General features: G+C 33.8%; 52 protein-coding genes, 1 other RNA gene and 1 other annotated feature (1 of these 54 running past the window's edge). Of the genes, 7 read left to right on the forward strand and 46 right to left on the reverse strand.

Annotated elements, in window-relative coordinates:
• The first annotated feature begins 284 nt into the window (after nucleotides 1-284).
• On the forward strand, nucleotides 285-1658 hold the full coding sequence (locus AC4CVH_RS08075) for an ISNCY family transposase (RefSeq protein ID WP_490787384.1): 1374 nt from the start codon (nucleotides 285-287) through the stop codon (nucleotides 1656-1658).
• 133 nt (nucleotides 1659-1791) lie between these two features.
• Here AC4CVH_RS08075 and AC4CVH_RS08080 read toward each other — a convergent pair whose 3' ends face one another.
• The 6 genes from AC4CVH_RS08080 to AC4CVH_RS08105 all read right to left on the reverse strand — a co-directional run bounded on the left by AC4CVH_RS08080 (nucleotide 1792) and on the right by AC4CVH_RS08105 (nucleotide 11134).
• Entirely contained in the window at nucleotides 1792-2709 is a 918-nt protein-coding gene (locus AC4CVH_RS08080) for a D-alanine--D-alanine ligase (RefSeq protein WP_490787247.1), read from the reverse strand.
• A gap of 127 nt (nucleotides 2710-2836) precedes the next feature.
• Nucleotides 2837-3889, reverse strand: coding sequence for a glycoside hydrolase family 130 protein (locus AC4CVH_RS08085; protein ID WP_490787248.1), 1053 nt, complete (start codon nucleotides 3887-3889; stop codon nucleotides 2837-2839).
• Between the two features lie 24 nt (nucleotides 3890-3913).
• Complete coding sequence (locus AC4CVH_RS08090; RefSeq protein WP_490787249.1) at nucleotides 3914-4864, reverse strand: DUF1861 family protein; 951 nt, start codon at nucleotides 4862-4864, stop codon at nucleotides 3914-3916.
• Between the two features lie 107 nt (nucleotides 4865-4971).
• Nucleotides 4972-6135, reverse strand: coding sequence for an iron-containing alcohol dehydrogenase (locus AC4CVH_RS08095; RefSeq protein WP_490787250.1), 1164 nt, complete (start codon nucleotides 6133-6135; stop codon nucleotides 4972-4974).
• 149 nt (nucleotides 6136-6284) lie between these two features.
• Nucleotides 6285-8270: a transketolase gene (gene tkt, locus AC4CVH_RS08100; protein WP_490787251.1), complete on the reverse strand. Its 1986-nt coding sequence runs from the start codon at nucleotides 8268-8270 to the stop codon at nucleotides 6285-6287.
• A gap of 329 nt (nucleotides 8271-8599) precedes the next feature.
• Nucleotides 8600-11134, reverse strand: coding sequence for an MBL fold metallo-hydrolase (locus AC4CVH_RS08105; protein WP_490787252.1), 2535 nt, complete (start codon nucleotides 11132-11134; stop codon nucleotides 8600-8602).
• 180 nt (nucleotides 11135-11314) lie between these two features.
• Nucleotides 11315-11588: a binding site (T-box leader), on the forward strand.
• Nucleotides 11589-11732: 144 nt separating this feature from the next.
• Between AC4CVH_RS08105 and AC4CVH_RS08110 the strand changes: the two genes are divergently transcribed.
• Nucleotides 11733-13145 (forward strand): sodium:solute symporter family protein, encoded by a 1413-nt coding sequence (locus tag AC4CVH_RS08110; RefSeq protein ID WP_490787253.1) that lies wholly within the window; start codon nucleotides 11733-11735, stop codon nucleotides 13143-13145.
• A gap of 54 nt (nucleotides 13146-13199) precedes the next feature.
• Here the strand turns inward: AC4CVH_RS08110 and nadC are convergent, their stop codons facing one another.
• The 4 genes from nadC to trhA all read right to left on the reverse strand — a co-directional run bounded on the left by nadC (nucleotide 13200) and on the right by trhA (nucleotide 17344).
• Nucleotides 13200-14027 (reverse strand): carboxylating nicotinate-nucleotide diphosphorylase, encoded by an 828-nt coding sequence (gene nadC / locus AC4CVH_RS08115; protein ID WP_490787254.1) that lies wholly within the window; start codon nucleotides 14025-14027, stop codon nucleotides 13200-13202.
• A gap of 21 nt (nucleotides 14028-14048) precedes the next feature.
• Nucleotides 14049-15620 carry an L-aspartate oxidase gene (gene nadB / locus AC4CVH_RS08120; protein ID WP_490787255.1) on the reverse strand — a complete coding sequence of 524 codons (1572 nt, stop codon included), beginning with the start codon at nucleotides 15618-15620 and terminating at the stop codon, nucleotides 14049-14051.
• A gap of 31 nt (nucleotides 15621-15651) precedes the next feature.
• Entirely contained in the window at nucleotides 15652-16563 is a 912-nt protein-coding gene (gene nadA / locus AC4CVH_RS08125; RefSeq protein ID WP_490787256.1) for a quinolinate synthase NadA, read from the reverse strand.
• A gap of 130 nt (nucleotides 16564-16693) precedes the next feature.
• Nucleotides 16694-17344, reverse strand: coding sequence for a PAQR family membrane homeostasis protein TrhA (trhA, locus tag AC4CVH_RS08130; protein WP_490787257.1), 651 nt, complete (start codon nucleotides 17342-17344; stop codon nucleotides 16694-16696).
• A gap of 216 nt (nucleotides 17345-17560) precedes the next feature.
• Between trhA and AC4CVH_RS08135 the strand changes: the two genes are divergently transcribed.
• Nucleotides 17561-18220: a DUF6483 family protein gene (locus tag AC4CVH_RS08135; RefSeq protein ID WP_490787258.1), complete on the forward strand. Its 660-nt coding sequence runs from the start codon at nucleotides 17561-17563 to the stop codon at nucleotides 18218-18220.
• A 53-nt stretch (nucleotides 18221-18273) separates the two neighbouring features.
• Here AC4CVH_RS08135 and AC4CVH_RS08140 read toward each other — a convergent pair whose 3' ends face one another.
• The 28 genes from AC4CVH_RS08140 to hflX form a co-directional block, all read right to left on the reverse strand.
• Nucleotides 18274-19215 (reverse strand): DMT family transporter, encoded by a 942-nt coding sequence (locus AC4CVH_RS08140; protein ID WP_490787259.1) that lies wholly within the window; start codon nucleotides 19213-19215, stop codon nucleotides 18274-18276.
• A 33-nt stretch (nucleotides 19216-19248) separates the two neighbouring features.
• A non-coding RNA gene (gene ssrS / locus AC4CVH_RS08145) (6S RNA) lies at nucleotides 19249-19425 on the reverse strand.
• 33 nt (nucleotides 19426-19458) lie between these two features.
• Entirely contained in the window at nucleotides 19459-21243 is a 1785-nt protein-coding gene (aspS, locus tag AC4CVH_RS08150) for an aspartate--tRNA ligase (protein ID WP_490787260.1), read from the reverse strand.
• Nucleotides 21244-21278: 35 nt separating this feature from the next.
• On the reverse strand, nucleotides 21279-22526 hold the full coding sequence (gene hisS / locus AC4CVH_RS08155; protein WP_490787261.1) for a histidine--tRNA ligase: 1248 nt from the start codon (nucleotides 22524-22526) through the stop codon (nucleotides 21279-21281).
• Nucleotides 22527-22647: 121 nt separating this feature from the next.
• Nucleotides 22648-23250 carry an MBL fold metallo-hydrolase gene (locus tag AC4CVH_RS08160; protein ID WP_490787262.1) on the reverse strand — a complete coding sequence of 201 codons (603 nt, stop codon included), beginning with the start codon at nucleotides 23248-23250 and terminating at the stop codon, nucleotides 22648-22650.
• 36 nt (nucleotides 23251-23286) lie between these two features.
• The gene (dtd, locus tag AC4CVH_RS08165) at nucleotides 23287-23736 is read right to left on the reverse strand and encodes a D-aminoacyl-tRNA deacylase (protein ID WP_490787263.1); all 450 of its coding nucleotides are present in this window, start codon (nucleotides 23734-23736) and stop codon (nucleotides 23287-23289) included.
• A 12-nt stretch (nucleotides 23737-23748) separates the two neighbouring features.
• Nucleotides 23749-25926 (reverse strand): RelA/SpoT family protein, encoded by a 2178-nt coding sequence (locus AC4CVH_RS08170; RefSeq protein WP_490787264.1) that lies wholly within the window; start codon nucleotides 25924-25926, stop codon nucleotides 23749-23751.
• A gap of 106 nt (nucleotides 25927-26032) precedes the next feature.
• Nucleotides 26033-26551 (reverse strand): adenine phosphoribosyltransferase, encoded by a 519-nt coding sequence (locus tag AC4CVH_RS08175; RefSeq protein WP_490787265.1) that lies wholly within the window; start codon nucleotides 26549-26551, stop codon nucleotides 26033-26035.
• Between the two features lie 66 nt (nucleotides 26552-26617).
• Nucleotides 26618-27484, reverse strand: a complete 867-nt coding sequence (locus AC4CVH_RS08180; protein ID WP_490787266.1) for a DHH family phosphoesterase — start codon at nucleotides 27482-27484, stop codon at nucleotides 26618-26620.
• A gap of 157 nt (nucleotides 27485-27641) precedes the next feature.
• Nucleotides 27642-28532, reverse strand: coding sequence for a protein translocase subunit SecF (gene secF, locus AC4CVH_RS08185; protein WP_490787267.1), 891 nt, complete (start codon nucleotides 28530-28532; stop codon nucleotides 27642-27644).
• A 1-nt stretch (nucleotide 28533) separates the two neighbouring features.
• The gene (secD, locus tag AC4CVH_RS08190; RefSeq protein WP_490787268.1) at nucleotides 28534-29823 is read right to left on the reverse strand and encodes a protein translocase subunit SecD; all 1290 of its coding nucleotides are present in this window, start codon (nucleotides 29821-29823) and stop codon (nucleotides 28534-28536) included.
• A gap of 91 nt (nucleotides 29824-29914) precedes the next feature.
• Complete coding sequence (gene scfB / locus AC4CVH_RS08195; RefSeq protein ID WP_490787269.1) at nucleotides 29915-31282, reverse strand: thioether cross-link-forming SCIFF peptide maturase; 1368 nt, start codon at nucleotides 31280-31282, stop codon at nucleotides 29915-29917.
• A gap of 78 nt (nucleotides 31283-31360) precedes the next feature.
• Nucleotides 31361-31498, reverse strand: a complete 138-nt coding sequence (gene scfA, locus AC4CVH_RS08200; RefSeq protein ID WP_490787270.1) for a six-cysteine ranthipeptide SCIFF — start codon at nucleotides 31496-31498, stop codon at nucleotides 31361-31363.
• A 103-nt stretch (nucleotides 31499-31601) separates the two neighbouring features.
• Nucleotides 31602-31970, reverse strand: coding sequence for a TIGR04086 family membrane protein (locus tag AC4CVH_RS08205; RefSeq protein WP_490787271.1), 369 nt, complete (start codon nucleotides 31968-31970; stop codon nucleotides 31602-31604).
• A gap of 58 nt (nucleotides 31971-32028) precedes the next feature.
• Nucleotides 32029-32316 (reverse strand): preprotein translocase subunit YajC, encoded by a 288-nt coding sequence (gene yajC, locus AC4CVH_RS08210; protein ID WP_490787272.1) that lies wholly within the window; start codon nucleotides 32314-32316, stop codon nucleotides 32029-32031.
• Between the two features lie 24 nt (nucleotides 32317-32340).
• Nucleotides 32341-33468 carry a tRNA guanosine(34) transglycosylase Tgt gene (gene tgt, locus AC4CVH_RS08215; protein ID WP_490787273.1) on the reverse strand — a complete coding sequence of 376 codons (1128 nt, stop codon included), beginning with the start codon at nucleotides 33466-33468 and terminating at the stop codon, nucleotides 32341-32343.
• Nucleotides 33469-33480: 12 nt separating this feature from the next.
• On the reverse strand, nucleotides 33481-34506 hold the full coding sequence (queA, locus tag AC4CVH_RS08220) for a tRNA preQ1(34) S-adenosylmethionine ribosyltransferase-isomerase QueA (protein WP_490787274.1): 1026 nt from the start codon (nucleotides 34504-34506) through the stop codon (nucleotides 33481-33483).
• Between the two features lie 58 nt (nucleotides 34507-34564).
• Nucleotides 34565-35566 (reverse strand): Holliday junction branch migration DNA helicase RuvB, encoded by a 1002-nt coding sequence (gene ruvB / locus AC4CVH_RS08225; protein ID WP_490787275.1) that lies wholly within the window; start codon nucleotides 35564-35566, stop codon nucleotides 34565-34567.
• 15 nt (nucleotides 35567-35581) lie between these two features.
• On the reverse strand, nucleotides 35582-36178 hold the full coding sequence (gene ruvA / locus AC4CVH_RS08230; RefSeq protein ID WP_490787276.1) for a Holliday junction branch migration protein RuvA: 597 nt from the start codon (nucleotides 36176-36178) through the stop codon (nucleotides 35582-35584).
• 116 nt (nucleotides 36179-36294) lie between these two features.
• On the reverse strand, nucleotides 36295-36885 hold the full coding sequence (locus AC4CVH_RS08235; protein WP_490787277.1) for a hypothetical protein: 591 nt from the start codon (nucleotides 36883-36885) through the stop codon (nucleotides 36295-36297).
• An 85-nt stretch (nucleotides 36886-36970) separates the two neighbouring features.
• On the reverse strand, nucleotides 36971-38302 hold the full coding sequence (locus AC4CVH_RS08240; RefSeq protein ID WP_490787278.1) for a hypothetical protein: 1332 nt from the start codon (nucleotides 38300-38302) through the stop codon (nucleotides 36971-36973).
• 79 nt (nucleotides 38303-38381) lie between these two features.
• Nucleotides 38382-39122, reverse strand: coding sequence for a YebC/PmpR family DNA-binding transcriptional regulator (locus AC4CVH_RS08245; RefSeq protein ID WP_490787279.1), 741 nt, complete (start codon nucleotides 39120-39122; stop codon nucleotides 38382-38384).
• Nucleotides 39123-39204: 82 nt separating this feature from the next.
• On the reverse strand, nucleotides 39205-39852 hold the full coding sequence (locus AC4CVH_RS08250; protein WP_490787280.1) for a YigZ family protein: 648 nt from the start codon (nucleotides 39850-39852) through the stop codon (nucleotides 39205-39207).
• Between the two features lie 13 nt (nucleotides 39853-39865).
• A complete protein-coding gene (locus tag AC4CVH_RS08255) occupies nucleotides 39866-40513 on the reverse strand; it encodes a HEAT repeat domain-containing protein (RefSeq protein ID WP_490787385.1) in 648 nt (215 codons plus the stop codon).
• Nucleotides 40514-40551: 38 nt separating this feature from the next.
• Entirely contained in the window at nucleotides 40552-41958 is a 1407-nt protein-coding gene (locus tag AC4CVH_RS08260) for an aminotransferase-like domain-containing protein (RefSeq protein ID WP_490787281.1), read from the reverse strand.
• Between the two features lie 35 nt (nucleotides 41959-41993).
• Entirely contained in the window at nucleotides 41994-42899 is a 906-nt protein-coding gene (locus tag AC4CVH_RS08265) for a nucleotidyltransferase domain-containing protein (protein WP_490787282.1), read from the reverse strand.
• A gap of 228 nt (nucleotides 42900-43127) precedes the next feature.
• Complete coding sequence (gene rd / locus AC4CVH_RS08270; protein WP_490787283.1) at nucleotides 43128-43289, reverse strand: rubredoxin; 162 nt, start codon at nucleotides 43287-43289, stop codon at nucleotides 43128-43130.
• Nucleotides 43290-43400: 111 nt separating this feature from the next.
• Nucleotides 43401-45185, reverse strand: coding sequence for a GTPase HflX (gene hflX / locus AC4CVH_RS08275; protein WP_490787284.1), 1785 nt, complete (start codon nucleotides 45183-45185; stop codon nucleotides 43401-43403).
• Nucleotides 45186-45428: 243 nt separating this feature from the next.
• Between hflX and hpt the strand changes: the two genes are divergently transcribed.
• A complete protein-coding gene (gene hpt, locus AC4CVH_RS08280; protein ID WP_490787285.1) occupies nucleotides 45429-45965 on the forward strand; it encodes a hypoxanthine phosphoribosyltransferase in 537 nt (178 codons plus the stop codon).
• Between the two features lie 191 nt (nucleotides 45966-46156).
• Complete coding sequence (locus AC4CVH_RS08285; RefSeq protein WP_490787286.1) at nucleotides 46157-48520, forward strand: transglycosylase domain-containing protein; 2364 nt, start codon at nucleotides 46157-46159, stop codon at nucleotides 48518-48520.
• Nucleotides 48521-48576: 56 nt separating this feature from the next.
• Here AC4CVH_RS08285 and sigF read toward each other — a convergent pair whose 3' ends face one another.
• The 4 genes from sigF to AC4CVH_RS08305 form a co-directional block, all read right to left on the reverse strand.
• On the reverse strand, nucleotides 48577-49332 hold the full coding sequence (sigF, locus tag AC4CVH_RS08290) for an RNA polymerase sporulation sigma factor SigF (protein ID WP_490787287.1): 756 nt from the start codon (nucleotides 49330-49332) through the stop codon (nucleotides 48577-48579).
• 9 nt (nucleotides 49333-49341) lie between these two features.
• Nucleotides 49342-49770 (reverse strand): anti-sigma F factor, encoded by a 429-nt coding sequence (gene spoIIAB, locus AC4CVH_RS08295; protein ID WP_490787288.1) that lies wholly within the window; start codon nucleotides 49768-49770, stop codon nucleotides 49342-49344.
• Between the two features lie 15 nt (nucleotides 49771-49785).
• Nucleotides 49786-50121: an anti-sigma F factor antagonist gene (gene spoIIAA, locus AC4CVH_RS08300; protein ID WP_490787289.1), complete on the reverse strand. Its 336-nt coding sequence runs from the start codon at nucleotides 50119-50121 to the stop codon at nucleotides 49786-49788.
• Nucleotides 50122-50410: 289 nt separating this feature from the next.
• Entirely contained in the window at nucleotides 50411-52201 is a 1791-nt protein-coding gene (locus tag AC4CVH_RS08305; protein WP_490787290.1) for an Eco57I restriction-modification methylase domain-containing protein, read from the reverse strand.
• A gap of 187 nt (nucleotides 52202-52388) precedes the next feature.
• Between AC4CVH_RS08305 and pdaA the strand changes: the two genes are divergently transcribed.
• The gene (pdaA, locus tag AC4CVH_RS08310) at nucleotides 52389-53162 is read left to right on the forward strand and encodes a delta-lactam-biosynthetic de-N-acetylase (protein WP_490787386.1); all 774 of its coding nucleotides are present in this window, start codon (nucleotides 52389-52391) and stop codon (nucleotides 53160-53162) included.
• Nucleotides 53163-53256: 94 nt separating this feature from the next.
• Nucleotides 53257-53697: an RrF2 family transcriptional regulator gene (locus AC4CVH_RS08315; protein WP_490787291.1), complete on the forward strand. Its 441-nt coding sequence runs from the start codon at nucleotides 53257-53259 to the stop codon at nucleotides 53695-53697.
• Here AC4CVH_RS08315 and AC4CVH_RS08320 read toward each other — a convergent pair.
• The 4 genes from AC4CVH_RS08320 to AC4CVH_RS08335 form a co-directional block, all read right to left on the reverse strand.
• The gene (locus AC4CVH_RS08320) at nucleotides 53694-54410 is read right to left on the reverse strand and encodes a WecB/TagA/CpsF family glycosyltransferase (protein WP_490787292.1); all 717 of its coding nucleotides are present in this window, start codon (nucleotides 54408-54410) and stop codon (nucleotides 53694-53696) included. The two genes, AC4CVH_RS08315 and AC4CVH_RS08320, sit on opposite strands and share 4 nt — an antisense overlap.
• 4 nt (nucleotides 54411-54414) lie before the next feature.
• Nucleotides 54415-55068 (reverse strand): sugar transferase, encoded by a 654-nt coding sequence (locus AC4CVH_RS08325; protein ID WP_490787293.1) that lies wholly within the window; start codon nucleotides 55066-55068, stop codon nucleotides 54415-54417.
• 81 nt (nucleotides 55069-55149) lie between these two features.
• Nucleotides 55150-56706 carry a murein biosynthesis integral membrane protein MurJ gene (gene murJ / locus AC4CVH_RS08330; RefSeq protein WP_490787294.1) on the reverse strand — a complete coding sequence of 519 codons (1557 nt, stop codon included), beginning with the start codon at nucleotides 56704-56706 and terminating at the stop codon, nucleotides 55150-55152.
• Nucleotides 56707-57671: the 3' portion of a glycosyltransferase gene (locus tag AC4CVH_RS08335; protein ID WP_490787295.1), read on the reverse strand. 154 nt of this gene lie beyond the right edge of the window; 965 of the gene's 1119 nt are visible here — the last part of the coding sequence; the start codon falls outside the window, past its right edge; its stop codon occupies nucleotides 56707-56709.

Below are 57671 nucleotides of genomic sequence, written 5' to 3' on the forward strand. Positions count from 1 at the left end.
AGGGCTCGAACCTGTGACCCTCTGCTTGTAAGGCAGATGCTCTCCCAGCTGAGCTATGCGCCCTCAATCACGCAACCCACATCATTACCGCAACAATTAATATTATATATTGGAGGACATATATTGTCAATAGTGAATTTTATTTTTTTAAACATTTTTATGAACGAAAGATGATAATGTCTTAGTATACCAAAGTTGATTATGTCCCAAAAAGCAAATTTATAATATAATAAACCTCATGACAAAGAAATGAGGTGGACATGATTAGAAAGGTATATTTAAAAATGAATGAAGAATTAAAATATAAAGTTATTAAGAAGTTAATAGATAGTAATGGTAACAAGCAGAGAGCTGCAATTGAGTTAGGCTGCACTGTTAGACATATAAACAGAATGATTAAGGGATATAAGGAAAAAGGAAAGGCTTTTTTTATTCATGGCAACCGTGGAAAGAAGCCAGCTCATACCATAGATAACTCTGTAAAACAGGACATCGTTGATTTATACAAAACAAAATATGAAGGCTCAAATCTAACACATTTTTCTGAACTGTTAGAAGAATTTGAAGGAATAAAGGTCTCACCAACGACTGTACGTTCCATCCTTTTGCGGGAATTCATCCTGTCTCCTAAGGCAAAACGTTCTTCTAAGAAAGCTTTACATGATAAGCTTAGAGATTTACAAAAAGACACCAAATCAAAAAAAGAAGCTGCTATTATTCAAAGTGCTATTCTTGATATAGAAGATGCCCATCCCAGGCGTCCTAGATGTGCTTATTTTGGCGAAATGCTTCAAATGGATGCTTCTCTTCATCCTTGGTTTGGCGAAGAAAAAAGTCAGCTCCATATAGCTGTGGACGATGCCACAGGTGTTATTGTAGGTGCTTATTTCGATGCTCAAGAAACGCTAAATGGCTATTACCATGTACTTGAGCAAATACTGAAAACCTACGGTATTCCTTATATGTTTTACACCGATAGGCGTACAGTTTTTGAGTATAAGCAAAAAAAATCCCCTTCTATCGAAGAGGACACTTTTACTCAATTCGGTTATGCCTGCAAGCAGTTAGGAATTGAGATTAAAACCAGCAGTATTCCACAAGCCAAGGGGCGTGTGGAACGAATGTTCCACACACTGCAATCACGACTTCCTATCGAATTGCGTTTAGCTGGTATAAGCACAATTGAGCAGGCAAATGAATTTTTAAACTCCTACATAAAAAAATTCAATGCTCGATTTGCTTTACCTGTTGATAATATCAAATCTGTATTTGAAACGCAACCTGATATTGAAAAAATCAATTTAATTCTTGGTGTGCTTTCTAGTAGGAAAATAGACAACGGGAGTTGTGTAAAATACAATAAAGGATATTATCTTCCAGTAGATGCTAATGGTCACCCGGTATATTACCATAAAGGTACCTGCGGTATAGTAATAAAGGCATTTAACAATGATCTATACTTTTGTGTTAATGAAAAAGTTTATGTGCTTGAATTGCTTCCAGAGCATGTTCCTTCATCAAAAAATTTTGATCTTGCAAAGACTTCAAAAGTTCCAAAGAAACACTACATACCACCGATGAGTCATCCATGGAAACAGGCTTCATTTGAACGTTACTGTAATAAGCAAGTTCATAGACAAAAAGAAAAAATAGCATAAAAAACTTACGAAATTATTTTTTAAAAATTAATTGTTTCTAAGGTTTGTTTGCCATACCTTAAATTAATAGCATCAAAACAATAAAGCACCAGCAAAAAACTGGTGCTAATAATTAAAACTTTTTGGGACATTTTCAAAAATGCTTGACATTCTTTTTACCCTTCAATGAATATTTGACTATCCTGTCAAGAAGTTCAGTATAGGATATCCCCGCTGCCTTCGCACTTTTTGGAAAAAGGCTGTTTCCAGTCATTCCTGAAATAGTATTCAGTTCAAGCACATAGGGTACTCCATCTTTTACAATCAAATCAACCCTTGCATAAACGCTGCATTTCAAAACTTTCCAGCATCTGCGTGAAATATTTTCAATTTCGTTCTGAAGTTTCTCCTCCAGCTGTATCACTATCTCATCTGAACCTCCCGAAGTATACTTGGCTTTGTAATCGAAAAATTCCGAATTGGGGTTTATGGCAATAAGAGGCATTGTTTTTCCATCTATCATACAGCATGTAACTTCATCGCCTTTTACATATTCTTCAATCATAACTTCTTTATCATACTTCAAAGCTTCATCTACTGCTGTTTTAACTTTATCCTTACTCTTTACTATACAGGTCGCAACACTTGAACCCCCAGAGTTTGGCTTTACAACTACAGGATAACCTATTTTATCAAGATACTCATAGTCAACTTCATCTGAACTTTTTACACATATCCACTTTGCAGTATTTATTCCTCCGCTCTTCAACACCTTTTTTGTCATATCCTTGTCCATACATATTGCACTTGTAAGCGGTCCACACCCTGAATATGGTATATCAAGGCTTTCAAGAACAGACTGAACAGTACCATCCTCTCCAAACCTTCCATGAAGTGCGAGAAATGCAAAATCTATATCTCCCGTTTTAGTTATTATATCCTTCTTTTCATCTATAACTATAGGTACTACAGTATACCTCTTCTTATCAAACATATTCATTATTTCTTTTCCAGAGCTTAAAGATATCTCCCTTTCAGATGATATCCCTCCCATAATAACTCCTATCTTCATAGCAATTCCTCCGTAAACATCATTATAATTTATATACCAATAATTTTACTACTTATTATTTTACGCTGTAATCAATATAAAGAAAGAACCACAGTATAAAAAATTTAACTGTACTGTGGTTCTTTCTTTATATTGAATTTAAAATATCATCTATACTCGATATTGCAAGAGCTATTGAGTTATCTCCTGCTCCATAATATATATATAATTTTTCATTGAACTCCACTGCACCACATGGAAATATGACATTTTCAAAAAAACCGTTCTTTTCATACTCCTCACAAGGTTCCATTATAGGTAGCAAACTTCTTTTTATAACCTTTCCAGGATCTTTCAAGTCAAGAAGAAGAGCTCCCATTGAATACTTCCCACATTCATCAACTCCATGATAAAGTTCAAGCCAACCTTCTTTTGTTTTTATGGGAGGAACTCCCGCCCCTATTTTACATGAATCCCAAATATTATCCCTTGTTGATGCAAGTACCCTGTGATTTCCCCATTCCGCCAAGTTTTGAGACTCCGATATCCATATGACAGGTTTGCCTGTACTTTTGGAAACAGGCCTTGTAAGTGCAAAATATTTCTCTTTTATTCTCTCTGGAAATATAACTACATCCTTGTTTTCCGTACTGAATATATTTCCTAAACTTTTATAACTTTTGAAATCCTGTGTTTTGACAAGTTTTACAACGATGCCGTATTTTGATACCGCACTGTAGGTAATATAATAGCTCTGATCAATTCTTGTTATTCTTGGATCTTCTATTCCAAAACTTTCATATTTATCTCCAGGGAATATTGATGGATTTTCATCTATTTTAAAATTTACTCCATCACTGCTTTTTGCAATCCTTATATGCGACATAGATGTAAGATATTCAAAATCAGAATGACTCTCCTGTCTTTTTATCACCCTTGGATCAGTAAAGTCATATCTCTTATCTCTAATATCTATACTTGCTACATCTATGGAATTTTCCTTTTCATTCGCAATTGGAACATTTATAATGTTTTGATCGCTGCTCTTGACTTTTTCAGATACTCTCGCTGCAAGAACAATCTCGTTGTTATACACAACTGCTCCCGGATTAAAAACTCCTGTAACTTCAAAGTTTTCATGCGAAGGTACAATATCACGGCAAGTTATAATCGGGTTCAACCTGCATCTTTTTATATTCATCGCTCCTCCTTATAAAAAATCAAACTAAAATGAATCCAAAGATTGACCTGTATCATTATTCATATAGTCGTAAAAAGGATTATCTATCTCCAGTGTCTGTGCTTCAATATCACTTATACCTGCATACAAAGTCGCTCTTTTACCATTAAAAGTCAATCCACCGCTGAAAACAACATCGTACAATGTTTTGTCCTTGCTTGGTCCCGGAAGAAAATCACTTCTCTCCGCAATTATTTGAACATCCTTGTATTCCATCGAATTTATATCAAGTACAAATGCCATGGAATAATAATGCTTCATGCCTGTTTCATCTATCTTAGCTATATGCCCGAGAAGTCCTATATTATTCCTGTCAATTGGATATATGCTGTTTATTCCCCCCCATTCTTCATCATTGAAAAAATCATTTAAAATTGGTGCATCCTGAATAACTCCTATGCTAAGATCATTTAATCTGTTGATTTTTATAAATCCTATTTTGCCTCTTCCACCTTTTGCCCCCTGAGGACGAGTCAATACTCCTATACTACCATCCTTGAGTTCAGTTATTCTAAGATCTTTCATTCCATCAGGACCTACAAAAAAAAGCTTAAGATGAAAAATGTCCCTGCCTTTATATATTATAGTTCTCCATATGAGATTATACGGATTATTTATATCTTTAAATACCTCAACTCCCCCAACCACAAGTTCATTCCCAATTCTTGTAAAAAAAGGATCTTCAAGATTCATAACCGGTGATTCAAGTACGTGACACCATACATCTTCATACTTTTCAAAAAATGACACCATGGAATCATTGCCAAATTTTGACTCTACTCTTCCTGCCAGTACCGTTTTTCCACTATTTATAAATGGTGAAGTTATATTATAAACATCTTTGCTGAATATACCCACAAAATTAACTCTCTTAGGAATCTTATCAATTTTTTTCTTTCTGTACTTCTCAAGTAATCTATCACACGTAATTATCATACAAAATTACACCTTTCTTAATTTATAACTTTCTTAATAATTATTATAGCTATAAATGCAAAATAATAAACCCTCACTTTATAAAAAGAAAAGTGAGGGAATCTGATCTATAATGCAGACTTATATATATTTACTACATCTTCTTTTGAAAGTGGTCTAAATTCACCAATTTCACCATTTCTTGTGGCATCCTCAGCCATTTTTTCAAAATTTTCATCATCTATGTTCAAATCTCTAAGTCTTTCAGGTAATCCTAGGCTGTTAAAAAATTCTCTTGTTTTTCGTATTGCCTCTTGTGCTATCTCAAGTTTGTCACTGCTTGTATCAATATTCCAAACATTAATTCCATATTCAGCAAAACTGTCTACCGTATTATCATCCAATACATACTGCATCCAGAAAGGAGTCAAAATTGCAAGACCAACGCCATGAGTGATATCATAAAATGCACTAAGTTCATGTTCAATAGGGTGTACGCTCCATCCATTTACTTTTCCATAAGTAATGAGTCCATTTATAGCAAGACTTCCTGTCCACATTAAATTGGCTCTTGCTTCATAATCATCAGGCTTTTCAAGTGCTATAGGCCCATATTTTATGCAGGTTTTCAGAAAAGCCTCCGCCATCCTGCTCTGAACATATGCCCCTTTGGTATTATTGAAATATATTTCCATAACATGGCTCATTATGTCCGCTGTTCCAGACGCAGTCTGTCTCTTACTTACAGTAAAAGTATAAGTAGGATCCAATATGGAAAATTTAGGTGCAAGACAAGCTCCTCTTGTTCCAATCTTTTGCTTTGTCTCTTCATTTGTTATAACAGCAATTACATCCATCTCCGATCCAGTGGCAGCCAAAGTAAGAATACTTGCTATAGGAAGTGCTTTCTTTATCTTTGAAGAATCCATCACAATATCCCACGGGTCTCCACCATAATAAAATCCTGCAGCTATAACCTTTGAACAATCAATTACACTGCCGCCTCCAATTGCCAGTATAAAATCTATTCTATTTTGTCTGCATATCTCAATACCTTCTCTTACTGTTGATATTCTTGGATTCGGATCAACGCCAGAAAGCTCCCAAAATTTTATTTTATTTTCTTTTAGAAGCTTAATCGCAGTATCATATATTCCATTTTTTTTGATGCTTCCTCCACCATACACAACCAGAACCTTTGAACCGTACCTTTTTACATTTCTCCCCAGAGCACTTATTTGTCCCTCTCCAAAAAAAACTTCAGTCGGAATTGAATAATGGAAATTAATCAAACTTAAACATCTCCCTTTTTTCTAAGGATCCATATACAGAAAATATTCTGTAGACTGTACCTGTTTTGTAATAACTATAGTTACTATTATAGCACAAGTAACCATAAGCAAAAATCACTTATGGTTACTTCTGAAACAAATTACCAAAACTATTTTAAAACTTTAAGTGCTTTGTCAATTACATTTTGAACTGTGAATCCAAAGTTCTCAAATAATGTGCCAGCTGGTGCAGATGCTCCAAAATGATCTATTGATACAACATCTCCATCAAGTCCAACATACTTATGCCATCCAAAGGATGTTCCAGCTTCAACTGCGAGTCTCTTCCTTACTTTGCTTGGAATTACACTCTCTTTGTATTCTTCATCCTGTCTCTCAAATATTTCAAAAGAAGGCATGCTTACTACACGTGCGTCTATACCCTTCTTTTCAAGTTCTTCAGAAGCTTTATAAATAAGCTCAACCTCAGAACCTGTAGCCATCAGAATCATGTCAGGCAAATCCTTCTTGGAATCTTTCAGAACATATGCACCTTTAAGTGCTTTAATTCCAGTCTCCTTGTAAAGTGGAAGGTTCTGTCTTGTAAGTACGAGGCATGTAGGTCCATCTGCTTTTGTAAGTGCATAATCCCATGCTGCAGCAGTCTCTTTTGCATCTGCCGGCCTTAAAACAGTCATGTTAGGTATGCTTCTAAGTGATGCAAGCTGTTCAACAGGTTCGTGGGTAGGTCCGTCTTCGCCAACACCTATGCTATCATGTGTGAGAACATATATAACAGGCAGCTTCATAAGTGCGGATAACCTCATTGCCCCTTTCATATAATCTGTAAATACAAAGAAAGTTGCAACGAATACTTTTACTCCACCATAAAGCATAATTCCGTTTCCAATAGAAGCCATTGCATGTTCCCTTATTCCAAAGTGAAGATTTCTTCCTGATCTATCGTTTCTTGAAAAATCTCCTTCACCATCCATGTGAGTTTTATTCGATGGTGCAAGGTCTGCCGATCCTCCAATCAAATTTGGAACCAACTTATCAAGTTTGTTTATTATCTTTCCTGAAGCGGCTCTTGTTGCCATAGGACCATCAAATTTCCATATATCTTCGCATTTGTCAAGATCCACTGATATTTTTCCGCTTACCCATGAATCAAGTTCTTTTGACAATTCAGGATACTTTTCGTCATATTCTGCTTTCAACTTGTTCCACTGCTTTTCTTCTCCTTCAAGCTCCTGAACCTTAGTATCCATGTATTTTTTAACTTCATCAGGTACATAGAAATTCTCCTCATAATCCCATCCAAGGAATTTCTTAGCAGCTTTCAAATTCTCTTCTCCAAGAGGTGAACCGTGTGCCGACGCCTTTCCCTGTTTTTCTGGACAACCATAACCTATTTGAGTTTTTACTATAACAACACTAGGCTTATCTTTTTCATCCTTTGCCTTCTTTATAGCATCATCTATCTTTTCAAGACTAGTTCCCTCTTCAACTTCCAAAGCCTGCCAGCCGCATGCTTCAAATTTCTTGGCCACATCTTCAGTAAATGCTATATCCGTGCTTCCCTCTATAGTTATGTTATTGCAGTCATAAACAAGTATAAGCTTTCCTAATCCAAGTTGACCTGCAAGCGATATTGCTTCCAGTGCTACACCTTCCATAAGACAACCATCACCTGTTAAAACATAAGTATAATTATCTATTATGTTAAATCCTGGTTTATTAAATTTTGAAGCCATAAATTGTTCTGCTACAGCCATTCCAACTGCGTTTCCAACACCCTGTCCAAGAGGACCTGTAGTTGTTTCAACTCCAACTGTGTGGCCATATTCCGGATGTCCGGGAGTCTTGCTGTTCCACTGACGAAAACCTTTTAAATCATCAATGGAAAGTCCGTAATTGAAAAGATGCAGAAGTGAATAAAGCATTGCCGACGCATGTCCTGCCGACAGTACAAACCTGTCTCTTCCTATCCATTTTGGATTTTTAGGATTGTGTTTCATATTTCTTCCCCAAATTGCATAAGCTTCTGGAGCCGCTCCCATAGGGAATCCTGGATGCCCTGAATTTGCTTTTTCAACCATCTCAGCTGAAAGTATTCTTATGTTATTAACTACCAAGTTTTCTATGTCTTTCATATACTCTTCACTCCTCATTTTATTTAAAAATTTACCTTATATCTTTTGTACTAGTAAACCCTTTTATGTAATTCTACAAATGATATACCTATTACATTGTACAAAAATTTCATATTATATTCAACCCGGCTATTTTTAAGGTTTATAAGGAAAATTCAACTACAAAATTTATATAGTTTACATAATTTATACGATTAAACTTGATAATATACAATATATGTATATTATATACATCATTATGATATATATAATATACATATATTAATACTATAAGCATAAAAATTGTATTATTTATTGAAATAGTATTCACCAAAAATTTATTTTTTTATTCATATAATGACTATAAGACTACATCCCGTTTTTTCCTTAAATTCTCTTTTTATATATTCGATTTTTTCATCTGTTTGAGGCTCATTGAATTTTATGGATGCTGTAAGATTTTGTCTGTTAAAAGACGGGTTTCGTACAAGACCTGCCTTTTGCAAATTGCATATGCTGTTTAATATGCTTATTATGCTGTTTTGATTTGCACTCTCTGATATTTGTATATTCCACCCCGTTATATTTCGAAGTTCATCTACTTCATTTTGACATTTTTTGCCTATTATATTTGTAATAAAGGCAAGTTCTATATATTTCCCATTCTGGCACGACTTTATACTTTTTTTATATGGTTTGAATTTCTTCGTTTCAAATTTTTGATCTATAATACTAAGCGCCATGTTTTGTTCCATCTTCAAATTTCTGTTGTCATCAGAAACTGATTTGAAAGAACTGTCTTCTTGAATATTGCATGCAAATTTAACTGAAAGCTCAAGTCCCGTAAGTTCATAAAAACGACTCTTTACACTATTATCCACATGAACTTCACCCCTTAACAAAACCTCTACAATATTCATATCAAGCTTAAAGGATATCTTTTTTATATTTTCATCATTTAAAAATTCCACTATAATTTTTGAAATTTCATTTGTATTTGTCGAACTCGAAATTTCTACTTTCCATTTTATAGCCTTTTCAAAATCATCAATTGTTTTGTATATTTTATGATCTACAGCTAAAGGAAAATTAAAACTGAGTACCACTGTCTTTCTATCATACATGAAACCTGCTTTTTTAAATTTAAATGCTGAAAAATACTTGTCAACAAGTTCTTTGATTTCATTTGGCTTAAGTTCTCTCGGTTTTAACAATTCATTGACATCGTATATATCTCTGGGCTTAAAAAGAAAAAGTCTTCTTGAATTGCTTTCAAAATACACCGATTCAACAAGTTTTACCTGAAGCTCATGTATATCATTAAAAAAAGAATCGTGCTCTGCATAATCAAATTTATCACTACTCTCCATAAACAACTGATCTCCAGTCCACAAAAAAGCAATTTCCTCTACAGTAAAAAATCTTTCACCATAATTTCGAATAATAAAACTCCAAAGTCTTTTTAAATCAATATCTTTTATGCTTCCGCCATCTTGCATTGTATGCTCAAGCTTTTTTTTAATTTGTTTTCTCGGTTTATATATATTCAAGCTGTAGCTTTCACCACATCTAGGTGAATAAACCCGTGCTCTTGCTTCACGCGATATCTCCAAAGAAAATTTCTCAATTACGCTTTCATTTCCATGTACCATAAATATATTTCTTGGAGAAAGCAGTTCTATAAGTGATTTTATTTCCGCTTTGTCACTATGTGCTGAAAGTCCGACATTATGAACCTTGCATCTGACAGGTATGTATCTTCCATTCAATTCAAGCTGTCTGTCATTTTCATCAAGAAGTTGAAGAAGTTTTCTTCCTGGAGACTCCTCATCCTGATATCCCGTTATTACAATATACGAATTTTCAAGAGGAGCAAGTTTTTCTGCATAACACTGACTAAACCCTCCTGTAAGCATTCCTGAGCTTGAAATTATTACGCAACTTTCCCCGCTTTCAATTATACTTTTTCTCATCTCTCTATCTTTAACTGGAATTATATTTTCATCATAAAAGGGCTCAATACCTCTGAGTATTTTTTTTGCAAGTGAGTTTTTAAGATACAGCGGATTTAATTTATAAACTCTATTTACATCACGAATCATTCCATCTACATATACCTTTACACCTTTTATATTACCCTTGTTGATTGCTCTTTTTATTATTAATATTATCTCCTGTGCCCTGCCTAGTGCAAAAGCAGGTATTAGCATTTTTCCTCCCACCAAAACACATTCATTCACCATGGAGATGAGCCTCTCCTCCTCAACTTCCCTGTTTGAATGAAGTCTGTCTCCATAAGTAGTTTCAAAAATTCCAACATCAGGACGCAGTTTTGGAACTTTAAGACCCTCGACAGTCTTTTGCGAAAATATTGAAAAATCGCCTGAGTAAAATATAGATCCCTCATCTGATTTTATGTATATACAGGAAGCTCCTCCTATATGCCCGGCTCCATAAAAACATATTTTTATATTATCAAACAATGGATACTCAACCATATAATTTATAGGGAATACCCTGTTAAGCATTGCTATTACATCATTTTCCGCATAAAGAGGGATTTCCTCCTCTCTATTTTTCATTATCTTCAGGCTGTCATATAAAAGAACTCTCATAATATCTTTCGTCATCACATTTGAATATATCCTTGCTTTAGGATATTCCTTGCTGATTATAGGAAGACATCCTATATGATCCATATGGGCATGACTGACAATTATTGCATCTACCCCTCCTTTTTCTTGAATGCTTCTAAAATCTGGAATAGGATCTTTCGAGGAAGTCTGTCTTATGCCACAATCAAGAAGTATCCTCTTACCACTAATTTCTACAAATATACAGCTGCCCCCTACTTCCCTTGCTCCACCAAGAAATGAAATCTCCAAACTAAACCACCTACCAAAATAAATATGTAACCATCATAATTACTTAATTATATCATATACAAAATAAATTATAATTCCAAGCAATATGCATATATCACTAGGAAAACAGATTTAATTTAAAAAAACCGTCAAATACATCGATTGATTTCACAATTTTTTTAAATTATAATACTCAACATACAAAAGGTTATGAAGGAAACAAGTAATTAAGCATGTTGCAAAGAGATGCAGTGGTTGGTGTAAACTGTTTTATATGCTTTGCCATATATATCCTTGTATTTTATGGATATTGGCAGTGAAATATAGCTATATTTCATTATGAAATACATTCCCGAACCGCAGGCTGAACATTTTTAAACTAGGCCGAGCCGTTTAACTAACGTTAAAAAGTAAGAGAAGAACAGTAGATTTGTGTTCGAAGTAGGGTGGTACCGCGAAGTTATTCGTCCCTTTAATGTGGTGCTTTTTTTATTTTCAAATTTATTGTTCAACTAGGGTGGTACCACGACCATTTCGTCCCTTGAGAAGGGGCGTTTTTTTGTACTTTTTATTGCATCAGTACTGTACAGCAAAAAAATATCTTTGGAGGATTTATAATATGAATATATCTTTAATAATAATTGTTGTCTATATATCTATGCTTTTTATAATAAGCTTTTTCGCAAGAAAAAAGTCCATGAAAAGTGGCGAAAGTTACACTCTAGCTGGAAGAGAACTTACAACACCTCTCGTGACATGTTCACTAATAGGGCTTGCAATAGGCGGTGCATCTACAATAGGGGTTGCCGAACAGGCATATGACGTTGGACTTTCAGCCGGTTGGTATAATGTAGCCTGGGGATTTGGCGCAATTGTGATGGGCCTTGCTTTGGCTGCAAAATACAGGGAGTTCAATGTATCCACCGTACCTGAGCTATTTGGAAAATTCTATGATGAAAAAGGAAGGCTTATATGTGTAATATGCCAGATAATAATACTCATAGTAATTGTATCCCTGCAATATATAGCAGGAGGTGCCATTTTATCCTCACTCCTCCCAGATGTGTTTACCTTGAAAACCGGTATGGTAGTAAGTGCCTGCGTATTTGTTGGAATAACCTTTATAGGTGGCATGTGGTCTGCCGGGCTTTGCAACCTCTTTAATGTGCCGTTGAAATATGCAGGTATAATAATTTGTACTCTCCTTGCAGTATTTTCAAGAGGTGGAATACACAATATAAAAATGGATCTTCCCCAAGGTATTCCATATTTCAGTCCTGTAAAGGGAGTAGGTCTGTGGGTTATAGTAGGCTGGTTTCTCGTAATGACAACGCAGGTAATGTCCATGCAGGGTCCTGTTCAACTTACCTTTGCAGCTAAAAATCCGAAAGTTGCAAAAAAAAGCTTTATAATTGGAGGACTTCTCATGATGCCTATAGGTTTTTTATGTGCCTTAATAGGAATGTCTGCAAAAACAGCTTTTCCAAACATGAGTGGCACAATGGCACTTCCAAGAATGATACTGTCCCTAAATCCTGTTGCAGCCGGAATAACCCTCGCTGCTCTGTGGGCTGCCGATGTATCCACTGCCTGCAATTTGCTGCTTGGAGCCTCAACAATGTTTACAAATGATATTTACAAGAAGTTTGTCAATCCTAAAATAAACAACCATACTCTAGTTAAAATGACAAAATTATTTGTAGTAGTAATAGGTATACTGACTTTTATAATGGCACTTTCAATGTCAGGAATATTAAAAACAATATCCATAGGGCTAAGTCTTTCAACAGCATTTACCATTGTATTTCTATTTACTATATTTGCTCCTGGACTTTGTAAAAAAAGTTCTGCATTTTTCACAACTCTTGCAGGAATAGCTGTTATTTTCATATGGGAACTTGTGCCTGCATTTAGAATATTTCCCCATGTAATATTTATGGAATGGATTGTTTGTCTTTTAACCTTCTTCATAACATCAATACTTGATAAAAACAGTATATATCTTCAAAATAAACTGAAATCCAATGTATAAATAAAAGGATATGCCTATGGAAGCTCCAAAAATATTCCATAGGCATATCCTAATTTAGAATTTAAGGCTTATATCAAGGGCACATACAGAGTGTGTAAGACTTCCAACGGATATAAAATTTATTCCCGATGACGCAATTTCAGACACATTTTCCTCTGTCACATTTCCTGAAGCCTCGAGTAAACAGCGTCCACCTACAATTTGAACCGCTTTTTTCATCATATTCAAACTCATATTATCAAGCATTATAATATCTACATTTGAAGCAACCGCCTCTTCAAGCTGTTCAATATTCTCTACTTCAACTTCAATTTTCACCCTAAAAGGGAGCTTTTCCTTTATCATTGAGACAGCCTTTTCTATTGAACCCACCGCCTTTATATGATTATCTTTTATCATTACAAAATCTGAAAGTCCAAACCTGTGGTTAAATCCACCGCCACAAGTTACAGCATACTTGTCAAGCATTCTAAAACCGGGCAGTGTCTTTCTTGTATCAAGTATCTTCACATCATATCCTTTTACAAGTTCTACAAATTCATTAGTTTTTGTGGAAATTCCACTCATTCTCTGAACTATATTGAGTGCAACTCTTTCCCCTTTTAAAATTGAATTTGAAGGTCCGTGTATACCTGCAATTACATCACCTTCTTTAACCCTACTTCCATCTCTTGTAAACACTTCAAAGGCAACATTTTCATCAATAATGTGAAATACTCTCTCTGCTACTTTTATTCCTGAAACAATCCCCTCTGATTTTGAAATAAATTTTCCATTTGAAATTTGACTTCCAGAGAACAATGTATCCGTGGTTATGTCACCATAATTTATATCTTCATTAAGGGCTCTTTTTATAAAATCATCAATTTCTAAATAATTCAACTTTTCAGCCTCCAGTTTAAATCAATTCGAAGTTTTTGAATATTCAACAACATAGTTGCTCCCTACTGATTTTCTACTCTCCAAAGCATATGAAACAACTCCATCAGACACCAAACACATATTGTATGCTTCAATGTACTCCAAGCTGATTTTTTTTATTCTTGAAAGTGATTTTTCTATGCTTTTAAGATCATCAAGTGCAAATTTTAATTTGTCGACCCTTCTTATTATTCCAGCATTCTTCTCCATTGTATCTTTTATTCTTCTTTTTATACAATTAAAATCAACGCTTTCATTCACATCATAAGTAATATTATTAAAACTATTTTTCTGGAACTGACCTTCATTCGAAACTTTTAAGTCCTCTGCTTTATTTGATATAGAAACAGCAGTTCTCTCTCCAAAAACCAATGCTTCCATAAGTGAATTGCTAGCAAGTCTGTTTGCACCATGCACGCCGGTACACGAACATTCTCCTACAGCATATAGTCTGTCCATACTTGTTTTTCCAAAAATATCAGTTTTAATTCCACCCATAAAATAATGTTCTGCTGGGGTCACTGGTATATAATCTTTTTCCATATTTATATTGTTTTCCCTGCACTTTTTATATATTGTTGCGAATCTATTTTTCAGGAATTTTCCATCATACATGGTTGCATCCAGATAAACGCATTCATCTTCAGATTTACAAATTTCATTTTCAATTGCCCTGGCAACTATATCCCTAGGCGCCAGCTCCATTCTTTTGTCATAATCCTGCATAAACCTTTTTTTGTTAGTATTTCTAAGAACAGCACCCTCACCTCTTACAGCCTCTGATATCAAAAACATCCTCTTTTTCAAATCTCCAAAACAAAATGCTGTTGGATGGAACTGCACATACTGCATATTCTCAATTTTTACACCAGCTCTTATAGCCATTGCTATTCCGTCTCCTGTAAGTACTGTCCTGTTCGTAGTCTTCGAATATATCTGTCCTATGCCGCCTGAAGCCATGACACAATATCTAGATTTGAAATATACAAAATTTTCACCACACAATGCACTCACTCCACTGCACTGTCCCTCATCATTCTCTATAATATCAATAGCATAAGCATCAGTCACTACATTTATATTTTTGGCTTCTCCAACACGTTTTATAAGAACTTCCATTATTCCCTTACCCGTAGCATCTCCATTTACATGAAGTATTCTAGGGAAGGAATGGTTTCCTTCTAAAGACCTATGAAACTTTCCACTTGAATCTCTGTCAAACTCCACACCTAATTTCATCAAACTTTTTATTGCCTCTTCCGACTCGTATACAAGTGTCTCCACCGCTTGAACATTGTTTACATAACATCCGGCATTCAAAGTATCCTCTATATGTGACGCTCTATTATCTTCATTTATACTTGCAGCAATTCCTCCCTGTGCCAGATACGAGTCAGAATTCTCAATTTCTTTTTTGCTCAGTATTCCAATTTTAAGAGAACGTGGAAGCATAAGCGCAGTATAAAGTCCTGCAATTCCTGCCCCCACTATAACAACATCGTAGCTGTTGTTTATTGAAAATTCACTATTGTAACCTACCAGATATCTTTTCAATTTACTCACCCCCTAATTTATTTGTAAATATCTATACAATTGAAAGCATTTTATTCAATGAATCAAGAGATTCCAACCGTATTTTTTCAGGGACTGCAATTTCATTTACCATATTTAAAAGCGAATTATAAACATCCTCAAGAGTTGTCATTTTCATATTTTGACATACAAGTCTTTCACTTAGAAGATAGAAATTCTTTTCAGGATTATCTTTCTTCATTTTATGAAGTACACCAATCTCTGTTCCTATTATAAAGTCATTACAGCTTGACTTCGCTGCATATTCAATTATTTGTGACGTACTTCCAACAAAATCTGCATTGGAACGTATTTCTTCCGGAACTTCAGGATGAACCAAAATTTCAGCAGAAGGATGTTCCTGTTTTGCAGATATCACGTCTCCCTCCGTTACTCTTGCATGGGTTATACAATTCCCTGGCCAGGATATTATTTTTTTTCCATCAACTTTTTCAGCTGCATAAGATGCAAGGTTTTGATCCGGAATAAAAATAACTTCCTCCGAATCAATATTTTTAAGTACATTTACAGCATTTGAAGATGTACAGCAAACATCACTCAATGCCTTCACCTTCGCAGATGAATTTATATAGCACACCACTTTCGCCTGGGGATGCTTTTTCTTTTCTCTTTTAAGTTGTTCTTCATTAATTGAATCTGCAAGAGGACAGCCTGCATACTTTGCAGGTAGAAGAACAATTTTCTCTGGAGACAGTATTTTTGCACTTTCTGCCATGAATTTAACGCCGCAAAATACTATAACCTTGTTTTTCAAACTAACAGCTGCACGGCTAAGAGCAAAAGAATCACCAACTATATCAGCTATATCCTGAACTTCAGGACGTTGATAGTTATGAGCAAGTATACAGGCATCCCTTTCTACTTTTAGTCTATTTATTTCTTTTATTAAAGACAATTTGTCCATAATTGCACCTCTAAAAAATAATATTTATACTAGTGTATATACACTAGTATATACTATTTTAAACCTTTTAACAACACATTAAAAAGGCGCTGACTCTCCAGCACCTTTTATATATAAAATTACAGGAAGTTTATTTATTTGGCAGTAGATAAAGAAGTATACAAAAAAAGTGGCATAGACTTCCCCCCATTACAAATACATGCCATACAGCATGATTGTAGGGTACCTTGTCAAAAAGATACAAAACCGCCCCCGCCGTATATATTATTCCTCCAGCAAACAATAAAATTATGCCGTTGACCGGTAGCAATGCCATAAGGTATTTCATGGCAAATATTATTATCCATCCCATTCCAATGTATATAATAGTTGACAACACATTAAATTTTCCTATAAAAAGAACCTTCATTATTATACCTGCCACAGCAAGTATCCATACAATAGAAAATATGATCCATCCTACAGTTGGTCTGAGCACTGTCAGTGTAAAAGGTGTATATGTGCCTGCTATAAGAATATATATGGAAGCATGGTCAAATATTCTAAACAACTTTTTTGCCTTAACATTAGCTATACTATGATATAATGTTGAGCCAAGATAAAGCAATAAAAGTGACACCCCGTAAATTGTATAACTAAGTACGTACCACTTGTCTCCCCTGTTCTCTGCAAACACAATCAGAAGTACAAGAGCTGCAACTGAAAGTCCTGCTCCTATACCATGTGTCACTGCATTTGCAATTTCTTCTCCCTTTGTATAAAACTTTAAATTTCCCTCCAAAAAATCACTTCCTCAAATCATATTACTCAAAACTCACCACATAGTTTTTAAAACTATGTGGTATAATAATTATACTACCACATTTAGAAGTTATATTCAACGTATATTTATATTCTGTATTTACTTAATTAAAAATATACAAATTAGTTCCTATTGGATAAGAAAATTTTATTGTATAATAAATAGATAAGAAAACAGAAAGGACTGATATATGAAATGCTCAAGCAAAGTCTTTCAAATGAACTGATAAAAAAATTCAACAATTATATTAAAGAAATAGAAAAAGAAAAGTCAGAGGGAAACTACCAAAACGAAATGACTATAATAGACAATGCCTTCAAAGACATATTTAGACTCGGTAAAAAATTTTTTAGTTCCTTTAGTACAGAAAACCTTATAGATATGGCAAAAATAAACGGTAACTCAAATGCTGACAAATGTATAATGATGGCAAAACTTTTGGAGGAAACAGGGTTTGTTCTGGAAAAACAGGATAAAGTCAATGAATCTTTTTATATAAACCAAAAATCACTATATATATTTCTTGAAGCTTTCCAGAATATACGTGAGAGCTCTACTTTAAAAGTATATCTAAAAGATATAAAGCCATTGACGGAAAACCTGATACAATATGAATTACCAGAAAAACTTGAAATACGAATAAGAGACTATTATTTAAATCAAGGTGATTACTCGAAGGCAGACGATATGACATATTACATACTTGAAAATAGCAATTATGAAAAACGGCTTGTAAAAAACTCACTTGATTTTTACAAAGCCCTCCTTGAAATAGATTCAAGTACACTTGAAAAAGGTGGACTTTCAATACCAGAAATCGAATCATCCATAAAAGATTTGAGTTGCAAATTATAACTTGAACAAAAAAACAGGCTGACTCACAAAAGAGTCAGCTCAAGTTAATAAATTTATACTTTTTCAACATTCTCTTTATATACCTTTTTCTTTGCTGTAAGTGAAAAATATGAGCCTATCAAAATAACCACTATACCTGCCACTGTGTTAATAGGTATTTTTTCACTCAAAACTATAAGTGCAAGAATAGGCGCAAGAGCAGGTTTAATAAAGAAAACTACCGATGCTGTTGTTGCAGAGGTCTCGTCCATCGCAAGAAAATAGAACATATATCCAAGTCCAGTTACTACTATTCCAAGAAAGATAAGTGGAAATATATTTTGAGAATCTATACTGCTGAAAATTGGTATATTTGAAAAATATTTAAGACCACCATTAGGATTTATCATGCTTCTAATTGCGGAAAGTTTACTTATCAATATAATTACAAGCATAATAAAACTTCCTACTAAAAATGTTATACAATTCAAGGCTATACTTCCATATTTAGAAGATCTCATTTTTCCAACTACACTATAAAGCGAAAATGTAATTGCAGCGAGTATTGATAGAACTATTCCTTTCATATCAGCGGAGGTTGAAAAAGGATCCAGTATGAAAGCTATTCCTACAAGACTTAGAATTATTGATATAACAGTACCTCTATTTAATCTTTCATTCAACATAAAATATGCAAAAAGTATAGTAAAAATAGGGTTTGTACTAAATATTATTGCAACTGTAGATGCTTTTGTATATGCAACTGCAAGCTGAAAAAACGACATGCTTACCACTACACACAAAAATCCAGTCAATAAAAAATAATACATATCATTTCTCTTTAATTTTACACCTTTTGCTTTCAAAGCTTTGACTGTTGGCGGAATCAAAACAAGTCCACCTATGACAAACCTGAGAAAATTAAGCTGAATTGGGTTCAAGCCTACTGCTAATTTACCTGTAATTTCCATTGTACTAAATATTACAGCTGCCAGCACAATATATGCATAACCCATTTAATCATCTCCTTCAAATATTTAGACGTAAAAATAAAACCCGCCATGCCGCGAACACAAATCATTGAACCCGCCCCAAAGCAGGTGGGAGCGGCCTCTTTGCTTCCTGTCCCCGAATCATTCGGGTATCATTTCACAAAGAGAGTTAATCTCCCTTTTCTAATATGTTCGGTCAATATAAATTCATGTCCCCGTACACAGCAGGAATTATAAACATAAGATTGTGTTAATTATACTACATTTTTATTGTTTTTTTCTGGTTATAGATATATCAAGCTCATTTAATTGTGATTCATCAACTGAATTAGGTGCCTGGGTAAGAGGGCAAAATGCATTTTGGTTTTTAGGGAATGCAATAACGTCCTTTATATTTTCAGTTCCTGCAAGGAACATTACCATTCTATCAAATCCATATGCGAGTCCGCCATGTGGTGGTGGACCATACTTGAATGCCTCAAGAAGATAATCAAATTTCTCGAGCGCCTTTTCGTGACTTATCCCTATTACATCAAACATCTTCTCCTGGAGTTTGGTATCATGTATTCTTATACTTCCTCCTCCAAGTTCTTCACCATTTAAAACTATATCATAGGCCTTAGCCCTTACTCTTCCCGGATCACTGTCAAGATACTGTATATCTTCATCCATCGGCATTGTAAATGGATGATGTTCAGCCTCATATCTATTTTCTTCTTCATTGTATGAAAGAAGCGGGAATTCAGTTATCCACACAAATTTAAAGTCATTATTCTTTTCGAGTATTCCAGTTTTCTTGGCCATATGTACCCTAAGTGCTCCAAGACTTTGAAGTACCGTCTTATTCTTTCCCGCAGCTATGAGAACAAGATCTCCTTTTTCAACCTGAAGTTTTGAAAATATTGCTTCTTTAAAATCATCTGTAAGAAATTTATTTATTGAAGATTTGACTCCTTCTTCTTTGTCAGCTATCCAAACAAGTCCCTTGGAACCATAATCTTTTACAAATTCAACAAGTTTGTCAATTTGTTTTCTTCCCATAGATGCACAATCTTTCACTTTAATAGCCCTTACAGAGCCACCCGATTCAATCGCATTTTTAAACACAACAAAATCCATTCCTGAAACCTCATCTGTTATATCATTGATTTCCATTCCAAATCTCAAATCAGGTTTATCGCTTCCATATTTCTCCATAGCTGTTTTGTATGGCATTCTCTGAATTGGAAGCTTTACATCAACTCCTGCAACTTCCCTGAATACCTTTTTAACAAGTTCTTCGTTCAAACCCATTATGTCATCTTCCTCAATGAATGACATTTCCATATCTACCTGAGTGAATTCAGGCTGTCTGTTAGCCCTCAAGTCCTCATCTCTAAAACATTTGGCTATCTGGAAATACCTGTCGAAACCTGAAACCATCAGCAACTGTTTGAAAAGCTGCGGTGACTGTGGAAGTGCATAAAATTTCCCAGGATAATTTCTGCTTGGTACAAGGTAATCCCTTGCACCTTCCGGTGTGCTTCTTGCCAGAACAGGTGTTTCTACATCAAGAAATCCATTATCATTCATGAAATTTCTTATCACCTGTGCAGTTTTATTTCTAACCATAAATATTTTCTGCATATCAGGCCTTCTAAGATCAAGATACCTGTATTTAAGTCGTATATTTTCTGCAGCATCCAAATCTTCTTTTATATATATAGGTGGAGTTTGGGATTCTGAAAATATTTTAATATCTTCTCCCTCAAGTTCAACCATACCTGTAGGAATTCCACTGTTTACTGATTCCCTCTTTACAAGTGTTCCCTGAATTGCAACACAATATTCGGATTTAAGTGTATCTGCCTTTAAAAAGGCTTCATGATCTATCCTTTCCCCAAATACTGCCTGAACTATACCTGTCCTATCTCTTAAATCTACAAATATAAGTCCTCCGAGGTTTCTTTTTCTCTGTACCCATCCCATCACGGTAAACTTCTGTCCTATGTTCTCTTCTCTCAAAACACCACACATAGAAGTTCTTTTTAGTCCATTCAAAGATTCTCCCATTACTTTCAACTCCCGTTATACACCTTATAGCGTAATTATTTTATTAGTTTTATTATCTCATCAAAATTGTCAAGCTTTAACTCACTCTTGTCTCCGGTATCCATATTTTTAAAACTTGCGGCACCGGACTGAAGTTCATCTTCGCCGATTATGACCGTATATCTTGCATTTATTTTATTTGCATACTTCATCTCCGCTTTTACTTTTCTATTCATATGATCACATTCACATCTGATTCCACTTTCTCTTAAATCATTTGCAAGCTTCAGTGATTTTAATTTTGCAGTATCGCCAATTGCACCTATGTACAAGTCTATATAAGGTTTTTTAGGTATGTCTATACCATTTTTCTCAAGTGTGAGTATTGTTCTCTCAATTCCCATTCCAAACCCCATGGCAGGAAGTTCAGGTCCACCAACTTCACCTATCAGATAATCATATCTTCCTCCTGCACATATTGTAAGATCATTGTTTATTATCTCAAATACAGTTTTTGTATAATAATCAAGTCCTCTTACAATAAATGGATTAATCTTGAAATCTATTTCAAGTGCCCTTAGATATTTTTGAAGCTTTTTAAAATGTTCACTGCACTCATCACATATATAGTCGAGTATTTTCGGAGCATTTTTCACTATATCTTTCTTGCCATCTATTTTGCAATCCAATATTCTCATAGGATTTTTCTCGAACCTTGTTTTACACGTATCACACAAATCATCATAGTGTTTTGAAAGATATTCCTTTAGGGCCTCATTATATTTTTTTCTGCACTTTGCACATCCTATACTGTTTATATTGAGTTCGATATCTTTTATCCCAAGTTTTTTATATGCCATCATGGCTATACTTATAACTTCAGCATCTATGGAAGGTCCTTCCGATCCAAATGCCTCAATGCCAAACTGATGATGCTCCCTAAGTCTGCCATTTTGTACATTTTCATACCTGAATGCAGGAGTAAAATAGAACATTTTTGTAGGTTGTGCCTCATTAGACAGACCTCCCTGTACAAAAGCCCTTACAGCTGGTGAAGTGCCCTCTGGTTTCAAAGTTATACTTCTGCCTGCCCTGTCGTCAAATGTATACATTTCTTTCTGAACTACATCAGTTGTACTTCCCACTCCTCTTTGAAACAACTCTGTATGTTCAAATGCAGGCGTTCTTATCTCTCTATATCCATAGGCAGATGCTATATTTCTGAATCTGTTCTCCAAATACTGCCATTTATATACTTCATCAGGCAAAACATCTTTTGTGCCCTTAGGTGATTGAATAGCCATAATATTTACTCCCTCTCATCTTAGTTTCTATATCAAAAAATAAAATTAAATAATTCCAACATACACTATTATATATTCGAAGTAATATTTTTTCAAATTTAACTTGTTTTTTAACATCATTTTACAAGAAAGGATTGGTCATCCTTTCTTTTTCAATTGAAGTTCTTTCACCATGTCCAGGAAGTACTATTATATAATCAGGAAGTTTCATAAGTTTATCTTTAACACTTCTTATTATTTCTTCATAGTCTCCACCTGCAAGATCAGTTCTTCCAATGCTCCCTTCAAACAAGGTATCCCCGGTAAAGACAATATTGTCAATTAAAAAACACATGCCTCCGGGAGTATGCCCAGGGGTATGAATTGCACTTATTTCAAACTTTCCAAAATCAAGTTTGTCACCATCTCCAATAAACCTGTCTATACTGTCTTCGTTGTTTCCGTACATATATGCATTTTTTTTCATCATTTCATAATCTTTTTTGTTTATATACACTGGAGTATTGTAGCTATTTTTCATCTCTGAAACTGCTCCTGTATGATCTGCATGACCATGAGTCAACAAAACATACTCAACACTTTTAATATTCATGTCATCAAGTTCTTTTTTTATTACAGAAAAATCTCCCCCTGGATCAACTACCACACATTCATTGGATATTTCATCAAAAAGTATATAACAGTTGGCAAGGTATATTCCAACCGGCATTTTCTTTATTTTCATAAAACACACCTCTATTCATCTTAACCCATTTAATCTTCAAAATAATTTCTTGCTGTCAAGAAGCAGCGTAACAGGACCATCATTTTCTATACTGACCATCATATCCGCTCCAAACTTTCCCGTTTGAACCACTTTAGCCTCAAGCCTGCACTGTCTTACAAAATCCTCATACAGTTTTTCAGCCTTGTCTCCTGAAAGTGCCCCCATAAAACTCGGTCTTCTTCCTCTCCTGCAGTCTCCATAAAGTGTAAATTGTGATACTATAAGGAGCCCTCCCGAGACATCCAGCAGTGATTTGTTAAGTTTCCCATTCTCATCTTCAAATATTCTCAAATTCAATATTTTATCTTTTAAATACTTTATATCTGAAGAATCATCCTCTGTTGATATTCCAAGTAAAACATTAATACCTATGCCAATTTTTCCAACAATCTCTCCTGAAATTTCAACCTTTGAACTTTTAACCCTTTGAACTACAGCCCGCATCAAAAGTCACTCCTAACTTTTTTTTCTAAAAACCTCAATAACTTTATTCATTTTTCTAAGTTTTTTTATAACATCTTTTATGTCTTTTACATATCTTATCTTCAATTTTATATTTATGACGGCTACACCGCTTTTAGTAGGCTTTGCATCTATAGCATAAAGCGAAGTATTACTGTTTTCTATAATATCTATGGCTTCATTCAAAAGCCCCAGTCTGTCTTCACTCTTTATCTGTATTTCGGTAATATATTCTTCACCCTTTTGATTTCCCCAGCTTACATCAATAATCTTGTTTTCCTTGTTTTTCAAAAGATATTCTATGTTTCTGCAGTCACTTCTGTGAATCGATACACCTCTGCCTTTTGTTATATATCCTATAATTGGATCTCCCGGAACAGGATTACAGCATTTTGCAAATCTCACAAGAACATTGCTTTCTCCTTTTACTACAACTCCAGGAAGCTTTTTTTTACCTCTTGCCGAACGATTGTTGGACTTGTCAATTTTATCCTGTATAGCCCGCCAATCAGTAATGTTTTTTCTTCTCATGGAATAATCAATTTCCATAAATTTGCCTATTACCGTCTGAAGATTAATCGCCTTTATTCCAACAGCAGCATAAAGCTCATTCACAGATGACATGTTATATTTTTTAAGTACTGTATTTACAGCTTCACCTTTTGCTATATCTCCAAAATTGCCTCCCTGCTTTTTAGCTTCTTTTTCCAGCAATTCTTTTCCCCTAAGTATATTGTCTTCCTTTTGTGCCTTTTTAAACCATGATTTTATTTTGCTTTTCGCCTGATTACTCTTAACTATATTAAGCCAGTCGATGCTCGGTCCCTTGGTAACAGTTGAAACAAGTATCTCAACTATTTCTCCTGTCTTTAGTCTATAATCCAGAGGAACTATCTTTCCGTTCACCTTTGCACCGACACATCCATTCCCTATATCCGTATGTATCTTATATGCAAAATCAATTGGGGTGGCTCCATAAGGCAAATTTATTACGATTCCCTTTGGCGTAAACACAAACACTTCATCGGAAAACAAATCTATTTTAAATCCTTCCATAAATTCCTCGGCATCCGAAGTTTCCGTCTGCCACTCGAGCATCTCTCTTATCCATGTAAGCTTTTTATCTATACTGTTTTCCCTGTTTACTCCCTCCTTGTATTTCCAATGAGCCGCTATGCCGTACTCCGCAGTTTTATGCATTTCAAATGTTCTTATCTGAATTTCAAAGGGTTTTCCCTGGGGACCTATAACCGTAGAGTGAAGTGACTGATACATATTCGGCTTCGGCATGGCAATATAATCTTTGAATCTTCCCGGAATAGGTTTATACATTGTATGAGCTATTCCAAGAGCTGCATAGCAGTCTTTGACTGTATTTACAAGTATTCTGACTGCAGTTAGGTCGAATATCTGACCTATAGTTTTATTTTTCTTTACCATTTTCCTATATATGCTGTAAAAATGTTTCGGTCTTCCCTCTATATCTGATAATATTCCTGCATCTTCAAGTTTGTCTTTAAGCTCAGCTATTATTTTTTCTATGTATTTTTCTCTTTCAGCCCTTTTTTCGGCAATTTTTCTGACTATAAAATAATATTCATTTGGATTTATGTATCTAAGCGATAGATCTTCAAGTTCCCATTTTACTTTTGACATTCCGAGTCTATGTGCAAGAGGTGCATATATATTTAAGGTTTCCTGTGATTTTTCTTTCTGTTTTTTAGCCGGCATGTATTTAAGTGTTCTCATGTTATGAAGTCTGTCTGCTAATTTTATGAGTATAACTCTAATATCCTTTGCCATGGCAAGAAGCATTTTCCTGACGTTGTCCGCCTGCTGTTCCTCCCTGGTTTTGTGTTCAAGCTGTCCAAGTTTCGTTACTCCTTCAACCAAATTTGCAACTTCACCACTGAACTCACTTGTTATATCTTCATGGGTGAAATCAGTATCTTCAACAACATCATGAAGAAGTCCCGCAACTATAGTACTTGTATCCATACCCATATCGGCCAATATACACGCTACCTCTACAGGATGTGTGATGTATGGGTCACCAGATTCTCTTTTTTGCTTTTTATGCGCCTTGTCGGCAAAAAAATATGCTTTTTCTACCATGTTCTTATCTACATTGGTGCAATTTTCATCTATTTTCTTCATCAATCTTTCCAGCATACTCATACTCCCTAAAGCCAATGGCTGGTTTACCTAACCAGCCATTATTTTTTACTAATATTATATTATATACACTAAAAACTTTCAATTTAAACTTGTGTTTAAATCATACATCGTACTTCACTAGTGAAAACACATCATATTTATCAAGTTTATCTCTTCCTTTAAGATCTGTAAGTTCTATTACAAAATCCGCTGTTACTATATGTCCACCTAAATTTTCCACCATTTCGGCAACAGAAGACATTGTTCCTCCTGTTGCTAAAAGATCATCTACAAGAGCAATCCTCTGACCTTTTTCTACAGCATCCCTGTGCATTTCAAGTTCGTCGCTTCCATACTCCAGTGCATAGTTTACCTTTACAGTTTCACATGGAAGCTTTCCATGCTTTCTAACCGGTATAAAACCTGCACCTATTGCATAAGCTATTGGAGCCCCAAATAAAAAACCTCTTGCTTCAGGTCCTATGACCAGATCTATGTTTTTATCCTGCAAATGCTCTGCAATCCTATCTACAGTATATTTAAAAACATCCTTATCCTTAAGCAGGGTAGTTACATCTTTAAAGCTTATTCCTTCTTTAGGAAATCCATCTATTACTCTTATTTCTTTTTTTAAATCCACTTCGCTTGATCCCCCCAGGCTATAATGTTAAATTTTACTACAACTAAATATGTTATCATAAAAATTTTAAAATTGCCATTCTAAAATTTCATTTTTCAGGTACTTTGCTATTTGTTCCGCCCTATCCATTTTGCCTGTTGTAAAAAGTTCAACAGCTATTCTAGCATTATCTATATATCTATTACTGACATTAGTTGAAGGAGTCATATCATTTGAAAGCTTGAATATATTTTCCTTGTTTATATTCTTTATATTGTATACTTTCATGAGAGCCTTGAAGCCATAATTGTTTGTATATTTCAAATGGTATATTCCCTGATCAATCATTTCCTTGTTTTCATCTTCTATCTTCATTCCCTTAGAGAGAGTTCCAAGAACAACAAGATCAAGATACTTATTTATACACCTCATTTGATAATACATGGAGATTGCTTGAGAAAGCTTGAATGCGACTCCAACAGCAGTCAACCCTTTGAATGGATAAGTACAGTCCCTTTGATTCGGATTTACAACCACAGCCCTCGGCAGATGGTTGCTGCATCTATGATAATCCGTCACTATAACATCCATCCCAAGCTTTCTGCAAAGATCTACCTGAGATGTAGACTGACTCCCGCAGCCTGTAGTTATTATAAGTTTTGCTCCTAAAAATTTTATATGGTTTTTTATTATGTCGGAATTTATATTAAGTTTATCGTTCATGTCATCAGAAATAAAATATTCAACATCTGAATTTAAATACTTGAGAACAAGAAATAACAAGGAAACAGCCGTTACCCCATCAAGATCACAATTTCCGTATATTACAATTTTTTCTCTTTCATTTACAGCTTTTATTATTCTTTTCAGGGCATTCCCCATATTTTTTAAAAGAAACGGATCATGCATGCCTAAAAAGTTAAAACTATAATTGTTATCTTGTCGTATCTCCATAATAAAATCCTCCAAATTTATCAAAAGCAATTATATTATAAATTATATTGTTCTTTTTTACAAATACAATATAGGCAGGTTTTTTGCAATAAAAAAATCCAGAGTTTTAATATACTCTAGATTTTTTATTCTAACATATTAAAATATATTTTAACATTTAATTGATTTTATCAGCAGAAGCCTTCAATTTTTTATTCTTCAACAAGCGCCTTTTTATAAGTACCCATGAAGGACTTGCTATACATATTGAAGAATAACATCCTGTAACTATTCCTATAAGTATAGGTTCTGAAAAATTTCTGACCGAGGGAACATATATATACACTGACGTCAACGTTATTATAACAGTAAGAACCGTATTTATAGATCTTGCAAGAGTCTGTGTTACACTTGCATCTGCAATGACTTCCGGATCTTCTCTTCTCATATACTTGTGATTTTCCCTTATTCTATCAAAAACAACTATTGTATCATGCACGGAATATCCAATTACAGTAAGTGCAGCTGCTATAAAACTTGAATCTATGGATACTCTCGTGATTGCGTACACAGACAGCATTACAAGAATATTATGTATAAGCCCTATTATAGCAGCCATTCCATAACTGAATTCAAATCTTATACCTATGTATATAAACATAGCAGCAATAGCTATAACCACTGCTTTCACAGCATTAACTCTAGCTTCTTTTCCTATTGATGCTCCTATATTTTCCTGGTTTGTAAGCGTGCTTTTTGAATATTCTTTCTTGAGCGCCTTAACTATGCTGCTTACATCATCATTGCTTAAATTTGCACTTTTTATTGACAATGAATACTTATTTGTTTTATTCGATTGAAAATCATTGGAATACTTTTCTATTATTTTGTCAGCATTCTTCTTGTCAAAATCCTGCCCCATATTTATTTCGACTACAGTTCCGCCCTTGAAATCAAGTCCATATTCAAGTCCTCTTGTGGCCATGAAAAAAATTCCTACTACTATTACTAAGAGGGATATAGTAAACCATATTTTTCTTTTCTCCATTATCTTGTATACTTTATTCATATTACTTGCTTATCCCCCTTCTAAAATCATGAACTCCAAAGGTTCCAATCGTAGCTTCATGACTGAAAAGACCTACATCTGCAGTCAATTTCATAAGAGTTCTAGTAACTGTTACCGCAGTAAACATACTTAAAACAACACCAATTATAAGTGTCAACGCAAATCCCTTTACAGAACCCGTACCTACACTATAAAGGACAATTCCTGAAATTATAGAAGTTATATTTGAATCAAGTATGGACGTCATGGCCCTTTTAAATCCCGTATTTATAGAAGCTTTTATAGATTTTCCGCTCTTAAGTTCTTCCTTGGTCCTCTCAAATATAAGTATATTTGCATCCACCGCCATACCTACTGTCAGCAAAAATGCAGCTATACCAGAGAGTGTAAGAGTAACATTTACATTTGCAAATGCAGCCAGAACTATGTATATATACAAAGTAAGAGCTATATCTGCAATGAGTCCCGGAAGTCTATAATAAAGTATCATGAACAGCATTACAAGTCCTATTCCAATTTTACCTGCAAGTATACTTAATGGCAGGGCATTTGAACCAAGCGATGCTCCTATTGTTGTAACCTGTACAGGTTTTACCGAAACCGGAAGTGCTCCTGACTTTATAAGGTTGGCCTTTCTCTGTGCCTCCTTTAAAGTCTGGCTTCCACTTATTTCAGCCTTTCCATCTGTTATATGGGCATCTACCTGTGGATCAGTTAGAAGTTCATTGTCAAGATATATTGAAATTGTCTTTCCCATGTATTTTTCCGTTGCATCTGCAAACTTTTTAGTTCCATCTTGATTCAATTCAAGACTTATGGAAGGCTTGTTTGTCTGCTGGTTTATATATGCACTGGCATCTTTCACATCTTTACCTGTGAGTATTGTTGTCTTGTCAGGACCAACAAATTTAAGTTCCCCTGTTTTTGCTACACCGTCAACTACTTCTTTTGCATCAAACTTTCCAGGTATCTCAATTCGTATCCTGTTATTTCCCTCTTTTGTTACTACTGTTTCACTTACCCCAAGTTTGTTTACCCTGAGTGCAAGAAGATCAACTGTTCTATCTACAGTCTTCTGATCAACATTCTTAGATTGAATTTCTTCCAGTACAGAAACTCCTCCCTGAAGATCAAGTCCTTTATTTATGACTTCACCCAAAGGCTTTATTCTATATCCGGCAAAATTAAATCCGCACGCACCAGAATATGCCAAAAATCCTATTAAAGCAAGGCAGAATACTAAAATTACACTGCTTCTCATCCTAGTGCTTTTCTTTGCCCTAGATCTCATATTTATCCTCCTTTGTATATCAACAACCAATTTTTGTCTCCACATATACATTAGCAATTATATTACTTAAGAAAATTATCGTCAATATATTTTATTTTTCCATATCTTTCGATTTTAGAGCAATAGCACATTCTATTCTCTTTTTTTGCATGCTGCATCCAATGGAATAAGGCTTTTTCATATCACCGTTGAAATTATAATTGTTAGCCTGGCATCCACCACTGCAGTAAAATCTTGCCCAGCATTTCAAACATTCAGGTTTGTTGTAAATATGCGCCTGTTTGAAGCTTCTCTGTATATCTGTATCTATATCATCAAAGTCATCCAGATTTCCAAGTTTGAAATCCTCATTCCCCACAAACTGATGACAGGGATATATATCTCCCGATGGTGTTATGGCAACATATTCATGACCTGCCCCACACCCTGAGATTCTTTTGTATACACACGGTCCTCCATTTAAATTTATATTAAAATGGTAAAACTTGAATCCACAGCCCTCTCTGTTTCTTTTCAGCATTTCTTCATAAAGCTTGTCATACTGCTCATATATTTCAGGAAGATCCTCTTCTCTTATAGATAATGGATTTTCCTTTGGAAGAACTACAGGTTCAACAGATATTTCATCAAACCCCTGGTCTGCAAGGAAGACTATATCATTAAAAAAGTCAGTATTCTCCCTTGTAAATGTTCCTCTTGCATAATACTGCTTTGTGTCATCTCTCATTTCTACCATTTGTTTTATTCTCGGAATTATTGTATCAAATGATCCAGTACCATCACGTCTTACCCTAACTGCGTCATTTATTTTCTTTCTGCCATCTATACTCAACACTATATTTCCCATGTTTTTATCAAGATAATCCATAATTTCATCATTAAGCAAAGTTGCATTTGTAGTCATTGTAAAACGTATATTCTTATTATGAATTTTTTCCTGTTTCTTTGCATATTCAACTATTTCCTTTACCGTATCAAAAGCCATAAGAGGTTCCCCTCCAAACAAATCAACTTCTATGTTTTTCCTTGGTCCCGACTTTTCTATAACAAAGTCTATGGCTCTTTTGCCTACATCCGCAGACATCAATTCTCTTTTTCCCTTGTATTCTCCCTCATCTGCAAAACAATACTTGCATCTCAAATTGCAGTCGTGTGCAATGTTCAAGCAAAGCGCTTTTATATAAGAAGGCGTCCCATCATTTTTACGTGCCGCACTTCTATACAAATCTTTTGAATAAAGTATGCCTTCATCTACAAGCTGCTTTATTTCAGAATAAGCTTCCTCTATATCTTTTTTTTCATATATGCCATTTAATGAACTCAAAACTTCTTCCAAAGTTCTTAATTTTTCATCTTCAAGAATATCATAGACAAGCTGGTCTACAATATGTACCGATCCAGAATTGACATCGACCACATAGCAGTCTCCACCTTGAATAAATTTATGAATATCAGCCAAAATATTTTCCTCCCAAATATCTTACGTAAATTAATATATTTTAAGGCAGTAACAAAATGTTACTGCCTTAAATCAATGCTAGTTTTCACATGCTAGATTGGCAACCGTACAGGAAGTTTTACATGCTGATTGACAAGAATTAGCACATTCCTTGCAGCCTGGTTTATTTAAACTGTCCTTTATATTAGAATTGTTTATAGTCTTTATATGTTTCATCTAATTTCCCCCACTTCTAAAGATTTCTGTTTGATTATAACATAAATTATAACTAAAATAAAGTTTGCCATGCTCATGAGGCCTTATGTTTACAAACATTTAACTATATGTTTACTCCAATCATTCCTGAAATACCGCCAACCAAAAGTGCCATTACAATCCTTTTTATGCCGTCATAACCAACAAATACGGAATTACCTGAAATTACAGACACAATATAAAGTATTGCTGTGTATAAAAAAGCAACTATAATTCCTATCATCCATCCCCTTTTCTTTATTTTCTGTGATGCATATATTGCACCATACATTATACTTAAAATAGTTGTTACAACGTAAAAAACCGAACTCATATATTCATTTACTTCCACAAAAGTCATAACTACAGCAAAAATCAAAAGCATAACCACAGTAATTATAAAGCTTCTCAGAACTCCTTCCGCAGCCTGTACATATTCATTATACCTTTCCAAATAAAAACACCTCCCATCTACTAGTATCTATGTAGACGGGAGGTACTTTATTCCATAATTATTTTTTGGATACATCTGATGTCTTTTTTTCGGTTAAAACATTCATTATACCGAATTTGCTCAGTTTTATCTTTACCCTGTCAGGACCCGTTTGTATTGTAACTTCCTTGTCCTGTATATTGGTAAGTTTTCCTATTACTCCTCCCTTTGTTACTATTTCATCATTTACCCTAAGGTTCTCAATCATCTGATTGTATTTCTTTCTCCTCTTGCTTTCTGGTAAAAACATAAGAAGATAGCAGACTACAAGTACTATTATAATAGGTGCAAATTGAGCTATGTTCATATGTATACACCCTCCTTCAATATTTTATTTTTCGCTCCACTGCTGCAGCTTGTTTTCTCTATAAACTGGGAAATAATCCCCATCAATAGCCTCTCTTATTTCTTTCATCAAATTATTATAAAAATATAAATTATGTATGACACACAATCTCATGGCAAGCATTTCCTTTGCCTTAAAAAGATGTCTTATATAAGCTCTAGTATAGTTTTTACATGTAGGGCAACTACAAGTTTCATCTATAGGTGAATCATCCAATTTAAACTTGGCATTTAGAAGATTTATTTCTCCTTTCTGTGTAAAAACATGGGAATGCCTTCCGTTTCTCGCCGGCATTACACAATCAAAGAAATCCACTCCTCTATAAACTGATTCAATTATATTTTGCGGTGTACCAACGCCCATAAGATAAATCGGCTTATCCTGCGGAAGATTTGGAACAACACTTTCTATTATTCTATACATGTCTTCAGTGCTTTCACCTACAGCCAAACCACCTATTGCATATCCATCAAGATTCATTTCAGCTATTTTCCTTGCATGTTTAATTCTTATATCTTCATAAACTCCACCCTGGTTTATTCCAAAAAGCATCTGATCTCTATTTATAGTTTCAGGAAGAGAATTTAATCTGTCCATTTCAGCTTTACATCTTTCAAGCCATCTTGTAGTTCTATCCACTGATTTTTCAACATATTCCCTCGGTGAAGGATTTTTTATACATTCATCAAAAGCCATAGCTATAGTTGACGCCAGATGGCTCTGTATCTGCATGCTCTCTTCTGGTCCCATGAATATCTTGCTTCCATCTATATGAGAACTAAAATAAACTCCCTCTTCTTTTATTTTATTTATGCTCGCCAGTGAAAAAACCTGAAAACCTCCTGAATCGGTTAAAATAGGCCTATCCCAATTCATAAATTTGTGCAGCCCTCCAAGTTTGTATACAACATCATCACCTGGCCTCAAACTAAGATGATATGTATTTGAAAGTTCAACCTGACATCCTATGTTTTTGAGATCAATTGAAGAGACAGCCCCTTTTATTGCGGCTAAAGTACCAACATTCATAAATACCGGAGTTTCAACAACACCATGTACCGTAGTGAGACGTCCCCTCCTCGCATTTCCCTGCTTTTTAAGTAATTTATACATTAAAACACCTCTTTATTTTATAAACATTGCATCTCCAAAACTAAAAAATCTATATTTTTCATTAACTGCAATTTTGTAGGCGTTTAATATATTTTCTCTGCCACAAAGTGCACTTACAAGCATTATCAGTGTCGACTTAGGAAGATGGAAATTTGTTATAAGCTTATCAACAACTTTATATTTGTATCCTGGATATATAAATATATCTGTCCATCCCGACTGTTCTCTCACCATCCCATTTTCATCTCCAACAGTTTCAAGAGTTCTGCAGGATGTAGTTCCTACTGCAATTATATTCTTTCCATTTTTCTTGGCATTATTTATCTTGTCAGCAGTTTCCTTTGTAATTTTGTAATACTCGGAATGCATATCATGTTCTTCTATATTTTCAACCTTTACAGGTCTGAATGTTCCAAGACCTACATGAAGTGTAAGAAATGCAGTTGAAATACCTTTTTTCTCTATTTCTTTCAAAAGTTCCGTTGTAAAATGCAAACCTGCTGTCGGTGCCGCTGCAGATCCTTCTTCCCTTGAATAGACCGTTTGATACATTTCCTTATCCTCAAGTTTCTCCTTTATATATGGAGGAAGCGGCATCTGTCCAAGTTCGTCCAATATTTCCTCGAATATTCCTTCATATTCAAATTTTATTATCCTGTTGCCATCCTCATTTACATTAACTACTTCGGCTTTTAGTTTTCCATCTCCAAAATCAAATCTATTACCGATTTTAGCTCTTTTACCAGGTTTTACAAGAGTTTCCCATGTATCATCCTCATTTCTTTTCAAAAGGAGCACTTCCATTTTTCCGCTTGTACCCTCTCTTGTACCTATAAGTCTTGCCGGCATAACCCTTGTATCATTTAATACAAGACAATCTCCCGGGTTCATGTAATCTATTATATTCTTAAAAAGTTTATGCTCTACATCTCCAGTTTTCTTATCAAGCAACATGAGCCTTGCTTCATCTCTTTTTTTAAGTGGATGCTGGGCAATCAATTCCTTGGGTAAATAAAAATCAAAGTCTTCAATCTTCATTTGATCACTCCATTTCTTGTGTATATAAATTTACTTGTCAAATAATGATGACTGTCTACTATCTACTATTACCTTTCTTTTCCCTTTTTAAATGCTTATATGCACTGTCGGAGGCTATTCTTCCTCTTGGAGTCCTTATTACAAAACCTTTTTGCATAAGATATGGTTCATAAACATCCTGAACCGTATCGAGTTCTTCTCCTATAAAATAGGCAAGGGTTTCAAGCCCAACAGGGCCCCCTCCAAAATTATCTATTATTGCTTTAAGTATTTTATTATCTATACTGTCAAAACCTTCATCGTCAATTTCTAGAAGTTTTAATGCCGCTCTGCTTGTATCAAGATCTATTCTGCCATTTCCTTCTACTTCGCAATAATCTCTTACCCTCTTTAAGAGTCTGTTCGCTATTCTCGGCGTACCCCTTGACCTTCTTCCTATTTCACATGCAGCATTCTTATCTATTTCAACATTCAGTATACCTGCTGACCTCACTATTATTTCACTCAGTTCACCTTCAGTATAAAATTTCATCGGGCAAAGCATTCCAAACCTTTCCCTGAGAGGCGAGCTTAAAAGTCCAACCCTAGTGGTGGCCCCTATAAGTGTAAATTTAGGAAGATCAAGTCTTATTGATTTTGACGAAGCACCTTTTCCTATAACTATATCTATTGCATAATCCTCCATTGCGGGATACAGTATCTCTTCCACACTTCTTGTAAGCCTGTGGATTTCATCTATAAACAATACATCCATATCACTTAAGTTGGTAAGTAATGCTGCAAGATCTCCCGCCCTTTCTATAGCCGGTCCGGAAGTCACCTTAAGACTGCCTCCCATTTCATTTGCAATTATATTTGCAAGAGTGGTTTTTCCAAGACCCGGCGGTCCGTACAAAAGTACATGGTCGAGGGATTCATCTCTATTTTGGGCGGCCTTTATGAATATTTTCAATTTATTCTTTACATTTTCCTGCCCTATATATTCATTGAGTTTTTTAGGTCTTAAACTGTACTCATTTTCGCCTTCCAAAATAGAAGGTGTGACAATTCTATTCTCCATAAAAATTCACCTGACCTAGCTCATTAAAAATTTAAGTGCACATTTAATCATATCTTCAACAGAAGTATTTGCATCAACATTGTCCATGGACTTTGAAACTTCCTTTGGCAAATATCCAAGTGCTTCAAGTGCCTCAGAGGCTTCCTGTATTTTGTCACTCACTTTGCTTTTGCCTATATCCGAATTTCCATATGACTGGTATATTTCCTGCAAATCAATTTTATCTTTTAACTCGAGTATTACCCTCTGTGCAGTTTTCTTTCCTATTCCCGGAGCTTTTACTATAGTTTTTTCGTCACCTGACAATATACATTGTTTCAAATTATTTACATTTGTTATGGAAAGAAGTGACAATGCCGCCTTTGCCCCTATTCCATTCACGTTTAAAAGCAAATTAAACATTTCGACTTCTTCAATTGTCAAAAATCCATACAATCCTATGAAATCTTCCCTGACTATTTGCTTTGTATAGATTTTTACGGTACTTCCCACACCGGGTATCTCTGTTAAAGTACTCCCCGATGTATTTATTTTATATCCTATTCCATTGTTTTCAACTATTATATAGTCTTTTTTCATTCCCTTATATATACCAACTATATACTCGTACACTGAAGTTTCTCCTAAATATATTATAGTCTTATACGCTGAATCTTTATTTTATAACATATAATACTTTATCATTTTAAGAGTTTTTATTCAAGTAAGCAAAACAGCCTTAAAGGCTATTATTCATAGTCCTCAAGGCGTGACTCAGCATCTTCTTTAGTATCACATTGAAAATACTTATCTCCTTTTGTAAGCAGCTCTATATCCTTCTGCTTCAATCTGCTTGTCTTTATGTCAGTTATATCTCTTGAGGTGTCTTCAATAAACATGTTCCCCTTATCATCGGTTTTAAAAATGGCTATATATCCATCTTTGATTCCAAGCACATATTTACCTGGAGAATATTTGTCGACATCTTTTACAAGCACAACTTCAAGTGGACTGAAACTATTCACCTTGTAGGCTGTATTTTTATAAATTTTTTGTATGTCAGCTTTTGTATCACCTGCAAATCTTTCCGCAGACTCTTCCTTTTCTATTTTTACATCGCCGCTCTTACCGTATTTTACCTTAAATATCAAATTGCATCTACTGGAAATTTTACTGTCGACACCGGAATTTGCATTTACCGAATCATATTGTTTAACCTGGTAGATATCTTTATCAGAATTGTAATCCTTGATTTTAGTTATACATATATAGAGGCTTAAAGCAAAAACCATAATAGTTAAAATTGTCAACAAAATTTTACGTAATTTAATTGTATCCATAATATCCCTCCTTTACTGGATATTATGGACACATTTATGTAATATTATACATATAATATCATAATTTACATAAAATACAGCTGATTTATTCTATAGGCACATAAGTACAAAATTTTCCGTCTGAATAGTCCACATTGTAAATTTGTACTACAGGGAATCGTGAAAGATGAAACTTTTCGCCTAAAAAATTTATAGTATAAACATCATCTTCAATCATGCTCTTTAAATTTACATTTCCATTGGAGGAATACCAAACATATTTGTGTGCTGGAATTACAAACTTTCTCATTCCATCCGGAATATTTTCAGTACCTTGTTCCCGTATCCCTGCTACAAAAGAAAATCCCAGATTTAAAATTGACATCTTAGACTTTCTATACCCTGGCAGTGAATCTATTCCTTTTATAACATATATGTCCTTGACGCCATGACTGTCTTTTATTTCATCAATTCTGGAACTGAATCTGTCAAGCATGGCTTCTATATTGCCAAACGGGAGAATTTTTTTATATTCACAGCCAATTATAGTAACTTCCGGCACATCGATTATCCCACTGTCCCTTTTTCCACTACCTGCTTTGCCAAATACATTCTCGTTTTGATTCTTTCCTTCATATTTTTTACTCAAAACCTTAAAATCATCATCCAATCTTCCAAAGACGTCCTTCAAATATTGAATCTGCCCTTCTGAATCCATATAATCAAAAATTCGATCACAAAATTCTATATCTTTCTGAGTAACCTCAAAACTATTTAATATATCTGTATATTCATATATGTTTGACTTCTCACCAGTACCTACTTTCACTATGCTTTTTTCCATAAACATTTCTACAATACTCCAGTTTATATCATCTCTCTTGAGGTTCTCGCTTATTCTTTCATCTAAAACAGGTTCATCCATTTCATCAATAATATCAATTACATGTTTCCAACACTTTATTTTTTCCGGAGTATCTAAAGGCTCATCAAGATATCTGCATATGCTCATAAGCATATACTCTCCAAAGAAACCTGGAAACTGAAAAATCAAATTTTCTCTCATATATCCTTCATATTTACATTTGTTATGTTCAAACTCTTTTATAAAGCACATAATGTCTTCTAATGTCAGTCCACTTTTGTTTTGAATGTCTTCGAAACTGCCTAGAAATTCATTCCTGTCAGAATAGCTCTTTTTTAAATCATCAAATTTTTTTCTAACATTTCTTATAAACTCATCATTATTTTTAATACACAATCGTATATCAAAATCGCAAACTCCCAAATACCTAAGTGCATATATCTTTTGTAGAGTTTTGATGTTTTCTTTTGAAAAATTTTTTTCACTTATATTGTCAAAGAAACCTTTTTTAACATAGTAGTCAACAAATTTTTTAGTTACTGCAGAATTTTGCCATAACCTGCCATCATACATAAAGTCACCTCCATTTATAAAAAGACCACTTTCAACATATATTGAAAATGATCCACTAAAATACCTATGTAATTTTCTATTATAAGTCCTCGAATTCTTCAGGAAACTCCGCATTGTGATAAACATTCTGAACATCATCGTCATCTTCCAGCTTGTCAATCAGTTTTTCAACTTTCTCTGCAGTTTCCATATCAACAGATGTCAAATTATCCGGTATCATTGTGATATCAGCTGAAATGAACTTCAATCCATCTTTTTCAAGTGCATCACGCACAACCCCAAAATCATCTACAGCTGTAATTATTTCATAAACTTCATCCTGTGTGTTAAAATCCTCTGCACCTGCATCAAGTGCCTTCATCATAAGATCGTCTTCATCAAGTTCATCATTTTTTTCTATTATTATCTGGCCTTTCGTCTTGAACATCCATCCCACACATCCATTGGCACCTAAATTTCCGCCACTTCTCGTGAATGCAGTCCTTACATTTCCTGCAGTTCTATTTTTATTGTCAGTCAACGCATCAACTATTACTGCAACACCACCAGGTCCATAACCTTCGTAATTTACCTCTTCGTAATTTATTCCTTCCATTTCTCCGGACCCTTTTTTTATTGCCCTTGTTATTGTATCCTGAGGCATGTTATTTGCCTTGGCCTTTGAAATTACATCTCTCAATTTTGAATTAATCTCCGGATTTGATCCGTCTTTTGCTGCAATTGCAATTTCTTTTCCTATTTTAGTGAATATTTTGCCCCTCTTGGCATCCACTTTACTTTTCTTAGCCTGTATATTATGCCATTTTGAATGTCCTGACATACATTTCCCTCCCAATTACCTTTAATATAAAACACTAAATATTATATCACATAAGCATTTATATACACAAACCAACTGATTTCTAAAGTTCTCTATACAACCTGCTGCCTATCTTAAAATAATATTCTTCATCATCAACTATAGCCTTGCATTTTCCACCCGTAATTTCTATAACCTTGTTTATAATCTTTTCACTTTCAAAAGTATCACAATATATTGACAGTGATACTTTATCCGCATAATCTATTTTTTCAACATGCCAGGAATTTTTTTCAAAATCATACTTAATCTTGTCTAAATCTTGGTAATTTACAACAATATCGATTTCTACACCTAGAGTTCTTTCTACTGGTTGTCCTTTTTCTATAGCCATGGAAGCAGCCTTGGAATATGCTCTGAACAAACCACCTTTTCCAAGCAAAATTCCACCAAAATATCGCGTAACCACCAAAGCTACATCAGTCAGATTATTCTTCTTTATGGTTTCAAGAACTGGAATACCCGCGGATCCCTGAGGTTCACCATCATCACTATATCTCTGTACTTGCATGCTCTCTCCCACAACATAGGCATATACATTATGCTTGGCATCCTTCTGAGACGCTTTCACATTGCTTATAAATTTCTTTGCCTCAGCCTCTGTATAAACTCTTCTTACACTTCCTATGAATATGGACTTTTTCTCTTCAAAGCTATCCTGTGCTTCTTCTTTTACAGTAAAATAACCCATTGAAATCACCTCTTTAAAAGCTATTAATATTTTCTAAATATTCACAAGCTGTCTTTCTGACATATTCCTTGCAGCTATTGTTTTTCAATTTTTCAATCTTATAAACTGCCTTTGTACTCTTTATTTTAAAAAGCGCCTTTATAGCATACATTACAACCTGCGGATTATCGTCATCAAGAGCCTTGACAAGTGCATCTTCCCCCGATATGTTGCCAATCTTCCCAAGTGCGGAAACAGCCATTCTTCTAACATTCACATGCTTGTGAACTATTCCTTTGATTAAAATATCAAAAGTGTCAGTGGTTCCGAGTTCGCCCAATATCCACAATGCGTTTTCTTTTTCCTTAGTTTTCATGTCTCCATAGCTTGACCGTATGAACTCTACAAGATCTCTCCTGTTTTCAGATTTTAAATTTTTGATTGCATCTATCTTGTCAAATTTTCCAGATGCAGAAACCAATTTGAAAAATTCTTTTATGTTCTTGCTCTTCGCCAAAATACCATACTTAATTTTACCACCTATTATCTGATTTTCAACAACTTCTCTAGTCAGCTTTCTTATTTTGCATATTGAATTTATATTCTTTCCCTCAAGATATAAAAAATAAGTTATCTGCTCATCAGAATAACCATCAATTTTATTCCAGTCAATATCAACCATGGAATTCAAGCTAAAACACCACCTCAGTTTCAACTAAATTATCTGTACGTCTCCAAAGTTTCAGATATTATACTTATACCTTTCTTTATATCACTTTCGCAAAGATTTGAAAAGCTTAATCTAAAATATCTATTTCCATCCAATGGTCGTTTATAAAATAAAGTTCCCGGAGTTATCAAAACTTTTTTCTTTCTCACCGCATCAAAAAGATTCCCTGAATCAATATTTTTAAGTATTTCAAGATAAAAATGAAGTCCTCCTCCTGGTTCATTGAAAAAAACTTTGTCGTTCAAATATTTTTTTATACACATTTTAGTATATTGATACCTTTCACAATAAATCAGATTCAGCTTGTCTATGTAGCTTTTCCAGAAACCTTTTCTAATATAAAGATCAAGCGCCCTCTGCATAAGACTGGACGTAGCTATATCCGTGTTGACTTTGGAATTTTGTATACTTTCCTTAAATTTTCTCGGTGGAATTAGATATCCTATTCTTATTCCAGGTAAAAATATCTTCGAAAAACTTTTTATGTATATAACCCTGTCATTTATGTCAAGACTTTTAAAGCTCTCATACACTATTTCATCATCATATATAAGCTCTGAAAGGTAGTCATCTTCTATTATATAAAAATCATATATCTCTGCAAGATTAAGTATTCTCCTCTTCTTCTCACTACTGCAGCTTATTCCCGTTGGATTCTGAAAATAACTCATTGTATAAAAACATTTTATATTGTTCTTTTTCAGTATCTTCTCAAATTCATCTACATCTATTCCATCGCTTCTCACAGGTATGTCTATTATATTTGCCCTTCTCCATTTAAAAACTGACAGTGCCCCACTGTAAGTTGGTCTTTCCACAACAACTGTATCATTTGTGTTTATAATTGATTTTGATGCAACATCTATTCCCTGCTGTGCACCCGAGACTATCAATATATCATCGCTTTTTATTTCATCTCTCCAAAACAGACTGCTTATACTATTCCTGAGTCCATTGTACCCAAGTGGCTCCTGGTATATAAGCGCTTTCTGTCCATCCCTGTCAAGAACTTCATTTATAACATTTTTAAACGGTTTTACAGGAAAAAAATCACCACTAGGAGTTTCTCCTGTAAAATCCAGATATTTGCCCGAACCATTGTTTAATATCTTTTTTAATACTTTTGAATATTCCTTTTTAAAATTCCTACTTATCTCTCTTCTCTTAGCATAAGTTCCGCTTCCTATCTTCTGAATAGCATATCCTTCACGTTCAAGATTTTTATACGTATTTACTATGGTAACATTGTTTACATTCAGGAAACCTGCAAGTTTTCTGATAGATGGAAGTTTTTCACCATCTTTTATCCTGTTTAAATCTATAAGCTTTTTTATATGTTCTTCAATAGCTCTATATTTTATTATATTGTCCTTAAACTCCAGAAAATACTTGTTCAAATGAATACCACCTCCATACATATAAAGAACATTTATTATATAAAATATACATTTTCCTTTAAAAGTACGGTCTCATCATTCATAATATAATTTTTTTTCTGTTTTTTTATAATGTTCCTCTCCCACAATTTATCAAGTATTTCTTCCATATTTATATTATAATCCATAAACAATTCATCACTTTTTATGTCCTCGGAACTTAAAAGACAATCTCTTTCCTTCATATAATTTACAAGCACATTCACAAACTCTCGTATATTTTTATTTATATACTCATCCATATAATCAAGAATACTTATTATAGATGCTTTCATTGCAGCCTCATCTCTATTATCAAATAAAAGTAAATCCACCTTTTCTTTTAATTTCCCATTGAGATTCATGGCAACAGAGACAGCATTGTTACTTATCATATAACCAACTGAATTAACATATAGTTTTGAAAATTCCTCAACTGACTTTATTGCTGCTACGTAAGCTGTAATAAATTCCTCGTTGTGAAGATACTTTTTGCATAAAGATTCATTTTTAAGCATATTTCCAAGATATGCCATATTCCATCTTTCTCTGTCTATATCATAATAATATCTTCCTACATCGTATTTTGATGTTATATCCATACTTTTTGAGAATACAAGCCTCGATGAAGATATTATCCTATGTATGAAACCACCTTTAAGATTTTTTTTATTGAATTCAAGAAAACTTTCCTCGCTTACAAGCTTTATATGAACAGATACATTATTTTCTTCCGTATATATATTTCTTAAATCATAATTGTTGCTTTTACATATAACGAAGAGATCTATATCCGATTTTTCCCATAAATCTCCTGTAACCATGCTTCCAAAAACCATAACCGCTAAAACCGACTGATTGCTTTTCAGTTTATTTATTACATCATTAAATACCTTTTGATATTTCAATATTGTTTTTTCCATTATATAGCCCCCTGGTGGACATTATATTGATTTAATTTGTTGTTAATTCCCCCAAAAATCAAATCAAAGCATGTCAATATATCATAATTTTTATATATTATATAATAAATCACAATAAAAATACAGTGGAAGTTTTACATATGAATATTTTTCTGCACATATAAAAACTAGTCCTCCACGAATTCTTGCGTAGAGGACCCAATTAAATTTAAATTATAATTTTTACTGTTAATCTTCTTTTTCAAACTCACTTTTGGGAACACCGCAAAGCGGACAAACCCAATCATCAGGTACATCTTCAAATGAAGTTCCAGCATTAACCCCATTATCAGGATCTCCTACAGCAGGGTCATAAACGTATCCACAAACAGTACAAACATATTTATCCATATTAAATTCCTCCAGTTAATATAATTTATTAATAGATTATTATTATTAATTAATAATATTATTACATAATTATCTAAAGAAGTCAATAATGTATTTCAATAAATCTTTTTTTTATTTGTCCTGAACAAACTTTTTACATTTATTGTAGGTTTCTTTATCGACAAGCGCACATATATAAGTCCCATCCTCACTGAATTTTGTTTCTTTTACCTTAGACCTTCTATAAATATAAGCTGCAACTTCCTGCTCGGTATATGGAACTAAAAACTCCGCTTCAATATCATTATTTTCAATTAGAGAAGACATATTGTCAATAAGTACTTCTATATTTATTTGTTCTCTTGCAGATACACAAATAATATTTGATTCATTATATCTTTGTCTTATTTTATTTATATTATCCTCAAATACCCTGTCAATTTTGTTAAGTACCATAAGTATAGGCTTATCCTTTACTCCAAGCTGTAAAAGTACATTATTCACGGCATCTATCTGTCCTATTGCATCTTCAGAGGATGCATCCACCACATGAAGCAGTAAATCTGAATATATAACTTCTTCAAGGGTTGATTTAAATGCCTCTATCAATTCATGGGGAAGTTTCTTTACGAATCCAACTGTATCTGTAAGCGTAATCACCCTTCCATCATTGAGTCTAAGTGCTCTCGTAGTTGTATCCAATGTTGCAAAAAGCATATCAGCTTCAAGTACCTTCTTTTTTTCAGCCCCTTCTTTAAAACTTGCCATATCACATAGAAGATTTCTTAATGTAGATTTTCCTGCATTAGTATAGCCCACAAGAGAAACTTTTGGTATTTCTTTTCTATTCTGTCTCTGTACTTCTCTTGTCTTGGCTATTTTCTTAAGTTCATGCGACATATCACTTATTCTGTCCCGTATGCGCCTTCTGTCAGTCTCAAGCTTTTTTTCCCCTGGTCCCCTGGTACCTATGCCTCCTCCAGTCCTTGAAAGTGATTCTCCCATTCCTGAAAGTCTGGCAAGTCTGTATTTTAACTGTGCAAGTTCAACCTGTATCTTTGCCTCCCTGCTTCTAGCCCTTCTCGCAAAAATATCAAGTATCAAAGTAGTCCTGTCTATTGTTTTTATACCAATCATATTTTCTATATTTGATATCTGGGAACCTGACAATTCATCATCAAATATTACAAGGTCGGCATCATTAAGCTGCGCCGCAAACGAAATTTCTTCAACCTTTCCTTTTCCTACATAAAAAACCGAATCCTGAACTATTCTTTTTTGAAATATCCTGGATACTACATCTACATCACAGGCTTCTGCAAGCCTCTCAAGTTCATCGAGACTATCTTCAGTATCTATGCCTGCAATTATAGCTCTTTCACCCTTATTTTGTTCTTCTTCCCTGTCTTCAATAAAAGTTTCCATAAGATGTATCTTGTCGGATATATTATAGTTAAGAGCATCTTCCAGAGTTAATTCCTCCATTACCTCTGGTAAAAGTTTTCCGTTTGACATACCGCAAAATCCAAGACTTACTGAAGTTGGACTCCCCCCACATACTCCCACAGCAGCAATACAATCAAGCTTCATCTTCAAAAGTACTGACATATCGAGCTTCGAAAACTTTGAATTTCCATTTGGATGTGTATGAATTATCCTGGCCCTTGAAAGTTTACCTTCTCTGGAAATGGATGTGTCAATTTGAACTGTACTGCTGTCTCCAACACATACCTGAAGTACACTTCCCTTTCTATCAACTGAAACACATATTTCCCTGTTAAGAAAATCCGTAACTTCACATAACATCTCCATAAGTTCCATACTGCATAAAACATTATGAGGCATTTTAAGATTATAAACCCTCTCGAGTTTATCCAGTATAGAATTTCTTATTCCATCAGTATTTCCATATATCATAAATTATCATCTCCAATTTTAAAAACACACTTTTTAATACTTCATTAAATCAAGTATACTGTAAATAGTATTTTTTAAAAATACATTTCGCCAAATAAACTCAAGTTTCCTGGAAGGTCGCCAAAAAAAGCATCTAAAATATACCTTATACACAAAACACATTGAAAAATTAGACAAACATTGTTAATATTAATATTATGATTTTATACTACATAAATAATAATATACATTTGGAGGATTTCAATGGAAGAAAAATCTCGAAACATATTGATAACCAAAGATCAAATATCCAAAAGAATAGGTGAAATTGGAAAACAGATTGCAGAAACCTACAAAAATAAAAATCTCTATGTCCTTTCAATACTAAGAGGCAGTTTTATATTTACTGCAGACCTTGTAAGAAGCATAGATTTAAACTTAAAAATAGGATTTATGACTACCTCAAGTTACGGCGACTCAGAAACTTCATCCGGGATCATAAAAATAGTAAACGATGTTCCTGACAATATAGAAAACTATGATGTACTTGTAGTTGACGACATAACAGATACAGGAATCACAATGGACTTTGTTATAAATCATGTTAAATCCCTTGGTGCTGCTTCTGTAAAATGCTGCGTGCTTCTAGATAAACCTGAAAGAAGAAAACTTGATCTCACTCCTGACTTTTACGGTTTCAAAATACCTGATGTATTCGTTGTAGGCTACGGGCTAAATTACGGCGACTATTACAGAAATGTACCTTATGTGTTTAATTGGGAATCAAACAATACAATTTAAACTATGTTATAAGAAAGACAATCAAAAGTTGAATACTCCTGAATGTCTTTTCTTTTTTTATTTTAATATAAATACCCTTCCGTATTATAGCTGTATTCTGTAGTTTTTCTCATTTCATTAATACTTTTATTTATGATATAATAATCTATAATTTAAATTAATCACTGATAACTTTAGCAAGGAGGACAATTATGGCAAAGAGGCGCAAAAAGTCTCGGTATAAAGGTAAAAAACATATTTTTACTATTATTATTTGTGTTTTTTTATTGATATTCGTAGCAGCTTCTGCAGCTGTTGCCGCTATCATTAAAAATTCCCCCAATTTAGATGTAAATCAAGTACTAAACTTAAATGAACCTTCTGTCTTATATGACGATAAAGGCAATTTTATGGATGTAGTAGTCAGTACCGAGCAAAGAACGGTAGTACCTTTTAAAAGTATTCCCGACAATTTAAAAAATGCTTTCGTAAGTATTGAAGATGAACGTTTTTATAAACATAAAGGTATAGATATTAAAAGAATATTTGGTGTAATATTAATAGATATAAAAAACAAGATAAGCAATAAACCTGGAATTCAAGGTGCATCCACAATCACTCAGCAACTCGTAAGAGATATCTATCTATCAAAAGATGTAAGTATAAAAAGGAAAATACAGGAAATGTATATGTCCTTGAAGCTTGAAAGACTTATAACAAAAGATCAGATACTTGAAGCATATATGAATACAATTTTCCTTGGTGGAAGATCTTTTGGAGTTGAATCAGCTTCACAACAATATTTTAAAAAACCCGTTGGCTCATTGAGTCTGATTCAGTGCGCCTTTATAGCAGGCATACCACAAAGTCCATCGGTATATTATCCATATTCTTCAGCAGCAAGAAAAAATCCATCAATCTATCTCAACAGAACAAAGAATGTATTGGCAAAAATGTATGATAACAATTACATAACATATGATCAATACATAAATGCTGTAAATGATGTTTCAAATGGCAAACTTTCCATACAACCATACTCTCCGCCAAAAAACAAACTTGAAAATGAATGGTTTTCAATGCCAGCAATTCAGCAGGTTAAGAATGATTTGAAATTGAAGTACAAATATTCAAATTCACAAGTTGACAATCTCTTAACCTATGGCGGATTAAAGATTTATACAACTATGGACAAACAACTTCAAAAGAAAACACAAGATACTTTAAACAACAGCACAGTATTCTCTTCCAGTTCACACACTGATAAAAACAAGATAGTACAGCCTCAGGCTTCAGCAGTTGTAATGGATTATCACACCGGAAAAGTGAAGGCCCTTGTCGGTGGACGCGGTGATCAACCTGCAATGTCGTTCAACCGTGCATCGTCAAAAAATTATTTAAGGCCTCCGGGTTCAAGTATAAAACCTATTACCGTATACAGTCCCGCTATAAGTTCAAAAAAATATACTGCGGCTTCAACTATAAATGATTCTGAATGGTCTCAGGATCTGGCACAAAAATATGCCTCAAACGGTAATCCATATTATCCTCAAAATGATGATGGATTTTCAAATGAAGACATGACTTTTAGAACTGCACTTGCAAAATCAAGCAATGTTATAGCTGCCAAAATTGAAGATACACTCGGCCTTGATATTGGATCCTCCTATGCCGAAAAATTCGGCTTAAATCTTGATTCTACTGATAAATCAAGTATATCATCGCTTTCTCTAGGTGAGCTCCATAATGGTACAAACGCTCTAGAAATGGCCGCTGCCTACGGAGTATTCGGCAACAAAGGAAATTATACCGATCCAATACTTTATACTAAAGTCACAGACAGATCAGGAAAAGTTATTCTTAAAGCAAAAACAACCAAGAGAAAGGTTCTTTCTGAATCTTCTGCATATATAATGTACAATTTGCTCAAAGCTCCTGTAAGTTCTGGAGGAACCGGTTCAAATGCAAACTTAGGAGATATGCCTACAAGCGGTAAAACAGGTACGTCAAGTTACGAAAAGAATTTGTGGTTCTGCGGACTGACACCATATTACTCGGCTTCAGTGTGGATTGGAAATGATAATAATACATCTCTGCCGAATTCACTTAATAGTAACTCCTCGGCCGCTCTATGGGCTGCTATAATGGAACCTTTTCATACAAATATGTCTACAAAAGACATACCAGTACCCTCTGGTGTTACAAGTGCAAAAATTTGTTCAGAATCCGGTGATCTACCATCTCCTCTCTGTTACATAGATCCAACCGGAAGCAAAGTATATACGGAATTCTTTTTAAGCGGCACTGTTCCAACAAGTATATGCACCCTGCCGCATACCTGGATTAAAGGTGATTCCATCTTTGGTCAATATAACAATAACCAGTACAACCCAGTATTAGGTGGAAAACATCAAACCAAAAGCAAAGATTCGGGATACAAAAATGATAAGGATAAAAATAATAATAATAATGCAACGGAAACACCAAATCCAGACAATAATAATACAAAAGACGGCGAAACAGATACAGATACTCCTCCCAATCAGGGAAATGGTACGGATTCAACCAACAATTAAAAAATCCCAAAGAGAGCTCCATATAAGTAATCTGAATTACTTATGTGAAGCTCTCTTTAACTTTCCAGAATTTTTCTCATTGTTTTTAATACTTTCTTTTCGATTCTTGATACTTGAACCTGGTTTATACCCAGCATCTTTGCAACTTGTACCTGTGTTTTATCTTTGAAGTATCTCAACATTATAATTTGTCTTGATCTCACATCAAGGTTCTTTAGGGTATCTTTTAACGCAATTTTATCCACCATCTCCACATCTTCTTTTGGATTTTGACTGAGTTTATCAATCAAAAGTACCGGCGAACCATCATCTTGATGAATCGTATCATATAAATACTGCATACTGCTTGCAGATTCTGATGCAAATATCAAATCTTCTATATCTACCCCTGAATACTCGGATAATTCCTCTATTGTTGGTTCACGATTCAGCTTTTTTGTCAGGGTTTCCTTGTCATAATGAAGCTTTTTTGCAGTATTTTTAACACTTCTGCTTACTTTTATCATGCCATCATCTCTGAGAAATCTCTTTATCTCACCCATTATCATTGGAACCGCATAAGTAGAAAATTTTACATTGTATGTCTCATCAAAATTATTTATTGCTTTCATAAGCCCCATACATCCAATTTGGAATATATCTTCATACTCATATCCTCTGTTTAAAAACTTCTTGCTTATTGCAGTAACAAGCGGAAGATTGACTTCTACAAGTCTGTTTAAGGCTTTCTTGTCCCCTTGTTTAGCTGATCTTATAAGTCTTAAATTATCATTATAATCATAATTAGATACTTTTACAGCTTCTTCACCCATATTATCCACCTAACTTAATGATTTAAAAACTTTTTTCATTATAACTCTTGTCCCTTTGTTCTTTGCAGATTGTATCTTGAGAGAATCCATAAAAGTCTCCATAACTGTAAATCCCATACCCGACCTCTCAAGATCCGGTCTCGACGTATATAAAGGCTGTACAGCACGATCTATATCCTCTATGCCTACTCCATCATCTTCAACTATAATTGTAAGTTCCATACCTGTTATACAAGCGCTTATCTTGACAACTCCCTCTTTATTTTCATAACCATGAATAATAGAGTTTGTTACTGCTTCAGATACTGCAGTCTTTACATCAGTAAGCTCATCTATAGTTGGATCAAGTTGTGATGCAAAAGCTGCCACCGCAACCCTTGCAAAGCTTTCATTCTGTGATTTACTAATAAACTCTATTTTCATACTGTTATCGTACATCTTACTATCCCCCCATTAAATATTATCAACGGCCTGATCAATATTGTCATAAACCTTTATTATTTTAAACATCCCAGATAACTCAAATACCCTTTTAACAGAATTGATGGCGTTAACAATACATACTTCTCCACTTTTTGCATTTAGTTTTTTGTACCTTCCAATTACAACACCAATACCTGAACTGTCCATAAAACTTACACCTGAAAAGTCCAATATTAATTTAAACACATTATCCTTCTCGATTACATCGTCAATCTTGTTTCTAACTTCTTCGGCACTGTGGTGATCCAATTCACCACTCATATGCACTATGAGCTTATCTTCTCTAATTTCAAATTTTAAATTCATATTAAAATAACTCTACTAAAACCACAATTGTACATCGACAGCCAGTGATTTCAGCGTTAAGTAACACCTTAACTTTAATTTTACTAAAAAACTGCCGCTGAACAGTTTTCAAGCTCTGACATGAATAGATAAACACATGTCAGCAATACGCAAAATGCGCAGTCCGAGTCAGACGACTCTTACCCCCTCTCTCCATCAGTATAAAGTTAGCTTCTTTAAAATATTCTACATCTGGTATAATTTTCCTCTATTTTTTATTATTTTCTTTAATATATATTTTTGCCTTATCTTATATTTCTAAACAATTTCTAGTAACATTTTCTTTAATAATTTTAACTTCGCGTTCTGTAAATCCAAAGAAATCATACAACATTTGTGGATTCATCCTAAAATTAAATTTGGGAATGGGGTATGGAAGTCTAAGCTTCATAACCTTGTTTGGGTAATACTCATACATATTTCCACCTAGCTTTTTTGCAAATGTTTTGAAATAAAATTCATAAACATCACTGTTTAAAATATCAAGAAGTGTTTCATACTCAAGCGGAACTTTGTCCTTGATCGTAATACAATACACATCCGCACTGAAATAACTTCCACAGTCTATGGCAAATCTGTTTTCTGAAGCCTTGTATGGAAATATTATTTTCTTTCCATCAAATATTTCAGGATTTCTAAACCACTGGATCTCATACCATTTTCTTATGCCCTTCCTGCACTCTCTCCTGTTTTCGAGCTTCTTCCTGTACTTTTCCATGAATTCTATGGAAGTTTCAAGCACAGTTTCATTCCGAATCATATTCGTACATATTATGTACTTTTTACTTGATTTAACATTATATCTTGATATGTCGCTGTTTTTTATCCATGGTTTAACTATATCTCTATTTATGCAGCTGTCCTCTAAAGTCTTTTCATCTACTATAAAAGCCTTGTCACAACCTGTTATTATTCCCTGGTGACTGTCACATATATCTTCAATATACAACTGGCTCCTTTTCTTTATCTTATTCAGTATTTCACTCTCGTCTTCATCAATGAACACCCATCCTTCCGCTTTCAAGATACTCTGTTGAACTAAAAATTTTCTTGAGTTTTCCTCTTCATTAAAAAACGACACACTATATGATTTATCATGTTTATCAATACTTACAGGTCTTACAATTTGTATTTTGTTTAAATAGTCACTTTTCAAGGAATTGCTGCATGAATTTTCAAGGAATATTATAACAGGATCTATGCCTACATTTCTAAATGGCCTTATTCCATAAAAATCTACAACCCGGTGGATATTTGTATCATTCAAGATCATTTCCCTGATCTTCAGCGCATTAGGTGATTCGCATATATACCTTGATACAATAAAACAAAGCCTTGCCTTATTTTTCATACAACCAATGGCCTTTGCAAAAAAGCAGTATGAAACGTCCGCCTTATTTTTATATACTTTTTTATATTTCTTCTTTAAGAGATTGAAATATTTTCTATTGACTGATTTATGACCTATATAAGGTGGATTTCCTATTATAAGATCAAATTTAGTCTTAAGTCCACATATTAAAAAATCCATAATCTTAAAATTTGACAAGTTAGTTATTCCCGTCAGCCTGAAAAGTTCAATCTTTAATATCTTAACTGCTCTCTTATCCACATCATATCCATACAAATTATTTTTTATTATATGATCTTCTATTTTATCTCGAGTCAGACTGATGTCGTTTCTTCTGTTTATCTCATCCATGTTTTTAACAAATATATTTTTTAAATGTTTAAAACATGAAATCACAATCGTTCCACATCCACATGAAGGCTCTAAAATTTTCATGTATGGATTTTCTATCACATCTTTTTCTTTTATGAGACTTTCTACCATAAACTTGCATATGTATTCTGGAGTATACACTATTCCCGATTCTTTATTTCCTCCAGCAAATTTATAATACTTCTCCAAAAATCCATTTTCCCCATGGATATCTAAAACAAGCTCATATTCATGCAAAAAATTCTTTTTCTCCTGAAGTGTATGATTAGAAGTAATAAAACTATATATATAGTCAACTGTCCTCAAAAACTCATCCATATAAAACATCCCATTGTATAAAAATTTGTCTGCGGTATTTCGCGATTCCAATACATTCATAGTATAAATCACATTGCAGAAGTATACCATAAATATATCATAACTTATGGTAGGTGATTATTAAATGAAAAAAATTATTACATGTATATTATCATTGATTGTTGCATCGTCTTTTTGTTTTTCATCCATGGGCAAAACATATGCATCCATTAAAAATAAAGATGAAACCTCTAGTGAGATTACTGGAATTGATATTTCTTCACTTGACAAGGGTGAAAAAAACTGGTTTTTTAAGCCTCAGAAAAACGGGCTTCCTTCTGAAGAACCTGAAGATATAAAAAAGCTTATAAAAAAATATTCAGCCTACTATCTTGGAGATACCTCAAAGAAAGTTCTTTACCTTACCTTCGACGAAGGATATGAAAATGGATATACTCCAAAAATACTGGATATACTTAAAAACAACAATGTAAAAGCTGCATTTTTTGTAACAACTCCTTATATAAAAGATAATAAAGACCTTATAAAAAGGATGAAAAATGAAGGCCATCTAGTATGCAACCATACAGCAAAACATCCTTCTATGGCCCAAAGAGCTAAAAATCCTGATGAATTCAAAAAAGAATTTACTATAACAGAAAATGCTTACAAGGATGTAACCGGCTGCGACATGCCAAAATTTTTCAGGCCGCCTATGGGAAAATACAGCGAGCTTTCCCTCTTTTATACTAAAAAACTTGGATATAAAACAATTTTCTGGAGTTTTGCATATAATGATTGGAACAGAGACAGTCAACCGTCTCCAGAATTTGCAAAGCAAAAAATACTAAGCCATACACATAATGGCTCAATAGTACTTCTTCATGCAGTTTCAAAGACCAATACAGAAATACTTGACACAGTTATAAAATCATGGAAAGATAAGGGATATTCTCTCCAAAGCCTCGATAAACTTCCTTAAAAATATAATTACTTTCATAATTCTACTTTATATTATCATTGTATTTAGTTATAATTAATATGAAAGTATATAATTTTTTATTTGGAGAGATATTATGAGAATAACACAGGAGGCAGACTATGGCTTTAGAGTTGTACTTTACTTGTCAAAATTAGGTTATGGTGAAAAAATTGAAGCTAAATCTATATCAAAGGACCAGGGAATTCCTCTTAGATTCCTTTTAAAACTTCTAAGGAAACTGACTAAAAGCGGTATTATAAAATCTTACAGGGGAGTTAATGGAGGATATTCCTTAAATAGAGTTCCTGAAGAAATAAGCTTGAAAGACATAATTGAAGCCATAGATGGCCCAATATATATAAACAGATGTCTTAGTGATCCCAGCAACTGTAATATCGACCATGCATCTTATTGTCTGGTAAACCGTGCATTATCCAAAATACAGGACAATTTGATTCATGATTTAGAACGCATAAATTTTAAAGATATACTGGAAGGTCAGTTTCAAAATGTAAATGGAGTACAAAAAGCTTAGTTTCTGCTTTCGTACTCCATAACTTTAAATAAAAACCTTGGTATTGAAGCAAGTCTTTTTATTCTCCAAGGCTCTTTAATTACCCTGTACAGCCATTCAAGTCCAACTTTTATCATCCACTTCGGAGCTCTCTTAGTCTCTCCTGCAAATACATCAAAGCTCCCGCCTACACCCATAAATATACTGCATGGAAATCTGTCCATATTTGTAGATATAAAAACATCCTGCTTTGGGGAACCCATGGCAACAAAAATTGCATAGGGTTTCTTCTCTATTATATCATCTATAATGTCATCACAATTTTCCAAATCAAAATAGCCATTATGACTTCCTGCTACATTGAGATTTTTATAATTTTTCTTTAAATTCATAATACATTTATCAAGTACATCCTGTTTCGCTCCTACAAAATATACCGGTTTTCTTTCTTTCTCACATCTCGATATTATATCCTTCATCAGGTCAATCCCTGCTATTTTGCATGAAACCGGCCTTCCAACAAATTTGGATGCCAGAACGGTTCCAACCCCATCCGGTATTATGACAGAATGCTCACCTGTAAAAAATCTAAAAAGTTTAGGGTTCTTTATTCCATTATAAAGAACCTCAGGATTTCCTGAAATTATATTTACTTTTTCAAAATCTTTTATATAGCCAAGAAGTTCATCCTTAGTTCCATTAAATATATTATATTTCAATATACTGGTAAACATATTATCAATAAGCTCCTTCTCTTTTAAACACTGACAAAAATGTTTTAAAAAATATCTTTATATCGAGCCACAATGAAAACTTTTTTATATACATCAAATCATAATATACTGTTTTAGAGAGTTCAATTTCACCCCGGCCACTTATTTGTGCAAGTCCTGTTATTCCAGGTGTAACAAAAAGCCTTTGCCTATATGCTTCAGGATACACTTTAACTACATCCGGTATCTCCGGTCTTGGACCTACAAGACTCATATTTCCTATAAGTACATTTACAAGCTGCGGTATTTCATCCAAACTTGTTTTTCTAAGAAATGCTCCACTTTTTGTAATTCTATTATCTTTTTTATCTTGAAAAATAAAGTTTGCAATATTTTCAGCTTTTATGTTTAAGGTCTTCTTCTTTTCCGCATTAACCACCATTGTTCTAAATTTATATATAATAAAGTTTTCTTCATTTTTTCCTACCCGTGTCTGTTTAAAAATTACAGGTCCTTTTGAATCAAGCTTAATCCACACACTTATTATAAGAAATAAGGGGCTAAGAACAATTATTCCAATAAACGAAAGTATAAAATCCATAATTCTTTTCAAAGCAAACTGAAGTTTCCTTTTCATTATGTCGTTTTTTCTGTCTATTCTAATATCCTCGGGCTGCATAATATTCCTCCAATTTATTCATGTAATTTAAATCTATAAGTTAAATTATACAAAATTAAAACGACTTTGTTAACATCAAATTTAAAACTTTCCCGAAATTCTATTCTTTATACTTCCAACCAGCTCGGAATATTCTTTGATTTTAAGTGCATAAAGTATTATAAAATAACTTCCTCCTCCAAGAACAAAAGATATTAAAATTGACATTATGCTCCTTATCTTATTATTTTCAAACTGAATATTGCAAAATGAATTTATAACAAATATTAATACTGACATTGCAGCTGACGCAGCACATATCTTTATAAAATTTAAAAATATTATTCTTAAATTCATTCCATTAACTTTTTTGTTGATTTTCCAAAACATCAACATTGTAGTTACTACCGAAGATATTGTAATTGCAAGCGTAAGTCCCGATACTTTCATATATTTTACTATAATCAAGTTTATTATTATATTTATTACTATACCGGCAAAACTGTTTATCATTGGAGTTTTTACATCTTTTAAAGAATAAAATGCTTTGTTCAATATATCTCTTACACCATAGGCAATCATTGCCGGACAGTAAAATAAAAGTGCTTCGGATGTCAAATTCGCAGCATTTTTCGTAAAAGCTCCTCTTTCAAATATCACATTTATAATTGGATCTCTCAGCATTGCTATTGCAAAAGTAGCCGGAACCATTATCATCATTATGGTTGTAATCGCACTTCCAAGAGATTTTTTATATTGAGTCAAATTTCCCTTGACAACCAATTCCGAAAGCGTAGGATATACAATCATCGCAATACCTATTGCAAAAACTTCATAGGCAAGCGTATTTATCTTATTTGAAAAATCAAGTATTGTAGTTGCGCCAAAATAAAGATTAGTTGCAAAGCATCTGTTTACAAAAACATTTAACTGTACAACAGAGGTACTTATTACAATCGGAATCATAAGTTTAAACATCTTGAATACTTTCTCATCCCGAAAATTACATACCGGAAAATATCTGTATCCGAGTTTTTTGTATTTAGGTACATTTATTAGAAGTTGAACAATAAATCCTACAACAGTTGCTATTGCAAATCCTTCCATGCCATATTTCTTTGCAAGCAATGCAAGATATAATACGTACACTATATTTGATGCAAATGACATGGCCGCCGGTTCATAGAATTGCTTATGAGATTGAAGCACACCTGTAACTATACTTTGAATAGTTACAAATACAAGTGAGAGAAGCATTATCCTAGTTATTTCAACAGAACTTGCAAATACACTAGGCTGCGTCGTAAATCCATGTCCAACTACATATATTATCTGTCTCGCAAACAATATAAGAATAACACTCGCAACTAAAGTTACTATGGAGGATATTGTTATTATATTATTTACAAACCTGTTTCGTACATTGATACTGTCTTTTTCTATTGATTCTGCATTAAATGGTATAAAAGTCGTAGTAAGCCCGTAGCTTACCGTGATAAGAAGATTTATCATTCCTATACTAAAATTATATATGTCAGATATATATGTGGCGCCAAACTTCTCAGCGATCATGGAATCCCTTAAAAGTGCAGTAGCTTTTCCAGCTATTATAAATACCATTACTATCATGGAACTCTTCATAAATGTTTTCTTACGCATCTATCTCACTCCACCCAACATATTTAAATAAGCACTGTAATATTTTTTCCAGAATTCTTCAAGCGAAAAGTTTTTTCTTATACACTCATAAAGATTTACGCCCATGTTTTTCAGCTTATCTCTATTTAAATAGGCTTTTTTCATTGCTAAAAATATATCATTTTCATCTTCCGGATTAACAAGATATCCATTTTCCGGCTTTACTATAGATTCTATATTTGAAATTTTTGAACATATGACAGGCTTTCTCAAAATTGCACTTTCCAAAATCACTATAGGCGGGGAACCCCCTTCATTAAAAGACGTTAGTACACTTATATCCGACATATTTATAAAATCAGCTGCATTCTCCCTGAATCCTGCAAAAATTACCTTGTCTTCAATTTTCATATCATGTACTATATTTGCAAGCCTTTCCTGAAGTTTGCCGTCTCCAACAAGCACAAGTTTCACATGAGGATTTTCCTTTTGTAGGATGTAAAACGCTTTTATAAGCTTCTCATGATTTTTAACCGGATGCATTCTTGCTACCATGACATAAACAAAATCATCTTCATCAATATTAAATCTTCGTCTAATGTCTTTGACAGTTACAGAAACTTCAACATTACGAATGTCTATTCCATTTCCAACTATATACTTGTGACCTCTAAATCCATTATCATCCAAAAGATTTTTTATACTTTCGGATACACATATATAATTATCAAATTTCAAAAGTCCTGCTCTGCTAAGCGGAGTGTAGAGATATTTTTTTAATTTGTTGTTTAAAAAATCATATCTAAAATCACTGTGGACCGTGGATGTACATAAAACATTGATACTTTTGTGTATTAAAAAATATAAAAAATTAGACTTTGCTCCATGAAAATCAACTATATTTATTTTATTTTTAGATATATATTCCAAAAATTTTTTGCCGAACATTTCCCTGAAGGTAAAACACTTTACTTTTATATCTTCTT

Source organism: Clostridium pabulibutyricum (assembly GCF_058242705.1).

Bases quoted from the DNA above. Each gene is read 5' to 3' on its own strand.
- AC4CVH_RS08075 (WP_490787384.1), top strand. From the start codon at position 285: ATGAATGAAGAATTAAAATATAAAGTTATTAAGAAGTTAATAGATAGT.
- AC4CVH_RS08080 (WP_490787247.1), bottom strand. From the start codon at position 2,709: ATGAAGATAGGAGTTATTATGGGAGGGATATCATCTGAAAGGGAGATA.
- AC4CVH_RS08085 (WP_490787248.1), bottom strand. From the start codon at position 3,889: ATGAATATAAAAAGATGCAGGTTGAACCCGATTATAACTTGCCGTGAT.
- AC4CVH_RS08090 (WP_490787249.1), bottom strand. From the start codon at position 4,864: ATGATAATTACGTGTGATAGATTACTTGAGAAGTACAGAAAGAAAAAA.
- tkt (WP_490787251.1), bottom strand. From the start codon at position 8,270: ATGAAAGACATAGAAAACTTGGTAGTTAATAACATAAGAATACTTTCA.
- AC4CVH_RS08110 (WP_490787253.1), top strand. From the start codon at position 11,733: ATGAATATATCTTTAATAATAATTGTTGTCTATATATCTATGCTTTTT.
- nadA (WP_490787256.1), bottom strand. From the start codon at position 16,563: ATGGACAAATTGTCTTTAATAAAAGAAATAAATAGACTAAAAGTAGAA.
- AC4CVH_RS08135 (WP_490787258.1), top strand. From the start codon at position 17,561: ATGCTCAAGCAAAGTCTTTCAAATGAACTGATAAAAAAATTCAACAAT.
- AC4CVH_RS08140 (WP_490787259.1), bottom strand. From the start codon at position 19,215: ATGGGTTATGCATATATTGTGCTGGCAGCTGTAATATTTAGTACAATG.
- aspS (WP_490787260.1), bottom strand. From the start codon at position 21,243: ATGGGAGAATCTTTGAATGGACTAAAAAGAACTTCTATGTGTGGTGTT.
- hisS (WP_490787261.1), bottom strand. From the start codon at position 22,526: ATGGCTATTCAATCACCTAAGGGCACAAAAGATGTTTTGCCTGATGAA.
- AC4CVH_RS08160 (WP_490787262.1), bottom strand. From the start codon at position 23,250: ATGAAAATAAAGAAAATGCCGGTTGGAATATACCTTGCCAACTGTTAT.
- dtd (WP_490787263.1), bottom strand. From the start codon at position 23,736: ATGCGGGCTGTAGTTCAAAGGGTTAAAAGTTCAAAGGTTGAAATTTCA.
- AC4CVH_RS08170 (WP_490787264.1), bottom strand. From the start codon at position 25,926: ATGCTGGAAAGATTGATGAAGAAAATAGATGAAAATTGCACCAATGTA.
- AC4CVH_RS08180 (WP_490787266.1), bottom strand. From the start codon at position 27,484: ATGGAGATACGACAAGATAACAATTATAGTTTTAACTTTTTAGGCATG.
- secF (WP_490787267.1), bottom strand. From the start codon at position 28,532: ATGAATAAAGTATACAAGATAATGGAGAAAAGAAAAATATGGTTTACT.
- secD (WP_490787268.1), bottom strand. From the start codon at position 29,823: ATGAGATCTAGGGCAAAGAAAAGCACTAGGATGAGAAGCAGTGTAATT.
- scfA (WP_490787270.1), bottom strand. From the start codon at position 31,498: ATGAAACATATAAAGACTATAAACAATTCTAATATAAAGGACAGTTTA.
- yajC (WP_490787272.1), bottom strand. From the start codon at position 32,316: ATGAACATAGCTCAATTTGCACCTATTATAATAGTACTTGTAGTCTGC.
- tgt (WP_490787273.1), bottom strand. From the start codon at position 33,468: ATGTATAAATTACTTAAAAAGCAGGGAAATGCGAGGAGGGGACGTCTC.
- queA (WP_490787274.1), bottom strand. From the start codon at position 34,506: ATGAAGATTGAAGACTTTGATTTTTATTTACCCAAGGAATTGATTGCC.
- ruvB (WP_490787275.1), bottom strand. From the start codon at position 35,566: ATGGAGAATAGAATTGTCACACCTTCTATTTTGGAAGGCGAAAATGAG.
- AC4CVH_RS08235 (WP_490787277.1), bottom strand. From the start codon at position 36,885: ATGGATACAATTAAATTACGTAAAATTTTGTTGACAATTTTAACTATT.
- AC4CVH_RS08240 (WP_490787278.1), bottom strand. From the start codon at position 38,302: ATGTATGATGGCAGGTTATGGCAAAATTCTGCAGTAACTAAAAAATTT.
- AC4CVH_RS08245 (WP_490787279.1), bottom strand. From the start codon at position 39,122: ATGTCAGGACATTCAAAATGGCATAATATACAGGCTAAGAAAAGTAAA.
- AC4CVH_RS08250 (WP_490787280.1), bottom strand. From the start codon at position 39,852: ATGGGTTATTTTACTGTAAAAGAAGAAGCACAGGATAGCTTTGAAGAG.
- AC4CVH_RS08255 (WP_490787385.1), bottom strand. From the start codon at position 40,513: ATGGTTGATATTGACTGGAATAAAATTGATGGTTATTCTGATGAGCAG.
- AC4CVH_RS08265 (WP_490787282.1), bottom strand. From the start codon at position 42,899: ATGGAAAAAACAATATTGAAATATCAAAAGGTATTTAATGATGTAATA.
- rd (WP_490787283.1), bottom strand. From the start codon at position 43,289: ATGGATAAATATGTTTGTACTGTTTGTGGATACGTTTATGACCCTGCT.
- hflX (WP_490787284.1), bottom strand. From the start codon at position 45,185: ATGATATATGGAAATACTGATGGAATAAGAAATTCTATACTGGATAAA.
- hpt (WP_490787285.1), top strand. From the start codon at position 45,429: ATGGAAGAAAAATCTCGAAACATATTGATAACCAAAGATCAAATATCC.
- AC4CVH_RS08285 (WP_490787286.1), top strand. From the start codon at position 46,157: ATGGCAAAGAGGCGCAAAAAGTCTCGGTATAAAGGTAAAAAACATATT.
- sigF (WP_490787287.1), bottom strand. From the start codon at position 49,332: ATGGGTGAAGAAGCTGTAAAAGTATCTAATTATGATTATAATGATAAT.
- spoIIAB (WP_490787288.1), bottom strand. From the start codon at position 49,770: ATGTACGATAACAGTATGAAAATAGAGTTTATTAGTAAATCACAGAAT.
- spoIIAA (WP_490787289.1), bottom strand. From the start codon at position 50,121: ATGAATTTAAAATTTGAAATTAGAGAAGATAAGCTCATAGTGCATATG.
- AC4CVH_RS08305 (WP_490787290.1), bottom strand. From the start codon at position 52,201: ATGGATGAGTTTTTGAGGACAGTTGACTATATATATAGTTTTATTACT.
- pdaA (WP_490787386.1), top strand. From the start codon at position 52,389: ATGGGCAAAACATATGCATCCATTAAAAATAAAGATGAAACCTCTAGT.
- AC4CVH_RS08315 (WP_490787291.1), top strand. From the start codon at position 53,257: ATGAGAATAACACAGGAGGCAGACTATGGCTTTAGAGTTGTACTTTAC.
- AC4CVH_RS08320 (WP_490787292.1), bottom strand. From the start codon at position 54,410: ATGTTTACCAGTATATTGAAATATAATATATTTAATGGAACTAAGGAT.
- AC4CVH_RS08325 (WP_490787293.1), bottom strand. From the start codon at position 55,068: ATGCAGCCCGAGGATATTAGAATAGACAGAAAAAACGACATAATGAAA.
- murJ (WP_490787294.1), bottom strand. From the start codon at position 56,706: ATGCGTAAGAAAACATTTATGAAGAGTTCCATGATAGTAATGGTATTT.